Genomic DNA, 57,671 nt, shown 5'->3' with positions numbered 1-57,671 from the left:
GCTCGATGCTCAGGCCACGGAGCTGCTCGCCGCGCGGCTTGAAAGCGCGCTGGGTGTCATCGCATCTCTCCTCTGCTCTGGCGGGGATTGCCCCCTGTCTGATCTGTCGATCCTGCCGGAAACAGAACGCCGAGTGCTGCTGGAAGACTGGAACCAGACCGCCTGCGATCTGCCTGCCGAAGAAACCATACAAGCGGCATTTGAGGCCCAGGTTGCCCGCACGCCAGAGGCCACAGCCCTGGTGTTTGAAGGCGAAAGCTACAGCTACGCGGGCCTCAACGCCCGGGCCAATGCCCTGGCCCGCCAGTTGCAGGAGATCGGCGTCAAACCCGGCGCCCATGTGGGGCTCTATATTAAACGCTCCGCCGATCTGATGGTCGGGGCGCTGGCGGTGCTCAAGACCGGCGCCGCCTATGTGCCGCTGGACCCGGCCTACCCCCGGGACCGGATCGCCCATTACCTGTCGGACAGTCAGGCCAGCGTTGTCGTCACGCAGGATGCTCTGCGCGCAGAGCTGCCCGCAACCCAGGCCAAAATCGTCACTGTAGATAGCCTGCCAGTGGATGGCCCGTCAGCATCAGAGGCTGTGACGACAAACGTCACCAGCGCCGCAACCGGCGCCGATCTCGCCTATCTCATCTACACTTCCGGCTCCACCGGCACCCCCAAGGGCGTCATGGTGCGCCAGGACAATGTGGCCAATTTCTTTGCCGCCATGGATGCGCGCATTCCTCACAAGGCGGGGGATGCCTGGCTGGCGGTGACCTCGCTGTCTTTTGACATCTCGGTGCTGGAGCTGTTCTGGACCCTGTCACGCGGTTTTAAGCTGGTGCTTTCCAGCGATGAAAGCCGCCTGGAGCTGTCCAATGGACCCATTGCGACTTCGGACCGGCGGATGGATTTCAACCTGTTTTACTGGGGCAATGACGATGGCCCAGGCCCGCGCAAATACCACCTGCTGCTGGAAGGCGCCAAGTTTGCCGATGCCAATGGCTTTAACGCGGTGTGGACACCTGAGCGCCACTTCCACGCCTTTGGTGGCCCCTACCCAAACCCTGCCGTGACCGGGGCAGCGGTGGCGGCGGTCACAAGCAATCTCAGCGTGCGCGCCGGGTCCTGTGTGGCGCCACTGCACCATCCCGCCCGTGTGGCCGAGGAATGGTCGGTGATCGACAACCTGACCAATGGCCGTGCCGGACTGGGCATTGCTGCGGGCTGGCAGCCCGATGATTTTGTGCTACGCCCGGAAAACACCCCGCCGGCCAACAAACCCGCGATGTATGACTGTATTGAGACCCTGCGCAAACTGTGGCGCGGTGACGAGGTGGAGTTTCCCCGCAAGGATGGCTCCATGCATGGTGTTGTCACCCAGCCGCGCCCGGTATCGCGGGAGCTGCCGGTCTGGATCACCACCGCTGGCAACCCCGACACCTGGCGCGAAGCTGGTGAGATTGGCGCCAATGTGCTGACCCATCTGTTGGGGCAAAGCATTGAGGAAGTCGGCGGCAAGATCCGCATCTATCACGACGCCCTGCGCGCTGCGGGCCATGATCCGGCGGATTTCAAGGTGACGCTGATGCTACACAGCTATCTGGCTGAAACCCGCGAAGAATCCCGCCGCATCGCCCGTGAACCGATGAAGGATTACCTGCGCTCGGCCGCCGGCTTGATCAAGCAATACGCCTGGGCCTTCCCCGCCTTCAAACGGCCCAAGGGGGTCAATAACGCCTTTGATATGCAACTGGACGGGCTGAGCGCGGAGGAGCTGGAGGCCATCCTGGAGTTTGCCTTTGAGCGTTATTTTGAGGAGTCTGGCCTGTTTGGCACCGTTGAAGACGCCCTGGTCCGCACCGAGCAGTTGAAACGTATCGGCGTTGATGAGATCGCCTGTCTGATCGACTATGGCATTGCGCCAGAAGTGGTGCTGGAGGGATTGAAGCCGCTGGCCGAAGTGCTGCGCCGCGCCAATACCCCGCAAGAGCTGGCACCGGATGACTTTTCCCTCTCGGCGCAGATGATGCGCCACGCTGTCAGCCATATGCAGTGCACCCCCTCGATGGCAAGGATGCTGGTGCAGGATGATGAGGCCCGCATGGTGCTGGGGCGACTCAAGCATCTTTTGGTGGGCGGCGAAGCCCTGCCGGGGGATCTCGTCGGCGCCTTGCAGGAGGCGACGCCGGCGCAGCTGCACAATATGTATGGCCCTACTGAGACCACCATCTGGTCCACCTCGACCCCTCTGTCTGGTCAGTATGATCTGTCTGGCGGCACCGCCGTTATCGGCACGCCGCTGGCCAATACCCAGGTCTATGTGCTGGACGCCGCTCAGCGCCCGGTGCCCATGGGGGCGGCGGGTGAGCTGTATATTGGCGGCACTGGTGTCACCTCGGGCTATTGGCAACGGGCTGAGATGACTGCAGATCGCTTTGTGCAGCTGCCCTTTGCAACTGGCCCCCTTTACCGCACTGGCGATTTGGTCCGGTGGACGGCTGCGGGCCAGCTGGCCTTCCTGGGGCGCACCGATCATCAGGTGAAGATCCGTGGCCAGCGCATTGAGCTGGGTGAGATCGAAGCCGCCCTGGCCAGCCAGCCCCATGTCACCGGCGCGGTTGTGGTCGAGCGACAGTTGGGCGATAGCGCGCAACTGGTGGGTTACATCACCCAAGACAGCGACAAACCGGCGGATCTGACCGCGATCAAGCAGAACCTGTCCCGCCATCTTGCCGCCGTCATGGTGCCCTCTCATCTTGTGGCGCTTGATGCTTTCCCGCTGACCCCGAACAAGAAAATCGACCGCAAGGCGCTGCCTGATCCGAAATTGGTTGCGCCCAAAGCGCCCCAAGCGGCGGCAGAAGTGGCACCCCTTGGCGCTGGGGTACAGGCCGAGATTGCCAAGGTCTGGTCCCGAATTCTGGGCGTAGACGGGATTGGCGCGCAGGATAACTTCTTTGCTCTGGGCGGCCATTCGCTGCTGGCGGTGCAATCGCACCGCGACATTCGGACGGCACTGGGGGTCAACAAACTGTCGATCACCGATATCTTCCGCTTCCCAACCCTCGCCGGGCTCGCCACCCATATCGAGACCCTTGCAGGCGGCAGCACAAAACCCGATGATCCGGTAGAAGACGAGGCCGCGCAGGCCGCCAAATCCGACACCATGTCGAAACGGCGGGCGATGCGGGCAAACCGCAAAGCACGAGCAGGATGACGGCAGAAAGTTCACCACAGGAAATGGCCCGGCTGGCCTTGGTGCGCCCGCTCTTTGACAGGGATGTCGGATTGGCGCTGGTCAACCCGCTGGCGGATCCGCCAGCGCCCTTTGCCGCCGAGACCGCCTGTTTGTCCCCCAATGCGGTGGACAAACGCCGCCGCGAATTTGCTGCCGGGCGCGCTGCCGCGCATCAGGCGATGGCGCAGCTGGGCCATGCCCCCGTTGCCATTCCCGTAGCCAAGAACCGCGCCCCGCTCTGGCCCTCCGCGCTGGTCGGATCGATCACCCATACCCGCAGCTGCGCCATGGCTGTGGTCGCCGCCAAGGGCCCGGTTCAGGGGCTGGGCATCGATGTGGAAGAGGACAAACCCCTGGCAGATGAGCTTTGGCCCGCGATCTGCTCGGCGCAGGAACAGGACTGGCTGCGCCAACAGGACAATCCCGGCCAACTGGCCAAACTGGTGTTTTCCGCCAAGGAAGCCGCCTATAAGTGCCAGTTCACAGTCAGCGAAAGATTCTATGGGTTTGACGGGATGGAGCTGACAATCGACCTTTCGGAGTGCCGGTTTTCGGCCCGTTTCTGTGCCGATCAGCCGCCTTTCACCTGTGGCGACCACATCTCAGGGCGCTTTGCCATTGGGGCGGGCCTGATCGTCACCACGGCCGAGCTGCGGAGCTGATCCATGATATCACGTCGCGTCCTTTTGGCGGTTCCCGCCCTGCTTGCTCTCTGGCCACTGGCCCGCTGGTGGCGGCCCAGCGCGCTGCCGCCAGTGCCGGTGCTGGCTCCGCCCCAGGGGCCGTTGCGTGTCTATCATCTTGGCCATTCCCTGGTGGGGCCGGACATGCCGCATATGCTGGCGCAACTTGCCCCTCAGGGCCATCGCTGGAACAGCCAGCTGGGATCCGGCACCAATCTGAAACAGCATTGGGAACCGGACCTGGCGATCCTAGACTTTGAAACCAGCAATCAGCCGCCTGCCTTTCGCGCGGCGCGTGAAGCCATTGGCTCCGGCGATTATGATGCCGTAGTGCTAACAGAAATGGTCGAACTGCGCGACGCCATCCGCTATTTTGACGGTGCCGAATATTTTCACCGCTGGGCCAGTCTGGCCCGCGCTGGCGCCGCCAAAACCCGTGTCTACCTGTATGAAACCTGGCACCACCTGAACGACCCGGAAGGCTGGGACAGCCGCATTGCCAGTGACCTCGATCGACTTTGGCTGCAACAGCTAACAGGGACAGACAGCCGCGCGGCGCCCGACCGCCCCGCCTATCTGATCCCGGCAGGACAGGTCATGGCTGCAGTTGCCCGCGCCGCTAAGGCGGGCGAGATCGACGGGCTGAACGCCCGCGAGGATCTGTTTGCCCGCAGTGAAACAGGCGCGTTGGATACCATCCACATCAATGATCTGGGCGCCTATGTGGTGGCGCTCACCCATTTTGCGGTGCTCTATCAACGTGCGCCCCTGGGGCTGCCACACCAGCTCAGCCGGGCGGATGGCAGCGCCGCGCAGAGCCTGTCGGCGACAGCCGCAGAACAGGTGCAACGGATCGTCTGGCAGGTGGTCTTGGCCCAGCCCCGCACAGGTCTCGCCTTGGCGGCGCAGGCAGGAGGTGGGGCATGAACCTTGAGGCGCTGATCACCTCGGTGGTGATGGTCGGACATTCGCTGTTTGGCCCGGACAATCCGCAAATGCTGCAACAGCTACTGGCGAAACAGCCGGGTGCAACCGCACCGGTCACGGTCGAGGCCCAGATCATCAATGGCGCGCCGCTCAGCTACAATTGGCAACACGCCGAAAGCGCCGAAGGCATCAATGCCCGCCAGCGGCTGACCGCGCCTGTGGATGCGGTGATCGTCACTGAGGCAATCCCGCTGGCCAATCACTTGAAATGGAGCAACTCCGAAGAAGCCGTGACCCAGTTCTATGAGCTGGCCCGCAGCGCCAACCCGGATGTGCAGTTCTACCTGCAAGAGACCTGGCACAGTCTCAACAGCGGCACTGGCACCGAGGTACCCTTTGACGAAGGCGCTGCAACCCCCTGGCGGCAGCGGCTCGAGCAGGATCTGCCACGCTGGCAGGCTCTGGTCGATGATGTAAACGCGGCCACCAGCGGCACCGTGCGCCTGCTGCCTGCAGGCCAGGCCATGGCACTGCTGGATGATGCCATCACCGCCGGCACCCTGCCCGGGCTGCAGTCCATTTCGCAGGTATTTTCCGACGATATCCACCCCAATGCGCTGGGGTTTTACTACCTCAGCCTGGTGCAATATGCGGTGCTGACCGGACAGGACCCACGGGGGCTGCCCCATCGGCTGCAGGACCGCTGGCGACAGGGTTACACCGCCCCGTCTGAGGCTTTGGCGCGGCAGCTTCAAAGGCTGGCCTGGGCCGCAGCCGGCGGCAGTGATACCGCCTCTGCGGCTCTGCCCGATGAGCCCGCGCCGCTGCCCAAGGAGCCTGAGCTGGCCCAGTTGAACAGCCCAGTCCCGGAAGAGCTGCCACAGCAGCGGCACGCTGTGGCGCCCCAGCCCCCCAACCGCCAGCCCATTGCGATGAACCTGATGTCGGTGGCCGATTGGAGCCCACAGGCACCGTTTCTGGATCACTTCAAGACCGCGCGTCCCTGGATCGGGCATCTGCCCGGCCAGTGGGGCGGCGCCAACGAGGCAGATCTGGCCCAGGCCGGCTATCTGGACGCGGCGGGCTGGCCCACTGCGCTGCCGCCCGAGCTGGGCTCGATCGGGACGGTGATCCTGACGGACCTACCCGAGAGCGCGCATAGTTTGGCCGGGCGCTATGTGCTGCGCTTTGACGGCGAGGGCATAGTCGAGGTCTCAGGACGGGCGCGCAATCAGCGCTATGGCAAGGGCGAGGTCTCGTTTGATTTCACCCCCGGTCCCGGCCCGGTCGAAATCCGGCTGCAGCGCATCGACAAGGGAGGCGACTACCCGCGCAATATCACCGTGGTCAAGGAAGAGCACCTGCCGCGCTATGCCGCTGGCGAGATTTTCAACCCGGACTGGTTGGAGATTTTGGACGGGTTTGCGGTGCTGCGTTTTATGGATTGGATGGGCACCAATGATTCGCGCCTCACCGGCTGGGAGGACCGCCCCCTGGTCAGCGATTACAGCTGGGGCCGCAAGGGCGTACCGCTGGAAGTGATGCTAGCGCTGGTGAATGAGCTGGGCGCCGATGGCTGGTTCAACATGCCCCACCGCGCCGATGACAGCTATATCCGCAACTTTGCCCGCGCGGTTAAGGCGGGGCTGGATTTTGATCTCAAAGCCTATGTCGAATATTCCAACGAGGTCTGGAACTGGCAGTTCGACCAGGCGAATTGGGCCGATGCGCAGGCGCAGGCGCGCTGGGGCGGCAAGGATTTATGGGTGCAATTCTACGGTGGCCGCGCCGCAGAGGTTTCGCAGATTTGGACCGAGGTCTTCGGCGCGGCATCACCCACACGTTTGGTGCGGGTGTTGGCCACCCAGACCGGCTGGCTGGGGCTGGAAGAGCAAATCCTGACAGCGCCGCTGTGGGTGGCCGAAGCCGCCGACCGCGAGGCCCCTGCTGCCTATTTTGATGCCTATGCGGTCACCGGATATTTTGGCGGCATTCTGGGGATAAAGGAACGCGCCCCAATCCTGCGGGCCTGGATCGCCGACAGCCAGCTACACGCCCGCACAGCTGCCGCCGCCCAGGGGTTAAGTGGGACAGAGGCCGAACAATTCATTGCCGACCACCAATATGATGTTGCCAGCGTCCAGGCCGCCGCCGAGCTGACTGATGGCCTGGTCACCGGCGACGCCACTGATACGCTCAGCGATTTGCTGGGCCGCGTTTTGCCCTACCACCGTGCTGTAGCCGATCAGCATGGGCTGGATCTGATCATGTATGAGGGCGGCAGTCATGTGGTTGGCATTGGCCCAATGACCGAGGATGAGGTGCTCACCGGGTTCTTTACCCATTTCAACTACACGCCCGAGATGGGAGCACTCTATGTAAGGCTGCTCAGCGGCTGGCAAGAGCTGGGCGGCACGCTGTTTGTTGCCTATGCGGATGTGGCGGTTCCCGGCAAATGGGGCAGCTGGGGCGCCCTGCGGAGCCTCAGCGATGACAACCCGCGCTGGTCTGCATTGGAATCCGTAAAATGAGCGCCTCCCCTGCCACAACAGACCCGCAAACAAACCCGCCAACCGCCACCACCCAGCCACAGGTGAGCGTGTTGATCCCAGCCCATAACGAGGCTAGCTACATCGCCGACTGCCTTGCGGCGCTGTTTGCCTCCGCACTGCCTGTGGGGATGCAGGGTGAAGTTCTGATCCTGGCCAATGGCTGCAGCGATGCCACCGCCAGAATTGCAGCGGCGCAGGCTGCCGCCCCCCAGTGGACGCTCCGCGTGATCGAGCTGCCAGAAGGAAACAAGCTCAAGGCGCTGAATGCAGGCGATGCAGAGGCACGCGGAGCGGTGCTGGTCTATCTGGATGCCGATGTCATCGTTGATCCCGCCTTGATCGGTCAGATCGCCACTGCGCTTGGCGACGCCCAGATCCACCCCCAAGCCCAGGCCCAAGCTCAGCCCTGTTATGCCAGCGGCACCCCTGTTATCGCACCCGCCCAAAGCGCTTTGACCCGCGCCTATGGCAGGTTTTGGATGCGCCTGCCTTTTGTCCAAACCGGCACCCCTGGCTTTGGCCTGTTTGCGATGAACCGCGCCGGGCGGGCGCGCTGGCAGGATTGGCCCGATATTATTGCCGACGACACCTTTGCCCGGCTTTCTTTCACAGAACATGAGCGGATCAAACTGCCCGCGCGCTACTCCTGGCCAATGGTCGAAGGGCTGCGCAATCTGACCCGGGTGCGGCGGCGACAGAATGCGGGCGTCGCAGAGCTGAATGAAAAATACCCCCAACTGCTGGCCAATGATGATAAAACACCGCTCCCTGCGGGGCAGCTGTTCAAGCTCTTGCTGCAGGATCCCATCGGCTTTGCCGCCTATGCGCTGGTGTCTTTGGCGGTAAAATCTCCACTGTTTCGCAGCCGCCAACGCTGGACACGCGGACGCTGATCCCTCCGCGCCCCTTCTGAGGCGCCTGCCATGACACGCTGCGCTGCTACCGGCGCTGACGCGCCGCGCTTTAGCGCGGCGCCGGGCCCAAGCGCTTTGGTGGTTTCGTCAGAAACAATCAAAGCGCGCGGGAGCCCCTCTTGCCCTGGCAGGCCTCCCGGAACAGATCAGCCAGCTTACCCGCCTCGATATCGCTGTCGTGGCGCTCCAGAACCCGCTCACGTGCCGCCGCGCCCAAGCTCGCCATCTGCGCCGCAGGAACCTCTGCCAGTTCGGCAATTGCGGCGGCCAGGATCTGCGCATCGCCCGCCGGGACCAACCAACCGGTCTTGCCGGGCAAAACCAGCTCAGGCGTGCCGGCAATATAGGTCGCCAGAACGGGACGGGCTGCGGCCATGGCCTCCATCACCACCATGGGCAGGCCTTCGGCAAAGGAGGGCATCACCAGGGCATGAGACGCGGCCAGCTCTGCGCGCACGCCCGCCTCGGACAACCACCCAGTCAGGGTCACGTTGTTCTGCAATCCAGCGGCGGCAATTGCGACTTCCAGATCGGCGCGCATCTCGCCATCGCCGATCAGCGCCAAATGTACCTGCGGATGGGTCCGCACCACCTCGGCCATGGCGCGCACCAGCACCATCTGGCCCTTTTGCTCCACAAAGCGGCCAATGGCTGCCAGCCGCAGCGGCCCCTCCGGCAGCGGCGCCGCGGCTTCAAACCGCGCCGGTTCAATGCCGCAATGCACCACCTTCAGCCTGTCCCACACCGCAAAATCTGCCCAGCGGCTGAGCTGGCTTTTGCCAAAACTGCTGATCGCCACGGCAAAGCGCGCCCGGTTGATCTTTTCTCCCAGGGAGAGTGCCACAGGGGCGTCAAACTCTTCCGGGCCATGGGTGGTGAAACTGTACCCCGGCCCGCCCAGCGCCTGTGCCAGCAGCGCCACCGCCGTGGCATTGGTGCCAAAATGCGCATGCATGTGATCAACGCCCTCGGCCCGGCAGCGCTCCGCCACATAGCAGGCCTCCGCCAGATAGATCAGGTGCCGCAAGACCCCGGCCTGTGACACCCGCCCCAGCCGAATGGCCAAAGCCATTGCCCGCAGGAACACCGCCGGTGCCGCCACGCCCCGGCGCAAAAGCGCCAGCAGCAAGGGCAGCAGACCCCGATGCAAAACATACTCGGTCTGCCCCGCCTCTGCTTGATCACCCGGATCCACCAAGGGCGCGGATCCGGGTCGCATGGCCAGGCGCAGCACGGCAATTCCCTGACGCTCCAGCGCCTGAATTTCCCGACGGATAAAACTATGGGAGGGCTGCGGGTAACTATTTAGAACATAAGCAACTTTCAAAGGCCTATACTCCAGTCAGCCAGTTGGTTTTGGCCAAGGTAGCGGCTCGGTCCCGGCTTGCCTAGAGGGCGCAGGCGCCCGTCATCAAAACCAAATCGATGCACGATACCAATGCGGATTGTCTGGCCTTTTCCGCCACAGACAGCCATTTTGGCCTGCCCCGTTTGGCCTGCCCCGGCTGCGCAATCGCTTTTGCTGGCAGCCCTGCCAGATCAGCGGCGCGCCAGTTTCTGTGGCAGCAGCCGTCGCCAGGCGCGCATAATGCCCCACAGCCCCCGGCCCCGTGGTTTGGTCTCCAACACCGGGATCGACGCCACCGGCGCCAGACCGGTTTCGCGCTCCATCTGCGCCGCAGAGCGCAGCACTGGTGCGCGCAGTTCCAGCACAAAGGCAAAGGCCAGCCCTGCGAGAACACTGGCAATGCCGCCCATCAAAGCCTTGTTTTTGCGCGCCGAAGTTGACGGGTAATCCGCAAGCCCTGCGGGTTCCAGCACCGTCAGGCGTTCGCCCTGGCGCGAGGTTTCCAGACGAAAGCCCACTTCGGCCTCGTTACGACGGGTCGACACGACCTCCAGTTCACCTTGCAAGGCTTCCATCTGTCGACTGTAAACCCCCAGCTGCCGCTGCACCTCCGGGGTGGTTTGCAGCGCTGCTTCCAGCTCATCCTTGCGTTGGCTCAAAAGATCCCGTTGCGCATCCAGAGTGTTGAGCTTGTCCTGCGCATCGGCCAGCACTCGGCGTGCGGTTGCCGGGCGTTCCGAGGCGCTGGCCTGATCGGCGGTGCGCCGGATCAGGATCTTTTCGCGTTCGATATCCAGCAGGCTTTCGTTGATGGTTGCCACTTCGCTGCGCCGAAACTCCACGGTTCCAGGCTGGGCCACGTCATTGGCGGCGTGAAAGGCCGAAATTTCATCTTCCAGCGCCGACACTTGACTGGCCAGGGCCGCTTCCTTTTCGGCAAAGAAGCTCAGGGTTTCGCGCGCCTGGGCAATTCGGCTGCTGACGCTCAGCTCGATGGTGCGGCGGCCAAATTCGCTGGCCACCTGCTGCGCCTGTTGCGCCGTCGGCATCAAGGCCGTGATGGTCAGCACCGAAATGGTGCCGTCATCGGCAAAGCCTTCGCGCACCGCTGCCACGCCGGTGATGCTCACGGCCTGGCGCAGCATCACTACCTTTTCAGTTGGTGTGAGACTGGGCAGATCCGCGTAGAGCGCAAATTTGTCGATGATATCCAGCAGAGTGGCACGGGCCATCAAGCGCTGTTCGATCAACTGCATCCGCCGCGCCGAGGAGCCTTCGACTGTGGATTTGGCCAGATCGTCAGCGATGGTTGGCCGCGTGACCTGGATCACTTCGGCGCTGTGGTACATATGCTGTTGATTGAGCGCCACCCAGAGCGACAGAATGCTGCCCGCCGCGATGACATACAAAATGACCGCAGCGCGGCGGCGCAACATATCCAAAAAATCTGCCAGCGAATAAATCAGGCCCATGGGTCAGCTCACCTTGTCGTCACATCTGTCATCCTGCCAGCCTTTGCCCCATCAGGCCAGCGCGCAGCGGTTGTATTCACCAGACCTTACAGCACAGCAACCGGGCAAAACTGTGGCTCTGACCGGGCGCTGCAACGTGGAAATGAGGGTTTTAGGGGGTAACTTGCGTCTTGTCGGACTGTTGCGCCTTGTTCAGCACCACACCCAGCAAGGGCGCGTGGCCCGCCAACATCTTTTCGCAGGCGGCAAGTTCAGCAGCGGTGGTCCGGTCTCCATCGGAAATCAACAGCACCCCGTCCACCTGCGGCAGAAAAGCGGTGACATCATCATGCTCCAGCACCGGCGGCAGATCAAACAGCACCGTGTCGGCCTGGGTCTCGTCGATCATGGTGGAGATCACATCTGCGGCGCGGCGATCATGCAGGATATCCGAGGCATTGTGATCGGGATGACAATTGCTTCCCACCGCCAGCGACTCGGACAGGCGTTGCAATTGCTGGCTCAGCGGCACTTCACCGGCCAGGAAAGCCGCCATATCGCCATGGGGCGGAATACCCAGTGCAGCGGCGATGCCGGGATTGCGAAAGTTCATATCCATCAACAGGGTACGGCTTTGCGGCACCCGCGCCAGGCTCAGCGCCAGATTGACCGCGCAAAAGGTGGTACCGCCGCCTGCAGCAGGGCTGGTGACCGCCACCCGTTTCCAGCCATGGGCCTTGAGGCTGTGCAGCAACCGGGTGCGCAGCAAATCAAAGGCCCGCGCTGTCGGCGAGGCCCGAAAGGCGCTTACCAGCGGCAGGCGTGACGGTTTTTGTCCCAGAAAATCAAAGGGAACCTGCGGTATCTGCAACCAGGGATCAAAACGGGTTGGCAAACCGATGGGGGGCTCCTGCGGCAGGTCAACACGTGCCTGCCGGTCCAGTTCCAACCGCGGTTTGGCCCGTGCAGGTCGCGCGGGCTCTGTGCGGGGCTTGGCCGCGACAGCAGGCTGTGGGTTGTCCAGTTGCGGCGCAGGCTCCTGGTTTACCTCCTGGGCCGGGTTCGCGCCTTTGACCGGGGTTGCCCCCTTGGTCTGAGCGGTCTCCCGAGTTCTGTTCTGAGCGGCCTTTGGGGCCGGGTCTGGCTGTTTTGACGGTGCAGAAGGGGCCGGAGTTGGCTCTGCGCTCACCGGGTTTGCGGCTGCGTCGACTGTTGGACCAGCCTGTTGCCGCGCTGCTGTGTTGCGGCGGCGAAACGTCTTGTACCCCTTTTGCGTCATACGGTCCTCACCACCCCTATCCAAGGCAGGCGTTGTGTTGTTCGGATCATCTCCTGCACCCCCTGGACGGGCCGGAGTGCCATCAGAGGCTGATACAGCAAAATGCTTCATGCGTCATCTCCTGACAATTCCAACGTCGCGCCCCCGCCCTGTCGTATCCGGCCCACTGGTCCCAACCGTCTCGCAGTCAAAGGCAAAGAGATTAATATCCAGTGCCCCACCTTGCCCTGCGCCCCGGCCAGCGCGCCAGGCTCCGGTTGAATGTCCCGGATTAATATCCAGTCCCCTTGGCAACGACGCCAAAGGTGCGCCAAATAAGGTTCAAGTCTTGCTGCACCCCCATTTGACGCAGGTAATCCACATCAGCCTTGGCCCGCGAGGCAAAGCTGCTCTCGTTGCGGGCCGAGACCTGCCAGATCCCGGTGATGCCAGGCTTGACGGCAAAATAGGCGGCGGCCTCACCATACAAAGCCAGCTGTTCGGGCAGCATCGGGCGCGGGCCAACCAGGCTCATCGTGCCGGTCACCACATTCCAAAGCTGTGGCAGCTCATCCAGCGAGGTCATGCGCAAAAACCGCCCGACACGGGTAATCCGCGGATCATGTTTAAGCTTTTGGGTTGTTTCCCATTCCTGGCGGAGCTCTGGATCGCTGTCCAGGTAGCTCTGCAAGCGGGCATCCGCGTCCCGCACCATGGTCCGCAGTTTATAGATACGGAAACGCTTGCCATGCTGCCCCAACCGATCCTGGCTATAGAAGGGCAATCCGCTTTCCAGCCAGAGCATCACAGCAGACAGGACAATAATCGGCAAGGCGACAGGCAGCGCCAACAAGACCAAGCCCAGGTCCAACAGCCGCTTGCCAGCCAAGGCGTAGCCAGAGTTTTTACTGCGCGCAATCGCCAATGCCTGGCTGATCCCGGTGCCGACAGCAGGAACAGCGGTAGCAGGCACGGCAGCACAGATCAAAGAGGAACGCCCAGTGACGCGCACGCCAGACAGCGCCAGCCCAGGAGCGGTCAACGCCTGCTCCGTTGCGTTTGATACAAAATCTTTCATCATCACCCCATGCGCTCACAGCTCAAGCTCCGGGGAAACCCCAGGGCCGTCAGCTCTTTGTATTTTCAAAACCCGCAACAACAGCGACGCGGGTAATGTCATCACGTTCTGGGTGTTGCCGAACCATGCCCCCACATGTTTCGCCCCTGATGAATGCCGGAGTTGAATACCCCTGTGGCTCTTTCAAGCTACCGCATTCCGTGACAAGAATAAATCTAACCGAATTAATGAGAATTATAACCAAAGCTTAGCGATTACGGCAAAAAGGGGCCTTGCCTAGCCAATAGCGGAAACAATCTAGCCTTTTGATTATAAACTATCCCCAAATACCGCCGCAACCATGAAACCCTAGTTCTTGTTTTCGACGCCAAAATGTCTGATTCTATGCCGCCGCATCGCCCCTTGGCTGCTTATCCCTGCCCTGTTCGGTCACAGGTTTCCTCTAGCAGTTTGAAACCCGACGCGTGCACCAGTATGACTGCAGGGCAAATTCCGGTGCTCAGCCTCGGCTATGGCCAACTGCCGGTTTGCACCGCCACAGGTACAAAAGGATCGTCAAACAATGGGCGCATCACATCGCCAGACAGATTGCACCGCCGCTCTGATTGGCGATGCCGAAATATCCATATGGCTCCGCGCCGCCGGGCAGATGGTAAAGCAACACAGCTTTGCCCGCACTTCCGCGCCCCCTGAGCAGGATTTATCCGCTGCGCTGGGTCAGGCCCAGGTGCCAAACTTGGACGCGCCCAACTCGGCCCCGGTTTTGGTCTGTGGTCTCCCCCCCGCCTCTGCAGCGGTCGCGGTCCCCGCCACACCGGGGGATCTGCCCCTCACCCAGTTGGCTCTGGATCGCTGGCAGCTGCTGGTGCTTCCCGGCCTGCAGCAAAAGACCCCGGCAGGCCTGATGCAAGAGAGCACCGCGCAGATCGCCGGCTTTGTGGCGCTCAATCCCAAATGGGACGGGGTGATCTGCCTGCCTGGCGAGGTGACACATTGGGTTCAGGTCAGCGCCGCTGAGGTTGTCAGCTTTCAAAGCACCCTGACGACCGGTCTCTATTCCGCCTTGGCAGCGCGCCTCGAAGTGCCTGTGCAATGGTCCGAAAGCGCTTTGGCACAGGGCGTTGCCGATACCATGTCGCGCCCCGAACGCTTGGCCACCCGGCTGGCCGAACTGCGCGCCAGTCAGCTTGCCCCAGAGCCCAATACGACAGAAGCCGCCGGCTTGTTGTGGGGCTATCTACTTGGGGCAGAGCTGGCCGCCGCGCGGGCCTATTGGCTGGGGCAAAACCTCGCCTTGGTCGCCCCCGACCACTTGGCCGCCCCTTATATGGCCGCCTTCGCGGCACAGGGCCTGCCTGCCACCCAGGCCCATCCCGATCGGATGGCGATCGAAGGGTTGATGCAAGCCAGGCGACAAGCGGAGAAAGCGGCGCCTGCTCCCTAGGAGGAGAAGGGTCAGTCCGCTCAAAAGAAGCAAGGTTTCTACGCCAGCCGCAGACTGGGTCTTGTCCACCTCACGGTGCAGCGCCGCCGCCCTGCAGGGCGGCGGCGCTGGGCCCAAGGGGATGCAGTCCCCCAAAGGGGACAAATCTGCGCGGGAGCCCCCCGTTTTTTGGGCAGAAGCTTGCGGGCTTCCGCTCCTGGCTCTCAAGCGACCTGACTGCGCGATCTCGCTTGGACCTTATGCCTTGTGACGTGCCCCCTTTGCGGGTGGTGTTTCAGCCGGACCGGCAAAACACTGGGCGATTGCCATCCAGCGCGCGGCAGTGCCTCCCTGGGTCTCAAGACCAGTATCGGCGATGTTGCGCACCTGGGTCACCACCTGGGCAAACTCCACCGCAGACCCGCGCACCACGTTGTCCTGTTGCGGATCATTCCAGGTCCAGACGGCACCAGAAGGACCGGTCAACTCGACAAAGGGGGCGGGTTCGGGCACCGGCTCTTTGCGGTTGAGAAAGGTCCAGCCATAGGTCGACACGCCCAGATGGGCGATATTGCGGATGCGGTCCTGCTCCTGCCGCTCTACCCCCAACAGATCAAACACCTCCTGACCATGGGCCCAGGTCTCCATCTGGCGCGCGGTGATCGAGCTCAGCGCGCTCATCTCCGGCCCCACCCATTTCACCCGCGCTTTGGGGTCAGCCTGCGCAAAGGCATCAGCACAGCTCTCGGCCCCGGCCTGCCAGGCTTCGAACAGGGCGCGGCCTGACAAACCGTCAAGCCAGGGAAACTGACACTGCAAAATCGACATACCGGCCTGCATGTTCTTCACAATTGGGCCAATAAATGTCGCAAAGGCCGCCTCCCCCTGCAGCGAGGTTTCAGCCGCCACATTGAACAGATGCAAATGCCCAAGCACATGGTCGATTGTCCACTCCTTGAACAGGGTAACCCGGTGCAGATCCGCCTCGGGCAGGTCCTGTAACACAGCAGCCAGAGCCTGGCTCTCAGCTCGGAAATCTTCGGCTTGTTGCATGTTTCGTGCCCTCTCTTGATCAAATTCCGCTGCGTCTGACCCAAATTCATGTGATTGAACAGACCAACCGTTCTGTTTAACGATTCGTCAAAAGGATATGCTGATGTGCCCAGGAACCGAAGACCAACCGAACGTCACCTCCAGCGACAGCCCGCCCATGCGCGGCAACCCGGCGCGTGTGGCCCGCACCCGTGGCAAAATCTTTGATGCCGTGATCACCGCGCTCGACGAGGTCGGCTATTCGGAATGCTCCATCAACCGGGTGCAAACCCTGGCCGGGGTCTCCCGTGGTGCACTCACCCATCATTTTCCCTCCAAAGAAGAAATGATGGTGAAAACCCTCGAACACCTGCTGGCGCCGGTGCGTGGCGCCTCGGAGCCAAATGACCAAGAGGCGAACCTGCTGCGCCCCTCTGATGCCGGGAGCAGCCTGCAGGACCAATTGCATGCGCTGTGGAGCCGGGTGATCAACACCCGCGAAGGCCGCGCTTTGATGGAAATTCTGGTGGCAGCCCGCACCGATCAGGTGCTGAACAGCCGCATCACCCCCTCGCTTTGGAGCTACAACGACGAATTCAACCGCAATATCGCCAACCTCTACCAAGCCGCCGAAGGCCATGAGGATGAGCTGACGCTGCTCTGGTCGATCTGCCGGAGTTTCATGCGCGGCTTGCACAGCCAGGCTCCTTTTGAGCGCGACCCAAAAATCATAACCAAGATGGTGGCGCTATTTGGCCGCATCATGGCGCCGCATTTGTCTGCGCGCAGCCCTAACGGAGACACAGATGAAGAATCCCTTTGAAACGTCAGAGCACCGGGCCTTTCGCGATACCATCCGGGCCTTTGTCGAAACAGAAATCCAGCCCTATTGCGACGACTGGGACGAGGCAGGCACAGTCCCCTGGGAGCTGCACCAGAAGATTGGTGCATTTGGCGTCTGGGGGTTTGGCATTGACGAAAAATATGGCGGCCTTGGCTTTGATGATTGCTTTCTGCGCGTGGCCTATAGCGAAGAAATGGCCCGCTGCGGTGCTGGCGGAGTAACTGCGGCTCTGGCCGGGCGCACCATTTCAGTTGAACCGATTGCACGGCTGGCCGATGAGGAGATCCGCCAGCGGGTGCTGCCGGAAATCCTGGCCGGGCGCAAAGGCTCCTCATTGGGGGTCACCGAACCCGGGGGCGGCTCGGATGTGGCCAACCTCAAAACCACGGCCCGGCGCGATGGCAATCACTGGGTGATCAATGGCTCCAAGACCTTCATCACCGGCGGCATGACCTCTGACTATTTTGTCATCCCGGCCCGCACCGGCGGTGCTGGGCTGGAGGGCATTTCCCTGTTTTTTGTCGAGGCGGATACCCCTGGCTTTTCCCGCACGGCCTTGACCCGCAAGATGGGCTGGTGGTGTTCGGATCAGGCAACGCTGTTTCTGGATGAGGTCCGCGTGCCTGCCAGCAACATGATGGGGGAGGAAGGCACCGGGTTTCTGGCCATCATGAACAATTTCAACATGGAGCGGATCAACCTGATTGCCGGGGTTCTGGGCATGATGAAGGCCTGCCTAGAGGACAGTATCACCTGGGCGCAGGAGCGCGAGACCTTTGGCAAAAAGCTGATCCGTCATCAGGTGATCCGCCACAAGATCGCCGAGATGTCGGCCCGCATTGATGCGGTTGAGGCGACACTGCGGATGATCTGCTGGCAGGTCAATCAGGGCGATATGCCGGTGGCCGAGCTGAGCAAGGCCAAATTCTTTGCCACCAAGGCCTGCGAATACTGCGCCTCTGAGGCGATGCAGATCCTGGGCGGCGCCGGATATCTGCGCGGCAACCGGGTGGAGCGCATCTACCGCGAGGTCAAGGTCATGGCCATCGGCGGCGGATCAGAAGAGATCATGCGCGACCTCGCGGTGCGCCAGATGGGGCTGTGATGCCGCAAGCGGATTAGCCGTCTGCGATGGCCTGAAAGGCGCGCCCGGCAGCCTCAAAATTGCGGGCCAGGGGCGCGGTCAGTTTTGACTGCGCCGCATAATAGGCCCCAACCCGGCAGAGTTGGCGCGCATAATCCGGGTGGACCCCGGCATCATCATATTTGATCACCCGTGTCTTGCTGAGCCAGCCGCGTTTTTTGACTTCCTTCTGGATCAATTTCAGCCGCTGCACCGCATGCAGAGTGACATAGACAGACAGATAATCCAGGTAGTCAGCGATGTCATAGCCAGAACCATGATCATAGGTGTCGATCATCACATCAGCCATTTTATCTGGCGACACCGGCCAGGTTTCATCGGCAATGAGCCAGGCAAAATCCTCGGCGCCATGACGCAGGCCGGCATATTCAAAATCAAACCAGCGCACAAAGCCATCGTCGCCAATGGCGGCATTGCCCGCCCGGCAATCCCATTTCAGAAATTGCCGCCCCGGCTGATCCATGCGTTCGGCTACGGCAACAAAATCAAACTCCTTGGGGATACCCATGGAATAGGCCTGCAGGGCATCAACGGATCCCACCAGATTGATGATCCAATCCCGGTTCGAGCCCAGATGCGGCAGCATCTCTGCCAGATCGGTCTGGCGGGCGGCGGCGTGAATACGAAAGATCGCAGCGCAGGCCTCAGCTGCCAGTTCCACCTGGTCGCTCTCATTATGCTCCAACACTTCGCTGCTCAGCCGGATCTCGCCAGTGTCAGACTGAAACAGCACATCTTCATTGACGCCCAGAACCCGGGGGATGTCATCGCAGTGGGGCCCCAGCTTTTCCAGCACATAGGCTTCCAGATGGGTGCGGCGAAAATTCTCCCGCAGAGTGGCAATGGCTCTGTCGTCGCCAAAATGCAGTCGCATAGAGGAGCGGGACTTGCCGCCCGGCGTGGTGATCCGGTCCGGGGTTTTGCCCAGGGTCTCTTGTGCTTTTGCGACAATATAGGCCGCGCGCTCATCAAAGCTTGTGTCCGCCACCAACTCCACCCTCTCAGTTCTTTAACACACCCTGCCGAAACACTCTGCGCCCCGGACAGCACTGGTAACTCCTTAGGCGCAGAAGATGGCAATTTTCGGGAAATTTCAGGCCCCCTAACAGGCCCCCTAAAGAACAGGCGATGGCGATGCGCGTATACCGCTCTCACCGCCTTGGGCTGGAGGGGACCTTTGCCGCCCCGTGCTAGCGCGACTCACTTTGCCTTGGCGTTTCTTGCAACAGTTGGGCGCGCCTCTATTGCATTGTTTCCGGATTTACGCGGCAATGGATCAAATTTGCCAAAAATGCGGCGAAAATTTGGCTCAAACCCACAGCTATTCTAATTTCACGGGATGCGTGCCACGTGGGGTCACGGCGGCATCGAGCGACATTGTGTTAAGAGGTGTTAAGTATGAGCTGGGGACATTTTTCTGGTTGGGGCGGTGGGCGCTCGGCATGGGGTGGGCACAGCGCCTGCCAAAGCAAAAGCTACCATGACGGCGGTGTGCGCGATGGCGGATTTGACCGCTGGTATAGCGACAAACTCTCCAATCACTTTGGCCGCCATGGCGGTCGCAAACATTGGCAGCGGGACGAAGACGAACATGGATCCGGCACTGGCGGGTCAGGCACCGGAGGCAGCCACGGCGGCCGCGACCACGGTGGCAAGAAGTGGTGGCAAAACCGCGACGACGACAACAACGGCTCCGGGACAGCTGGATCCGGTACCGGTGGCTCAGGCACTGGTGGCACGGGCGATCAGGGCTGTGGTTTCGGCGGTGGCCACGGGGGCCATGGCGGTCATGGCCGGTGGGGCAAAAAGTGGTGGCAGCATCGCGACGAGGATGAAAACGGATCTGGCACAGGTGGATCTGGCACAGGTGGATCTGGTACAGGCGGCTCCGGTACGGGCGGCTCCGGTACAGGTGGCTCCGGTACAGGTGGCTCCGGTACGGGCGGCTCCGGGACAGCTGGATCCGGTACAGGTGGCTCAGGTACGGGCGGCTCCGGTACGGGCGGTTGTGGCACTGGTGGGTCTGGGACTGGCGGTTCGGGGACTGGCGGTTCGGGAACCGGCGGTACAGGGACTGGCGGCGATAACGGCGGCGGTGACGGCGGTAGCGACGGCAAAACCACCCTTAGTTTTGAAGTCGGCGGCAATGGAGATCCCAGCGTCACCGTGGAAGTCACCCAGACTCCTCAGGGACAGCTGTTCATCAACCTGCAACCCACCTCCTATGATGGTGAAGTGGCGGATATCGACGGCATGTTCTTCAACATGAACGATGATTCTGATGTGCCGGGATTGAATTTCTCCCCGGATGAAAACGCTATTCCTGTTACCGGCCACCTGGCAGAGGCCAACTCTGTCAACACCCTGGACGATGGTCTTACAGTGCCGGAGAACTACGACGGAATGGTGCAGTTTGGTCAGGCACCCGACAGCACAGATGGCACGGTGAACAATGCCAACTTCACGCTCTGGTCAGATGCTGGCCTGACCCTGGATGACATCGACCTCAGCTCAATCTCGCTGGTTGTGAGCAACCCGGATGGCAGCCAGGATGTGCTGTCTGGCGGCTATGACCCGGCAGCGGCGGCCTCTGATAGCAGCAGCTATGCCAATGGCGGTGTATCAGATGCAGGGTTGGAGTCCTGGTACGCAGCCAATACTGCCCCAACAGGCAGCGACGACGGTGGCGAAGACGATGACAACTCTGTCTTCGCAGAGATCATGGCGCTGATGAACCAGCCGGTCGACGATCTGCCAGAGGACTGTCAAGAAGATGAAGCGGTGGAAGCCGACTGTCTGGTCTAGCACCTGACAGGATCACATCACTGCCAAAGGGGGCGCATCACTGCGCCCCCTTTGCTATTTGTGCCTGCTCTTTCACTGTACCAAACGGCCCTGCAAAACGCTCATAACTGATCAGGTCTGCGACACTCAGCCCCGGCGAATGCCGAGCGTGGCCCCCAGCCGTTCGGGACGCGCAAGCGCGGCGTGATCCGCCTGCAACTGCGCCAAGCGCGCCTGCAGCCAGTCGGGAAACACAGCCGAACGTTTGCTGGTCAGGTCAACATGCATCGCCAGGACTTCCTGGGTGGCGCAGACCTGCCCGTCCAACAGAATTTCTGACCAAAAATGCAGCCGCTTGGTGTCGTGATCAATAAGCTGAAAACTGACCGAGAAGACCTGCCCCAGCCGCAGCTCCTGCAGGAATTGCATATTCGACTGCAGCACAAACATGCCCTGGGCGGCCGCACGCACATAGGCCTCGCCATTGCCTATGTGGTTATCAAACATCTGATCAATCGCATTATCAAAGGCCAGACCATAATAGGCGACGTTCATATGGCCATTGTAGTCGATCCACTCTGGCAAAACTGAGCGTTCTGTCGCCACAATGGGTGCTGGATAAGGGCCATCATGCCCCTGCGTGGGTTGTGTTGTCATGGCTGTCCTGCCCCCTGTTGCTCGGCCTATTGCTCGACCTGACGCCCGACAGTGTGCCCGGCATCATTGCTGTCGGCATAGCTGCGGCCAACATCCCTGCCCCACTGCCACGGGTAAAGAGAATCCCCACGTCACAGTTGCAGAAGCCGTTGCGTTTCTTGAGCAAAAGCGCCCGTTCAGCGCAGGGGAGCAGTTTTGAACAGGCGGATTTTCAGCCCGCCATGGGCCACCGGCGCCCCCAGGGGCAACAGCGGCAGCCCCGTTGCCTTGGCCAGCCCGGTCTCGCTGGTGACAATGCCAACCCGCCAACCGGAAAAGCGCTCCATCAGAGTTTTGCCCAGCGCGCCATAAAGCGCAAAAAGCAGTTTCTTGTTGCCAATCCGCGCCCCATAGGGCGGGTTGACTATCACCAGCCCCGCTGGTCCATCGGGCGGCATCAGATCGCTGACCGCGTGGTGGCTGAACTGCGTGATAGCCGCCACCCCGGCACGTTCGGCATTGGCGGTTGCCATCTCAACCGCACCGGCGTTGCGGTCAGATCCATAGAAATGCAGCGCCGAGACATCCACCTCCTGCGGTGTCAGCTCTGCTTTCAGCGCCGCATAGGCCGCGGCGTCAAAGCTGGCCATCTGTTCAAAGGCAAAGCTGCGGCTGCGCCCCGGCACCAGGCCCAGGGCAATTTCTGCCGCCTCAATCACAAAGGTGCCAGAGCCACACATGGGGTCGACCACCGGCTCGCGCCCGTCAAAGCCACAGTCGCGCAGAAACAGCGCTGCCAGGGTTTCCCGCATCGGCGCCTTGCCAACGGCGGATTTATGGCCGCGTTTGTGCAGCCCCTCGCCTGATGTATCGACACTGAACTGGCACATGTTGTCGTCGATCCGCAGCTTCAACGTCAGCGCTGCCTCTTTTGACAGGGTGGCGCCAAAGCTTTCAACCAGCGCCTTTTCCACCCGCTGCGCGGCGGCGCCGGCATGGTAGATCTTGGACTTTTTGTTGGTGGTGACCTCCACCTTGACCGGCACGTCCTTGCGCAGCACCTCACCCCAGGGGAACTTGCGCGCGCGCTTGTCCAGCTGGGCCAGATGAAAGGCGCGAAACTCCCCAATGCGGGCCAGCACACGGGCAGCGCCCCGCAGGCACAGGTTGGCGCGCCAGACCTCGCGCCAGTCCCCCTGCACGGTGACGCCACCGGGCACGGATTTGGCAGCGGCAAAGCCAGCCTCGCGCACCTCAGCTAGCAGCGCAGCCTCCAGCCCTGGGGCTGCGGTCAGAAAGATCTCGAATGTGTCTATATCGCTCATCCGGCTCTCTTACCCCGGTTTGCCCCTCTGGGCGATGGCTATTTTCCCCTCTCTCCGATCAAAGCCAAGGGTCTGTTTGCCGCATCGCGGCAAAGACTCGCCGCAGGCCTTGCGCCCAAAGACGTCACTATCGTGGGTTTGATGGATCAAAAAATGGTCATTAAAAATACATTATTTTCAACGAGATAAGGTAAAACTAAATTTTTAGTTTGACAACTATGACGCCTATATGAAAGCTAAATACCAGTCAGATGCGAGAGAGCGTAGCTGGCCTTACAGACTTTTAGGGAGGAAAAAGATGCGCAGGTATCTTTTGTCCGCAGCAGCGGTATGCGCCGTGGCTGCGGGACAGGCGGTTTATGCCGATGAAGCAGCCGCAGTTAAGTGGATCGATGAGGAGTTTCAGCCCTCGGTCCTGACCAAAGACGAACAGATGAGCGAGATGCAGTGGTTTATCACCGCCGCCGAGCCCTTCAAAGGTATGGAGATCAACGTGCTCTCCGAGGGCATCCCGACGCATTCTTATGAGTCGGAAGTTCTGACCAAAGCCTTTGAAGAAATCACCGGGATCAAGGTCAATCACCAGATCCTCGGCGAAGGTGAAGTGGTGCAGGCGGTGCAGACCCAGATGCAGACACAGCGCAATCTTTATGATGCCTATGTCAATGACTCGGATCTGATCGGCACCCACTCGCGGCTGCAACTGGCCCATAACCTGACGGATATGATGGCGGGTGATTTCAAGTCGGTGACCAACCCCGGCCTGGATCTGGATGACTTTATGGGCACCCAGTTCACCACCGGTCCCGATGGGGATCTGTATCAGCTGCCCGACCAGCAGTTTGCCAACCTGTATTGGTTCCGCAAAGACTGGTTCGACCGCGCCGATCTGCAAGAGGCCTTCAAGGCAAAATACGGCTATGATCTGGGGGTTCCGGTCAACTGGTCCGCCTATGAGGACATCGCCGAATTCTTTAGCGAAGACGTCAAAGAAATCGACGGTACAGCGATCTACGGCCATATGGATTACGGCAAACGCGCGCCGGATCTTGGCTGGCGGATGACCGATGCCTGGCTGTCGATGGCCGGTGCCGGGTCCAAGGGTGAGCCAAACGGCGTGCCAATCGACGAATGGGGCATCCGCATGGAGGCCGGAACCTGTAACCCGGTTGGCGCCTCTGTCACCCGTGGTGGCGCTGCAAACGGTCCGGCTGCGGTCTATGCGATCCGCAAATGGGACGAATGGCTGCGCAAATATGCACCTCCCGGTGCCGCGTCTTATGACTTTTACCAGTCTCTGCCCGCGCTTGCGCAGGGCAATGTTGCCCAGCAGATCTTTTGGTACACCGCCTTTACCGCCGATATGGTAAAGCCGCAGTCCGAAGGCAACAACACCGTCGACGAAGCAGGCAAGCCGCTGTGGCGGATGGCGCCTAGCCCGCACGGCCCCTACTGGGAAGAAGGCCAGAAGGTTGGCTATCAGGACGTCGGTTCCTGGACCTTCCTCAAATCGACGCCACTGGAGCGCTCGCAGGCAGCCTGGCTTTATGCTCAGTTTGTTGTGTCCAAAACTGTCGACGTGAAAAAGTCCCACGTGGGTCTGACCTTCATTCGGGACAGCTCGGTCAACCACGAGAGCTTCTCGGAGCGGGCTGAAAACCTGGGCGGTCTGGTAGAATTCTACCGCTCGCCGGATCGTGTGGCCTGGTCGCCAACCGGTGTGAACGTGCCTGACTATCCAAAGCTTGCCCAGATCTGGTGGCAGCAGATTGGTGACGTGAACTCGGGGGCCTTTACCCCGCAGGAAGCGATGAACCGTCTGGCCGAAGAAATGGACATCACCATGGCCCGGATGCAGCGTGCAGACGAGCAGGCTGAGATCTACGGCGGCTGCGGTCCGCGTCTGAATGAGGAAAAAGACACTGAGTGGTGGTATGCCAATGGCGGCGCCAAGCCACCGCTGGAGAACGAAAAACCTGCTGGTCAGACCGTCAACTACGACGAGCTGGTCGCCCGCTGGGCCTCGCAGTAACCGCTCCTCCACGTCGGGCCTGATCCCCTTTGGCCTCTGGCCCGACACTTTGCCTCGGAACGGTGTTCTTACACTGCTTCGGGGCTCTTTCTCCCCCGCTACGTACAGACACGGCCCCTGTCAGTTTTGCTGCAGGGCCGGTTGCCGGAAAGTTAAATAACGATGGCACTAGAATTAAGAAACGTGACCAAGCGCGTCGGCGCGGTCACCCATATCAAGGAGACATCCTTGATGCTGGAACCCGGTCACTTCAACGTCCTGTTGGGCGCCACCGGTTCGGGCAAGACCTCCCTTATCAAGCTGATGGCCGGGCTGGACCCGATGGCCAGCGGTCAGGTGCTGATGGAGGGCGAGGATGTGTCCCGCCTGAGCACCCAGAAACGCAACATCAGTCTGGTGCACCAGTTTTTCATCAACTACCCGCATATGACGGTCTACGAGAATATCGCCTCGCCGCTGAAAGTGGTTGGAATGGCGAAGTCCGAGATCGCGGATCGTGTCGCGGAAGCCGCCAAAATCCTGAAGCTGGAGCCGATGCTGCACCGCCGCCCACATGAGTTGTCCGGCGGCCAGCAACAGCGCTGCGCCCTGGCCCGGGCCATTGCCAAGGAAAGCCGCGCGGTGTTTCTGGACGAGCCGCTCGCCAACCTTGACTACAAACTGCGCGAAGAGCTGCGTGACCAGCTGCCCGAGCTGTTTGCCGGGCGTGGCGCCGTGGTGGTCTATGCCACTTCGGAACCCGAAGAGGCGCTGTTGCTGGGCGGCAAAACCGCCTTGATGCGCGACGGGCGCGTCACCCAGTTTGGCCCCACCGCTGAAATCTACCGCAACCCCGGCAATCTGGATGCGGCGCGGGTTTTTTCTGACCCGCCAATCAATACCGCCACGGTGATCAAAGAAGGCACCACCGCCCGCATGGGAGACCGGGTGAGCTGGCAGCTGAGCGGCACCGCCGCCGGGCTGAGCGATGGCGCCTATTCCCTTGCCATCCGCCCCTATCACGTCCTGCCCAGCGCCAGCAAAAAGGCCACTGTGCGCCTTGATGGCCGTGTACAGGTGACCGAGCTGTCAGGCTCGGAAAGTTCTGCGCATTTCGATCTTGGCCTTGGCGGCACCGCAGGCGGCGAAGCCCACGCCAACTGGGTATCCCTGTCGGCGGGGGTGCACCCCTACGAGATTGGCGAAATGCATGATTTCTACATGGACCCTTCGGCGTGCTACTTCTTTGCACCCGATGGCTCCCGCGCAGCCTGAGGTTCAGGAAAATGGCAAAAATTACACTCTCCAAGCTGCGACACAGCTATATGCCCGCCCCCAAATCCCCGTCAGACTATGCGCTAAAGGAGATTGACCTGGATTGGAGCGACGGCGGCGCCTATGCGCTGCTTGGCCCTTCGGGCTGTGGCAAATCCACCCTGCTCAACATCATCTCCGGCCTGTTGGTGCCCTCGGAGGGCCAGATCCTGTTTGACGGCCAGGACGTCACCGCCCTGCCGCCGGATCAGCGCAACATTGCCCAGGTGTTCCAGTTCCCGGTGATCTACGACACCATGACGGTCTACGACAATCTCGCCTTCCCTTTGCGCAACCGCGGCCGGGATGAGGACACCGTGCGTGACCGGGTGATGGCCATTGCTGAGATGCTCGAAGTCACTGAAATGCTGGACCAAAAGGCCGCCGGCCTGTCCCCCGACAACAAACAAAAGATCTCCATGGGGCGTGGGCTGGTGCGCGAAGACGTCAATGTGGTGATGTTTGACGAACCCCTGACGGTAATCGACCCGCATCTGAAATGGAAGCTGCGCTCAAAGCTGAAAGAACTGCACCAGCGCGTCAAGGCCACGATGATCTATGTCACCCACGATCAGACAGAGGCGTTGACCTTCGCTGATCAGGTGGTGGTGATGCAGGACGGCGAAGTGGTGCAGATCGGCACGCCTGTCGAGTTGTTTGACCGCCCCGCCCATACGTTCGTCGGCCACTTCATCGGCTCACCGGGGATGAACATCCTCCCCTGCGAACTGCAGGCAGGATCTGCCCATTTTGCCGACCAGACCATCGCGCTGGAAGGCCCAATCCAAGGCGAGGCCAATGGCAAAACAGAAATCGGCATCCGGCCAGAGTTTGTCTCGCTGGCGGACACCGGCCTGGCCGCAACAGTGACCAAAGTCTCGGATGTGGGGCGGCATACAGTGGTGGAATGCCAGGCCAATGGCAGCCGCATCAATGCCGTGATCGAGGGCGCAGGACCTGCAGTTGGCAGCCCGGTGCATCTCGATTTTCGGCGTGACCAAACCCGGCTTTATGTGGATGGCTGGCTGGCCACCACCCCCGACACCGCAGCGGAGGCGGCACAATGAAAACCGAAAATCAAAAAGCCTGGTTCTTTGTGCTGCCCGTGCTGGTGCTGGTGGCCTTTAACGCGCTGATCCCGATGATGACCGTGGTGAACTACTCGGTGCAGGAAACCTTTGGCGACAATGTGTTTTTCTGGCAGGGCCTGGATTGGTTCGAACAGATCCTGCGCTCTGATCGTTTTCACGCCGCCCTGGGACGACAGTTTCTCTTTACCTTCCTGATCCTGATTATCGAGGTGCCGCTGGGCATTATTATCGCCCTGTCGATGCCGCGCAAAGGCTTCTGGGTGCCGGTCTGTCTGGTCACTATGGCGCTGCCGATGCTGATCCCCTGGAACGTGGTGGGCGCCATGTGGAACATCTTTACCCTGCCGGACATTGGCCTGCTTGGCTATTTCCTCAACCACGTGCTGGGCATCTCTTATGACATGACCCAGAACCCGCTGGCGGCCTGGGTGACCATCGTCACCATGGATGTCTGGCACTGGACCTCGCTGGTGGTGCTCTTGGCCTATGCCGGCCTGGTATCGATCCCCGATGCCTATTACCAGGCGGCCAAAATCGACGGCGCCTCCAACTGGGCTGTGTTCCGGTTTATCCAGCTGCCCAAGATGAAAACCGTCCTCACCATCGCCATCCTGTTGCGGTTCATGGACAGTTTCAACATCTACACCGAGCCCTTTGTGCTGACCGGTGGTGGCCCCGGCAACTCCACCACGCTGTTGTCGATTGATCTGGTGAAAATCGCCCTGGGTCAGTTTGACCTCGGCCCCGCCGCCGCCATGTCGCTCATCTACTTTGCAATCACGCTTCTGGTCTCCTGGCTGTTTTACACGCTGATGACCAAAGACGACCTGAACTAAGGAGGGTTTGAGAAATGCAAAAACGCTTTATCATCCCCATTGTCTACATCCTCTTCCTGATGCTGCCGATCTACTGGCTCGTCGCGATGAGCTTTAAGACCACCAATGAGATCCTCTCGGGCTTCTCGCTGTTCCCGCAGACCTTCACGCTGGAAAACTACGCCACCATCTTTACCGATCCCACCTGGTACTGGGGCTACATCAACTCGATCCTCTACGTCAGCATCAACACGGTGATTTCGGTGGCCGTGGCACTGCCGGCGGCCTATGCCTTCTCGCGCTATCGCTTTTTAGGCGACAAACAGCTGTTCTTCTGGCTGCTCACCAACCGGATGGCGCCGGCGGCAGTCTTTGCCCTGCCCTTCTTTCAGCTCTATTCGGCGGTGGGGATCTTTGACACCCATCTGGCGGTGGCCCTGGCCCATTGCCTGTTCAATATCCCGCTGGCGGTCTGGATTCTAGAAGGCTTCATGGGCGGCATCCCCAAGGAGCTGGACGAGACCGCCTATGTAGACGGCTATTCCTTCCCGCGTTTCTTCGCCACCATCTTTATTCCGTCGATCAAGGCCGGGGTCGGCGTTGCCGCCTTCTTCTGCTTCATGTTCTCCTGGGTCGAGCTCTTGCTGGCCAAGACCCTGACAGCGGTGGCCGCAAAACCTATCGCTGCCACCATGACCAAAACCGCCTCAAGTGCCGGCTATGAGCTGGGTCTGCTGGCAGCAGCGGGCACATTGACAATCATTCCGGGGGCCATCGTGATCTGGTTCGTCCGCAACTATATCGCAAAAGGTTTTGCGATGGGGAGAGTATAATGCTGTCATGGATGGCCTGGACCTGGCCCACTGCTCTGGTTTTTATCGGTATTTTCTCTGCCATCGGGGTGCTTGTGCTGCTGGAAATCCGCTCCCCCGGCGGCGACCTGCGCAAAGGTGTGCTGGGGCTCTCCACCACCCGTGGGGACCGTTTGTTCATCACCCTGTTGGGCACCAGTTACATCTTCCTCGCCTGGCTTGGATTGGTCGGCATGCCGCTTTGGTACCCGCTGGGGCTGGCCATTCTCTGGGGCATCTTCACCTTCTGGAAGGTGTAACACCGCCCCTTTGGGAGGTGCGGGTCAAGGGGGCCAAAGGCCCCGCGTCAGCGGCCTGCCCTTGACGCGCAAGCCTGAACAAAATTGCGAACGGCCTGAAGGGCAGTCCTGCCCCTTCAGGCCATCTCAGCCAACCTACAACAGCACGCCCCAATCTCGCCGGCCTAGACTGATGTATCACCCCGCCTCTGGCAGTAATAGGCGCGCGGAAGCGCTCAATTTGGCAACGCCCAGATGGAGCCAACATCTGGCTTGGATCCATGGTGCCCAGGTCTGCTAAAGAAATAGTTTTCAAACTCCCCCCTTTCCACTAGCATTGCTGAAAGACCAAAATGGACCGGACATCAGACGACATGCGCAAGAAACAGGACAATTCACTGCTAACCGAGGTTGAGCTTGAATTCATGACCGTCGTCTGGGCAACCGGGGGCGGTACTGTCAGGGATATCCTTGCGGTGCTGAACCAGGCACAGGAACGCGCCTATACCTCGGTGGCGACTGTGCTTAAAATCATGGAACAAAAGGGCTTTCTTAGCAGCGAAAGGGCAGACCGTTCGCTGATCTACCGCCCCGCCATTCCCAAAGCAGAGTATCAAAAAACCTCTCTGAAAAACCTTTCGAGCAAGCTGTTCAACGACACGCCCGCGGCCCTGGTCGCCCGTCTTGTTGACGATGAAGAAGTTACCGACGACATGCTCGTTGAGATGCGGGCGCTGCTGAACGAAAGGTTGGGGGACAATGGAAACTGACGCGCTGATCAATAGCTATCTGGATCTCAATCTTCTGGTGCTTGCAGGTACCCTGCTTTGGCTGGCGGCGCGGAAACTTCTGTCTCACTCTCATCTTGCCCATGCCTTTGGGGCGCAGCTGCGGCTGATGAATGTCCTCACCCTGCTGCTGGCGCTGTCGCCCTTTATGATGTTTGCCTTTACCCATCTGGTGATGGCCCATCCGCCCAATCTCTCCGATCTTCTGGTGTCGCAGTTTCTGCAGGGCAATGTCAGTATGAGCGCCAGCAGCTTTGAAACCCTCTTGGGCCTGCGCGAAGACACCGTGCGGGTGCTCTCCTCCCAGCAACTGCTCTGGACCCGGCTATTGACCACGGCGCTCGCCATCGGCGGGATGATCTGTGCCGCCCAACTGGCCTCCTCGATCTATCGCCTGCGCCGGGCGCTTAAGCGCAGCTTTATCTGGAAAAACATTGGCGCCACCCAGATCCTGATCTCTGACGAAACCCCGGTTGCCTATTCGACCCGCGGGCTGTTCAGCCGCTATGTGGTGCTGCCCTCGGCACTGCTGAGCCAGCCGCAGGATCTGAAACTGACCCTGGCCCATGAGCTACAGCACTTCCGCCAGCGCGATATCGAATGCGAGGTCCTGCTGGAGCTGCTGCGGCCGCTATTGTTCTGGAACCCCGCTTTTTACCTGTGGCGCCGCGAGGTCCGGCATCTGCGCGAATTTGCCTGTGATCAGGCCTTGATGGCGCGCCCCGGCCTGGATATCCGCGCCTATTGCGAATGCCTGATCCGCGCCTGTGCCCAGGCTGCGCAGGAACGCGTTTTCTTTACCCGCCGCAGCCCGGCTGTTGCCCTGGTGGATCGGCGCGAAACCCGTCGCGATTCAACGCTGCAACAACGCATCATTGCGGTGACCGCCCAACAAACCCATGGAGAAACCGGCTTTGGCTGGGCCATGGTATCAGGCCTGATGATCGCATCGGTCCTGGCCACCGCCATGCTGATGCAACGCCCCGGCGACTGGAGCCATGATCGGCTGATGCTCTCGACAATTGTCAATCTCGAACGCATGGCCAGCCGCAACGCTGCCCCCAGCAGCTCAGCGGCAGGTCGCAATATCCTGCAAGGCAGCTTTATCCCTGCCGGACGTTAGGCGCTGTCCCATGCGGCACACACCACGACGATCCTGCCCAGGCGCCCATGATGCCTATCCGAGGTCGGGAAACACCGCCGTTTGCTTGACTGTGCCATAGACAAAACTGGTCTCAATTGATCCCACCCTGCCGATAGGATGGATCTTGTTGCGGATAAAATGCTCATAGGCATCCAGCCCCGCCACCAGAACCCGCAATTGATAGTCAACCTGCCCGGTCATCATGTGGCATTCCAGCACTTCCGGCATCGCCAGGACCTGACGCTCAAAGGTCTGCACCACCTCCTGGTGGTGCCGCTCCAGCCGGATCCGCACAAAGATCTCCATGCCCAAACCATACAGCTTGGCATTTGCGCGGGCGGAGAACCCGGCGATCACCCCAGATTTTTCCAAATTCCGCAGCCGCCGCAAACAGGGGGATGGCGACAGGTTGACCGCCTCGGCCAGATCCTGATTAGACATCCGCCCGTCCCGTTGCAGGGTTCGGATAATCTGCCGGTCTTTTTGATCCAATGTCGCCAAATCAGCCTCCAACCTCGAAATATTGGCAGATTCTGCCAGTAGATACCAAAATCATGGCATAAATCGCAATTTCATCACGAAATAACAAGGGCATCATAGCGCCAGACCCGCGACAGGAGCCTGCGATGACCCACCCTACCGACACCACGCCCGGCTTTGCCACCCGCGCAATTCATCACGCCTATGATGCACAGGCCAATGAGGGCGCCTTGACGCCGCCGCTGCATCTCACCTCGACCTTTGCGTTTGAAACGGCCGAAAGCGGTGGCGAAATGTTTGCTGGCGACCGCCCCGGCCATATCTATTCCCGCATCTCCAACCCTACCCTGGATCTGTTGGAGCAACGCCTTGCCACGCTCGAAGGTGCCGAGGCCGGATTGGCGCTGTCGTCAGGCATGGGGGCAATCACCTCGACGCTCTGGACCCTGCTCAGCCCCGGTGACGAAATCCTTGTGGACAAAACGCTTTATGGCTGCACCTTTGCCTTTATGCGGCACGGGTTGCAGAAATTTGGCATCACCGTTTCCCATGTGGACATGACAGATCTGGACCAGCTGCAGGCGGCGATCAGCCCACAGACTCGCGTGGTCTATTTTGAAACCCCGGCCAACCCCAATATGCGGCTGGTTGATATTGCCGGCGCCAGCCGCATTGCCCATGCCCATGGCGCAACCGTTGTGGTGGATAACACCTATGCCACCCCCTATCTGACCCGCCCGATTGAGCTGGGCGCCGATCTGGTGCTGCATTCTGCCACCAAGTATCTTGGCGGTCATGGGGACGTTGTCGCCGGGTTGCTGGTCGGGCGGGCCGAACAAATCCAGGAGATCCGCCTTACTGGTATGAAAGACATGACCGGAGCCGTCATGGCGCCGTTTAATGCGATGCTGGTCCTGCGCGGGCTGAAAACCCTGGCGCTGCGGATGGAGCGCCACAGCAGCACCGCCGCCGAAATCGCCGATTGGCTAGAGGCACATCCGGCCGTGGCCACAGTTCACTACCCCGGCCTGCCCAGCTTTGATCACTATGACCTGGCCTGTCGCCAGATGGCCCTACCCGGCGGCATGATTGCCTTTGAACTAAAAGGCGGCTTGCCCGCGGGGCGGGCGATGATGAACCGGCTCACAATGATCACCCGCGCAGTGTCGCTGGGGGATGCGGAAACGCTGATCCAGCACCCAGCCTCAATGACCCATTCCACCTATACGCCGGATGAGCGTGCCGAACATGGCATCACCGAAGGCCTGGTGCGGCTGTCTGCCGGATTGGAAAATGTCGCTGATATCCTGCAGGATCTGGAACAATCCCTGGAGTTTGTGCAGGAACAGGCCGCCTGAGCGCGGCCTAAAGACCATCTATTACACCGGTTAGAACCGTTGCGGGGACAACGCCGCAAGCGAGATTTCAGGTGGGCGGGCCATCACCAGGTCCGCCACCAATTCCGCCGTCGCCGCCGATTGGGTGAGGCCCAGATGACCATGGCCAAAGGCATAGATCACCGCATCTGAAGCGGAGGAGGCGCCAATCACCGGCAGGCTGTCGGGCATGGAGGGACGGAACCCCATCCACTGGGTGCCGCTCGTGCAATCCAGCTCCGGCATAAAGCGGCAGGCCTTTTTCAGCAGCACATCAGCGCGTTTGAAATTGGGCGGCAGTTTCAAGCCGCCCAGCTCTACCGCGCCGCCAATACGCACGCCGCCATTGATCCGGCTGGCAACAAATCCGTGGCTGCCAAAGGTCACATGGGTTCTAAGGTCAAAGGCCCCGGCAGGCAGGGTGGTGTTATAGCCGCGTTCGGTTTCCAGCGGCAGCGCATCCCCGAGGCCCCGTGCCAACTGATGTGACCAGGCGCCGGCGGCAAGGACCACGCGGTCCGGGGTAACCCTGTGACTGCCCAAATCCAGCGAGACCGACCCCCGGTCCGCACTCAGCCCTTTGACTTCCTGAACCTCGATACGACCACCGCGCGCCATGAACTGCCCGGCCAGGTATTCGCACCAGGTCTTTGGGTCCACCGTGTTTATCCAGTCCGGCGTATAGCCAGCATGGGTGAATTGTCGGCTCAATCCCGGTTGTATCTCGGCGATTTCATCCGGATTTTGCAGCAGCTCATAGCGAATACCGGCCTGACCACGGGCCTCCCAGGCTGGCAGGCTGGCCCGGTATTGTTTTTCGCCCTCAAACAGTTGCAACTGGCCATCGCGCTGGATCAGAAATTCGCCATCCGCATCGCTGATCTGACGCTCCAACGCCGCCCGTGCCAGCCCCATCAACGCCGATTGCGCCGCCATGGACGCGGTGTAACGATCGCGCCAACTGGCCCGCCAGAACCGCAGCAGCCAGGGCGCCAGCTGCAGGGCATAGCGCGGCGGGATCGACAACGGCCCCATGGGATCCAGCAGCCATTTGGGGGCCTTGCGCATCATCCCCGGCGTCGCCAGTGGAATGATTTCACTAAAGGCAAAGGCCCCGGCATTGCCCGCCGACGCCTCTGCTGCCAGCCCTTTGCGATCATAGATCGTCACCTGATGGCCGAGACTTTGCAGGCGCAACGCAGTGCTCACCCCGACAATGCCAGCACCAATCACAGCAATCGTCATGCTACCCTGAGAAGACGCTTTTGTCGCCGCCGCTTTGCCCATCGGATGCCTCTCACGTTGTGCCAAATCACTACAGGCACATCCCGGTGCCTGTAGTGGGGTTATCTCGCGATGTCAGGGCAGTGTATAGGCCGTCTTTACCCGCGTGTAGAATTCAGCAGCATAAGAGCCCTGTTCGCGGGCGCCATAGCTGGATCCTTTGCTGCCGCCAAAGGGCACGTGGTAATCCACCCCGGCGGTGGGCAGATTGACCATCACCATGCCCGCTTCAGCATTTACCTTGAAATGGCTCGCCTGTTTCAGCGAGGTGGTGCAAATTCCTGCGCTCAGACCAAAGGCGCTGTCATTGGCCAGCGCCAGCGCCTCATTATAGTCGCGCGCCCGCAGGACCGAGGCCACCGGGCCAAAAACCTCTTCGCGGTTGATGCGCATGTCGTTGCTGGTCTCACTCACCAAGGCAGGCGCCATGTAAAAGCCCTCCTGCGCCAGAGTCAGGCGCTCCCCACCAATGACAGTGCCGCCCTCGTCAGCTGCGATCTTCAGATAGGACAGGTTCTGCTCCAGCTGTCGCGCATCCACCACTGGCCCCATCTGAATGCCCGCCTCCAGCGCATTTCCAACTTTCAGCCCCTGCATCGCGGTGGTCAAGGCGGCGACAAACCGATCATGGATGCCCTCGGTAACGATCAAACGGGACGAGGCGGTGCAGCGCTGGCCAGTGGAGAAGAAGGCCCCGTTCAGACAGGCCGCAACCGCCAGATCCAGATCAGCATCATCCAGCACCACCATGGGGTTTTTGCCGCCCATTTCCAGCTGCACCTTTTTCAGGGTCTTGGCACAGGAGGACGCAATTGCGCGGCCCGTCGGCACCGAGCCGGTAAAGGACACCGCATCGACATCAGGGTGGTCCACCAGATGCTGGCCGACACTTGCCCCCTTACCAAAGACGATGTTGAACACACCTTCAGGCAGTCCAGAGCGCGAGATGATTTCCGCCAGGGCCCAGGCACAGCCGGGGGTGAGCTCGGCGGGCTTTAGCACCACGGCATTGCCATAGGCCAGAGCCGGCGCAATCTTCCAGGCGGGGATGGCGATGGGGAAATTCCATGGTGTGATCAGTCCGACAACTCCCACCGGCGCGCGGGTCACATCGACCTCGACACCGGGGCGGACCGAGGCCAAGCGATCACCGGTCTGGCGCAGGCATTCGCCGGCAAAAAATTTAAAGATCTGTCCCGCACGCGCTGCCTCGCCAATGCCTTCGGGGAGGGTCTTGCCCTCTTCGCGTGACAACAGCTGCCCCAGCTCAGCCTGGCGGGCCAGGATCTCGCTGCCGATGAAATCCAGCACGTCAAAGCGCATCTGCGGCGTGGCCTGCGCCCAATCGGCGGCGGCAGTTCGGGCACTGGCAACGGCGCGATCCATGTCGGCGGTCTCGCTGAGTGCCGCCATGCCAATAACGTCGGTAATATCCGACGGGTTTACATTGGCGCAGCCATCACTGGTGTTTTCCCAGCTACCGGCAATCAGATTTGTGTAGTCCATAGTCATATGTCCTTTGAGTTTTGACCTGTTTTCAGAGCTGAATGCCGCTGCGATAGGGGTCGTTTTCTGCAAAAATCAGGGTTGTGTCAGCGGTGACATGCGCCGCGCCCTCGATCTGTGGGATCACCTGACCCGCGCCATTGCGGCGATACCTGAGGGTGTAAGTGCTGCCGATGATGCTCTCTTGAATCCAGGCGGTTCCTGGTTCCAGCAGGCCATCCTCGGCAAGACAGGCCAGTTTGGCAGAACAGCCGGTCCCGCAGGGCGAACGATCATAGGCCCCTCCGGGGCACAGCACAAAGTTGCGCCCATGGCTTTGGGGGGATTGTGGCGCAGAGATAAATTCCACATGATCGATCCTGGCGCCCCTGGCCCCGGTAATCCCACCCACCCAGAGGGCGTCGCGAATAGCCAGGGCCGCTGTGGTCAGCGCTGCGATGTTTGCCGCCTCCAGGGCCACCGGGCAATCAGGGGTGAGAAAAAACCAATTGCCGCCCCAGGCGACATCCCCGATGATCCCCCCCAGCCCTGGCAGCTCTAGCGAGACGGATTTGGACTGGCGATAGCTGGCGACATTTTCCACCACCGCCCGATTTGGGGAAATCAGGTCCACCTCGACCACCCCGACCGGGGTTTCAAGCCGGTGCAGGCCCAGATCAATTCGTCCCAAATGGTACAGCGTCACCAGCACACCAATGGTGGCATGGCCACACATGCCCAGAGTGCCAGCCGGGTTGAAGTAGATCACCGCCGCGACACAGTCCCGGTCCTGTGGAGGCAGCAACAGCGCCCCCACCATGGCGTCGTGACCGCGCGGCTCCAGCAGGACAGAGGCGCAGAATTCGCTGTGGTCTCGCCACAACCTTGCGGCGCGCTCCGCCAGCGACCCGGATCCAAGCTCCGGGCCACCGCTCAGGATCACACGCGTGGGTTCTCCGGCGGTGTGACTGTCGATCACCCGCATGGTCAGGCGGCAGTATCGGACTGCAGGGCCCAGTCTGCATACCATGTCTTGAACAGGGTATATTGCGTCTCGACATAGCTGCGCTGGCTCTCGGTGAGCGCGTCGCTGTCATTAAAGTGCAGGCTGTATGCGCTGTCACCGTTCAGCACCATGAGGTGTTTATAATAAAGCACCAGATCCGGTCCTTCATCAAAGGACGACAGCACGCCAAGCGCCGCTTCCAGCTCTTTCGCCCGCTGCCGCGCCCCGACATCGCCCGCAGCGGCCCGCTGACACAGCGCCACCAGATGCAGCACTTCGCGCGGCAGGGCGTTGCCAATCCCGGTAATGGCCCCGGCGGCACCGCAGTTCACAAAACCATGGAAAACGGTGGTATCCACCCCAATCATCAAAGTGACGCTGTCATCATGTCCGGTGATGTTTTCAGCCGCATAGCGCAGATCATCGGCGCCGCCAAATTCCTTGAATCCCACCAGGTTGGCGTGCTCTGCGCGCAGAGCAAAGAACAACTCCGCCCGGGTGGCAAAGCCGTAGTAAGGGCTGTTGTAGATCACCGCCGGCAAGTCCGGGGCCGCTGCAAGAACCGCCTTGAAATGGGCCTTTTGTGCAGCGCTGGAGGATCCCCGTGACAGAACGCGCGGGATAACCATCAGCCCCTGGGCGCCAACCTCCGCCGCATGGGCGGCATGCGCTGCTGCCAGTTTACTGTTCACCGCGCCGGTGCCGACGATAGTTGGCACCCCGGCAGCCACCAGATGCGCCACACCCTGCATGCGGTCCGCATCCGTCAGCAGTGGCCAATCGCCCATCGAGCCACAATACACCACCGCCGACATGCCTGCCGCAATCAGCTCCTGCCCCGAGCGCACCAGCGCATCAAAGTCCGGGCGGCGATCCGCAGTACAGGGGGTCATCAGGGCCGGGATGCAGCCGGAGAAGATATTTTTGCTCATGGTCTTTTCCTTTCAGAACCAGCCTCTGCGGCCGAAGAGTGACAGGCACCAAAGCCCCCTTCCCTGCTCTGGAACCAGCCTTGAGGGCCGTGAATGGAGCAGGAAAGCGGCAGTTGCTGTGGTGGCGCCTGCGCCGTTCTATTTCATATTGGATCCAATTTACAATATATTTTCTTACGCAACTTTCCTCAGCAAGGAAATAGCGCTATGAACACTGCAGGAGGAGTGCCCTATGAAGTTGAATTCCGTCGATATTTCAAAAACCGCTTCGGCGTCCTCAATCGTGTTTGAGGCCCTGCGCAAAGCCATCATCGAGGGCGACGTCAAAGAGGGGGAGCCCCTGCGCCAGGATGAAATTGCCCGGCTGTTCAACACCAGTCGAATCCCCGTGCGCGAGGCGATCTCCCGTCTGGAAGAACAGGGTCTGGTCAAAACCCAGCGCTACAAAGGCGCTGTTGTTTCTGGGCTTTCTGCCACCGAAGCCGAGGAAATATTTGATTTCCGGGCCTTGATCGAACCCGAAGTGATCCGCCGCGCCGTGCCCTTGATGTCGGCCGAAACACTCGAAACCGCCCGCGCCTCCTGGGCGGCGTTCTCGGCCTCGGCGGACCCGATGAGCTGGGGAGATCTCAACCGGGATTTCCATTCAACCCTCTACCGGGCCAGCGGGCTGCAATACCATCTGGATGTCATCGACAATGCCATGGACCGGATTGACCGCTACCTGCGGGCGCAACTGGTGATGTCGAACGGGATGGAACGCGCCAACCAAGAACATATCGCCATCTGGGAGGCCTGCCTGGCCGGCAATGCCACCCAAGCTGCCGAACTGACGCGGCTTCATATCTCTGGCGCTAGGGAATCGCTGATCCAGAACATCAACAGCCTGCGCTGAACCCGCCGACACTGAATGGCCTGCTCAAAGCAAAACGCGCCCCCTGTTCCCAGAGAGCGCGTTTCACAGTATTCACCCCTTGGTGGGGGATCAGGTCAGAGCAGTGCCAGATTGACCGCAGCCTCACGGCCATCCCGGCCGGGCTCGATGTCGAAGGACACTTTTTGATTGTCGGCCAGACCAGTCAGGCCAGAGCGCTCAACCGCAGAGATGTGCACAAACACATCCTTGCTGCCGCCATCGGGCGCGATAAAGCCAAAGCCTTTGGTAGAGTTGAACCATTTTACGGTGCCAGTAGCCATTCCGTATACTCCCTAAAAATTGCTGTCCGCAGGAGTGCGACAGCCCGGCGTTGTTGAGTCTGGATCGAAGACTGAACGCCGTTATTCCGGAGGCAGCAGGTCGACATAGAGAAACACAAGCACTCAAAATATGCGACTGCTCTCGTTTCGTTTCAAGAGTACATTTCCGGTTTCACTCGACAGAGGCAATTTTTTGCAAGGCCAGCCCCCGCCCCATGTGCAATCTATCCGTGCAGGCCAAATCCCCCCTTTCCCCCGCTCAAATGTAGCCGCGGGCACAGAGATTGTCGCGGCGGGCAAGTTGACGTAGCTTATAAAAGAATTCCGACATTCCGAGGGGGGGGAGGCACCATGCTTGGCAAGTTGGCACATGTTGAAAAAGTCTTGGGCGTCACAAATTCCGCCTCGGCTGCTGCCCGCTCTAGGCTGGCGGCAAGCTGGAGACGTTCGGCAGACAAACACGGACTCGACCCTGCTGAAAACCGGGGGCCAGAACGCATTGATAGCACCCACCTTCGCGAACGGCAGGAAGTGCTCGAGACATTCATGACCGTATCAGCGCCAAGGCTGGACAGTCTGTTCTCGCTGGTTGGGCAGTCCGGCTGCGCTGTGCTGTTGACCGATGATGATGGGGTGGTTCTGGATCAGCGGGTTGCCGAGGCAGACGCCCCGGTCTTTGAATCCTGGGGGCTGTGCATCGGCGCCGATTGGAGCGAAGAGCGCGAAGGCACCAATGGCATCGGCACCTGCCTGACAGAACAGCGGCGGGTGATTATCCATCGCGACGAACATTTCTATGCGCGAAACACTGCCATGAGCTGCATTGATGCCCCGATCTATGGGCCAGAGGGGCAGATTGTGGCGGCGCTGGATGTCTCCTCTGCCCGGGCCGATCAAACAGAGGCCTTTAACCGGCTGATCGCAGCCCAGGTTTGCCAGACCGCACGGGCCATTGAGGAGGCCAATTTTCGCGCCGCCTATGACCGCACCCGCATAATTGTTGCCGAAAGCGACGATGCCGAGGCTGCGACGCTGTTGGCGGTTGATGCCCATGACCTGATTGTCGGCGCCACCCGCGAGGCCCGCCGGGTGTTTGGTCTGGCGATGACAGGCGCCCTGACGCCCCGCCCCGCCGCTGACATTCTTGGACGCGAGGACGGGCCCACAGGCTTTGAAAAAGCCGAACACGCCGCAGTGGTGCGGGCACTGGCGCGCTCTGACGGCAATGTCTCACAGGCGGCCCGCCAGCTAGGCATTGGCCGCGCGACGCTGTATCGGCGAATGAAACGGCTGGGTTTGGAGTAAAGTATCGCCAACCTGTCTCACTCCTGAGACACCTTTGGTCCTCCGGCTTTTCCAGCTGGCAGACAAGCGCCCCTCAGCAGGGGCAGTGTCCTGAGCAATCCGGGAGGAGGTCCCGGTAATTGTGGAGGATACCAAATGAACGACATGACCCATACCGAGAAAGGCACCTATGTCTCGCCTTTCAAACCGCGCTATGACAACTTCATCGGCGGTAAATTCACCCCACCTGTAAACGGTCGCTACTTTGACAATGTGACCCCGATCACCGGCGAAATAATCACCGAATGCGCCCGCTCGGATGCCGCCGATGTCGATTTGGCCCTGGATGCGGCCCATGCCGCCAAAGACAGCTGGGGCAAGACCTCAGCATCTGAGCGCTCCAACCTGCTGTTGAAAATTGCCGATGCCATTGATGCCAATCTAGAGCGTCTGGCGCAGGCAGAAACCTGGGACAACGGCAAACCAATCCGCGAAACCATGGCCGCTGACATTCCCCTGTCCGCTGATCATTTCCGCTATTTTGCTGGGGTCCTGCGGGGCCAGGAAGGCAATATGAGCGAGATCGACGCCGACACGGTGGCCTATCACTTCCACGAACCCCTGGGCGTTGTCGGCCAGATCATTCCCTGGAACTTCTCTATTCTCATGGCGGCCTGGAAGCTGGCCCCTGCCCTGGCGGCGGGCAACTGCATCGTGCTGAAACCTGCGGAACAAACCCCGGCTGCGATCATGATCCTGGCCGAAATCATGGCGGACTATCTGCCCGCAGGTGTGCTGAACATCGTCAATGGCTACGGCGCCGAGGTCGGTGCGCCTTTGGCCAGCTCCCCGCGCATCGCCAAGATCGCCTTCACCGGCTCAACCGCGACCGGGCGCAAGATCATGGAGGCCGCGACCGCCAACCTGATCCCGGTGACGCTGGAACTGGGCGGCAAAAGCCCAAACATCTTTTTCTCTGATGTGATGGCCAAGGATGACGCTTTCCTGGACAAGGCCGTCGAAGGCTTTGTGCTGTTTGCCTTCAACCAAGGGGAAGTCTGCACCTGCCCCTCGCGTGCCCTGATCCAGGAAGACATCTACGAGGCCTTCATCGAGCGCTGCATTGAGCGGGTCAAAGCCATCAAACAAGGCGACCCGCGCAATCCGGAAACCATGGTGGGGGCGCAGGCCAGCACCGAGCAACAGGAAAAGATCCTGTCCTACCTGACCATTGGCCGCGAAGAGGGCGCACAGGTTCTGGCCGGCGGCGGCGCGGCGCGCTTCAATGGCGAATTGTCCGGGGGCAACTACATCCAGCCCACCATCCTCAAGGGTCACAACAAGATGCGGGTGTTCCAGGAAGAAATCTTTGGCCCGGTGGTCTCGGTCACCACCTTCAAGGACGAAGCCGAAGCCTTGGCGATTGCCAATGACACCATGTATGGGCTTGGCGCTGGCGTCTGGTCCCGCGATGCCAATACCTGCTACCGCTTTGGCCGCGCAATCGAGGCCGGTCGCGTCTGGGTCAACAACTACCACGCCTACCCGGCCCATGCCGCCTTTGGTGGCTACAAGCAGTCCGGCATCGGCCGGGAAAACCACAAGATGATGCTGGATCACTACCAGCAAACCAAAAACATCCTGATGAGCTACAACCCAAACAAGCTCGGTTTTTTCTAGACCTCCCCCCCGGCGGTGGCAGCTCTCTGCCATCGCCTCTTCCCAAGCCATCCCGCGTTGCGGTTGGCATGGTCTTTGGGAGGCACTGTTGCCCAAAAAAGAATTTTTTCACAATTTGCACTTAGAACTACCGGGAGTAAGCAAGAAGGCAATTACAGTGGCTGATCTGGAAAAGTGTAAGGCTTGTCGAAACGGTAACGGCTTTGAAATCCCCATTTCGATGGCGTTCCAGCCTATTGTTTCCGTTGGATCTGGAAAAGTGTTTGCCTATGAAGCACTTGTGCGGGGACAAGATGGATGCGGCGCGGGCCAGGTGTTCGAGCAGGTAACCAATGACAACCTCTATGCCTTCGACCAGAAATGTCGAAAAACCGCTATTGAACACGCCAGTCGTCTAGATCTTGGTGAAACTGGGTCGCTGTTGTCGATCAATTTCCTGCCCAACGCGGTCTATGATCCAAAGGCCTGCATTCGCCTGACACTGGAAACGGCCAAGAAGACAGGCTTTCCGCTTTCGCAGATCATGTTTGAGTTCACCGAGGTCGAACGCATTTCTGTGCCGCATCTTCTGAACATTCTCAACACCTACCGCCGCCTTGGATTCTTGACCGCGATTGACGATTTTGGCGCCGGATATGCTGGGCTTGATCTGCTGTCGCGGTTCCAGCCAGATGTTGTGAAGCTCGACGCTGAGCTGATCAGGGAGATTGACAGCTCAAGTGTCAAGCAAACGATTGTGCGGCATGTGGTGTCGATGTTGGAGCAACTTGGAATTATTGTTGTTGCGGAGGGCATCGAGACTGAGGGCGAATTCTCCTGTCTCTACGACCTTGGAATTGATTTGATGCAGGGTTGGTTGTTCGCCAAGCCAGGTTTTGAAAGCCTGCCCGGCGTTCGCTGGCCGCAAGCACTTGTAAAGCCAGACAATAGTCGGTCAGCCTGACGCAGGCACCGCATCAGGTGTGAAAGCACATCACTGGTATAGAGACACAACCCCATGAGTTACCGCCCGAAGTTGGGACACTAGCGTAAGCTTAGATTTGTTATCTGCTGATCTTCAACACGAAGGAGGTCGGCGCTGTTCGCTGGCAAGGAGGCCGACGATGATGAGCTACTCCCCGAAATTCGGACACTGACATATCCGAGCGGCGTTATAGATTGCGTTGCGTTCAGCGTGTTCGAACCAATAGAACTTCTCCCCGCTCGCTCGATCGAAACGGACGGGCTCGTTCGAGGCGACGCCGCGCGGCAGGCCGTTATAGCCCGTCGCGCGGATTTGATGGTCAGGCCCGAAGATTATCGCCCCGACATGGAAGTCGCGGTCTTCCGACCAACCGGCGATTACCTCCGCCAGCTGGAGAAATCTCGCGTCCCAAGTGGCGCGATCTGCCATGTTCAGCCTGCGAAAACATAGGAGGTTTTCACAGTGGTATAGAATTCCACCGCGTAGCGTCCCTGTTCGCGCGCCCCAAAGGACGAGCCTTTGCGGCCCCCAAACGGTACATGATAATCAACCCCGGCGGTCGGAAGGTTCACCATCACCATGCCGGCTTCAACACGGCGTTTGAAGCTGCGCGCCAGTTTCAAACTGCTGGTGCAGATCCCGGCAGAGAGGCCAAATTCAGTATCATTCGCCACCGCCAGCGCCTCGTCGAAATCGGCAACTTTGATGACCGTCGCACAGGGGCCGAAGATCTCCTCTCGGTTGATGCGCATCGAATTATCGGTGCCGACAAACAGCGCTGGCGCTTGATAGAAGCCAGGCATATCGCGCTCCAACTGCTCACCGCCGATCACTTCGGCGGCCTCAGATTTGGCCAGTGCGACATATTCGAGGTTCGACTTGAGTTGCTTTGCATCCACCACCGGCCCGATCTGGGTCTCGGGGTCAAGCGCATCCCCGACCTTAAGCGCCTGCATTTGCTTGGTCATTTCGGCCACAAATTCGTCGTGAATCCCAGCTTCTACAATCAGACGCGAAGAGGCGGTACAGCGCTGTCCAGTAGAGAAAAAGGCGCCATTCAGACAGGCTGAGACGGCCACGGATAGATCCGCGTCGTTCAGCACGACCATCGGGTTCTTGCCGCCCATCTCAAGCTGCACCTTCTTCTTCATCTTGCCGCAGACCTCGGCAATGTGATTTCCGGTGCCGACAGAGCCAGTGAAGGAGATGGCCGTGATATCAGGATGAGTGACGATGGCCTCGCCTACGGACGAGCCGCGCCCCATCACCAGATTAAAGACACCGGGGGGGCAGCCGTTTTCTTGCAGCAGCTCGGCAATGGCGTGGGCGCAGCCGGGGGTCAGGTCGGCGGGCTTCATGATGACGCAGTTGCCATAGGCCAGCGCCGGGGCGATCTTCCAAGCGGGGATGGCGATCGGAAAGTTCCATGGGGTGATCAGCCCCACAATACCAACCGGTTCGCGGGTCACTTCGACATCGACGTTTGGCCGGACCGATGCTTGCAAATCGCCCACCTGGCGCAGCGCTTCACCGGCGAAAAACTTGAACACCTGACTGGCGCGCATGGTTTCGCCAATGCCTTCGGCGAGGGTCTTGCCCTCTTCGCGGGCCAGAAGACGGCCAAACTCTTCCTTGCGGGCGGCCAAGGCATTGCCGACGGCGTCCAACAGATCATAGCGGGCCTGCGGGGTGCTGTCGGCCCAAGCGTCTTGGGCAGTTTTGGCGCCCTCGACAGCCTGCTCAACGGAGGAGGCATCGCCGTAAGAGTAGCTGCCGATGATGTCATTGGTGTCAGAGGGGTTTACGTTATCCTTGTAGTTGCCAAAGCTGACCCAAGTGCCGTTGATCAGATTGTCATGCTTGCCCAGATGGGAGAGATTTTCATGTTTGGTCATATGCTTTGCTTTCTGTCTGTTGGGTCAATGGGTCAGCGCGGGCATTGGCAGGTCGATCTGATCCAGCCGGGCCGTCTGGGCGTCCGTTAAAGAGGTGAAAGGCGGCAGCGTTTGGGCCCAGAGGCCCGCTGTTGTCCGCCGTGCCACAAGGTATTTCACCGCCGGGATCAGCGGCTCACTGGCAATCGCGGACCGAAGCGCGGCGATCCGCGCCATGGTCTCGGCGTTCGGTGCGCCACGCGCCCGCCAGACCTGCGCGCAGAGCGGCGCGGTTTGGTTAACCGTGGCCGAGATACAGCCCGCAAAGCCCGAGGTTGCGGCCTCGGCCAGGGATGTCTCGGAACTGGGGAAGACGGCGAAATCCGGTAGGGCCGTGGTCAGGGTCCGGCAATAGGCCAGATCGCCGGAACTGTCCTTGATGCCGGTAAAGCGCTCGGGATAGGCGCGGTGCAGCCGTTCGATCAAGCGCGGCGTCAGCGGGGTCCCTGTCATCTGCGGGAAATTGTAGAAATAGATCTCGATCCGGCGCCTGCCCAGCCCATGGTGCAGTGCCTCATACCAGCGAAACAGCCCGTCTTCGTCGGCGGGCTTGTAGTAATAGGGCGGCAAGACCAGCGCCACGCCGTAGCCTGCGTCATCTGCATGCGCGCTCAGCGCGAGGGTTTCCGCCAGCGCGGGCGTGCCAGTGCCAACCATCAGGCGGGCAGTGTCAAACGCCTCTGCCGCCCAGGTCATAATCTCCTTGCGGGTGGCCGCGTCAAAGGAATTGGCTTCGCCGGTCGAGCCCAAGACGTTGAGCGCGTCACAGCCGTTCTCCAGTGCCCAACGGCAATGCTCAAGAAACGGCGCCTTTTGTGGCACGCCCTGCGCATCCACGGGGGTCGGCACGGCGGCAATGATACCTTGCATTGATAACCTCATTGATCCTGTGTTTCGGGTTGCCGCGCCTCATGAGCGGCGACCTCTGGGTGATCCTTGATCAGATCGGCGCCTTTGTACCAACCGCCCGGCTCGTCGATCTCGCCCGAGATATCGTGAAAGGCTTCGGCATTGATCCGAACGAATTTCGACTCTGCCCCGGTGGCTTCGTCATCATACCGGATCGCATCCACCGGGCAGATGCTTTCACACATGCCACATTCGATGCATTCGGTCGGGTGGATGTAGAACATCCGATCGCCCTCGTAGATGCAGTCGACCGGACAGGAGGTGGTGCAGATCCCGTCTTTGACGTCGATACAGGCGCTGGTGATAATCAAAGGCATGACGACCTCTTTTAATTGCCGCGCCAGACCGGGGCGCGTTTTTCGCGAAAGGCTACGACGCCCTCATCGGCATCCTCGGATTGCAGCGCAGCGATCAACGCGGGGGTTTCGTGCTGAAATGCCTCATGTGCAGTCATATGCGCAGTCTCGCGGGCGGTGGCCTTGATCGCCTTAACGCTCAGCGGAGCCGAGGTGAGGATGTCGGCGACCCAAAGGTCGACCTCGGCGTCGAGATCGGCGGCGGGAACCACCGCGTTAACCAGACCGTAGCCCGCCATATCCTGTGCCGAGACCATGCGCCCCGTCATCATCATGCCCATGGCGATGTTACGAGGAATCAAACGCGGCAGCGTGACCATGCCGCCGTCCAGCGGCAGCCGACCCACCTTGGCCTCGGGCAGGCCAAAGCGCGCAGTGTCGGCGGCGATGAGAATGTCGCAGCCCATCGCCATCTCCAACCCGCCGCCAAGCGCCAGCCCGTTGATCCGCGCGATCACCGGGGTGGTCAGCGTGCCGCGCAGGGCGATCCGACCAAAGCCAGTGGCGCTGATGTCCTTCCAGTAATCGACACCGGACATGCCGTTGTCGTCTTTCAGGTCCGCCCCTGCCGAGAAGGCCCGGTCCCCGCTGCCGGTCAGCACCACGCAGCGGATCTCAGGGGTAGCCTCAATCTCGTCCCAGATCTCGGCCAGCCGGGACTGCGTCGCGCTGTCCATCGCGTTCATCCGGTTAGGCCGGTCGATGGTGACGCGCGCCACATGATCTTCGACGGTGAAGAGTACGCTCATCCTGCGGCCCTTTCCTTCTGCCGCAGGCCGAATTCGGCGATAACCTCTTCGGTATGTTCGCCCAGACGCGGCGGCATCCGCCGGATGCCCATCGGCACATCGCTCAAATGCACTGGAGAGCCGACCAATTGCATTTCACCAAGGACTGGGTGGTCAATGTCCAAAAGCATGCCGTTGATCGCGGTCTGCGGGTCTTCCAGCGCGGTGCTCAACGAGCGTACGGGGGCGCAAAGCAGATCTTGAGCCTCCAGACGCTCCAGCCAATAGGCTGTGGTGTTGCTGGCAAAGCGCTCGCGGAAGGTGTCTTGCAGGAAGGGCTTGTTCTTACGTTGCGTGGCAAGGGTTGGATACTGCGGCGACAGATCCTCAATCTCAAGCGCATTGCAGATGTCCTGCAGTGGGTTGAGCTTGAACGCCCCCACGACAACCACGGCGCCATCGGTGGTGTCGAACACGCCCGTCAGCGGCATTGCGGCCCAGTTCAGCACCTCGCGGTGTTTGCTCCACTGCGCGGCTTCCTGCATCTGCATCGCAATCATCGAGTCATAGAGTGACACACTGACCTTTTGCCCCTGCCCGGTCTTGGCCCGTGACAGCAGTGCTGCCAGCACGCCCTGCACCAGATGCATCCCGGCGGTGTAGTCGCAAAGCGTGGTCGGGTAAATCGACTTGGGGATCGAAGGGTCTGACCTCTTCTCCATCACGCCGCTCATGGCTTGGGCCAGAACGTCCTGCCCGCCCTTGTGGGCATAGGGACCAGTCTCGCCGTAGCCGGTGCCTGAGGCACAGATAATGGCGGGGTTGATCTCTTTCAGCTTGTCGTAGCCAAAACCGAGCCGTACCATCACACCAGCGCGGAAGTTGTCGACCACCACATCAGATTTGCGCACCAGATCATAGACCATCTGCTTGCCTTCGGGCGATTTGGTGTCGATCTCGACCGAGCGTTTGTTGCGGTTGAGCGAGGCGAAGACGGCGTTGTTCACCGCCTCCTCACTGTCCTCGCCATAGAACCCCCGCGACAGGTCGCCGGCGCCGGGGCGCTCGACCTTGATCACATCTGCACCGAAATCGGCCAGCATTTGGGTGGCGCAGGGGCCGAGCATCACTTGGGTGAAATCGATCACCCGGATGCCATCAAGTGGGAGAGTATTCTGCTGCATTGGGGCCTCCTATGCGTCCATTTTTTCTTCGACGAGGGCGTTGGACGAGGGCACATCGCCCGGGTCTGCGCCCTGCGCGCGCATTTGTTTCTGGATTGCGGTCACATCGACGTCACGCAGGGCGGTGTTCCCCTGCAGCGCCTTGGCCACGGCGACACCGGCGGCCTCACCTTGCGACATGCAAGGCGGGATCTCGCGCGACATCTTCTGGGCCTCACTCTCGACCGAATAGTGGCGGCCCGCGACGATCAGATTGTCGACACCTTTGGGCAGCAGCGCGCGGTAGGGAGTGTAGTAGTCCCGGCCTCGGCAGACGCTGTCGGCAAAGTGCCGACGGCTTTTCACATCGTCTTTGGTGACGACATACTCGCCTTGCAACAGACGGGTCTGGCGGACGCCCATTTGCTCTGCTGCGCCCAGCATCTTGGCATTCTCAAATCCGGGGATGTTCTTGCGGGCATAGGCCAGAAGTTTCATCATCCGTTCGCGGCCCTCGAACTCGGCCTCGACCATATGCTCAGGCGACATGCCGTCATAGCCCGGCATATGTGGGCAGTTACACCACACGATGCCTGGCAGCGGCGTCTTCAGCCACCACATGCCCCAAGCACCGCCGATGATGCGGCGCGCCTGCCGGTCGATCTTTTTGTATTCCTCAGGGTTGGCGTATTCAAAAGCTTCGGCCTTGTCGGTATCGACGTCGCAGAGGCGGAAGACGGTAGTCACGATGAACTGACCGTCGATGAAGGACGCGCCAGCGGAAGAGGCCACATCCAAATCGCCACTGGCGTCGATTACCATGTCGGCCTTGATCGCCTGACGGCCAAGTTTGGTCTGGCAGATCACGCCGGTCACCCGGTTTTCTTCGACCAGCGCCTCGGAGAACCAGCTGTGCAGACGCAGGTTGATGCCCGAGTCCTTGACCAAATCAAGGCTCACCCGCTTCCAGGCGTCGGGGTCAAAGGCCACGGCGTGTATGATCGGCTGCGGCATGCCGGTTTTATGGAAGTCGATGCAGCCCCACCGGGACCATTTCTGCCACATGTCCCAATTGGTCAGGCAGTCTTCCGACGGCGGGTAAACCGCGCCGTCTTGCTTGACCATCCGGTCGACATATTCGTTGACGATGCCGGTGGTGACGACTTCATTGCCTTCGTTGACCATGTCGTCGAGGACCAGGACCATTCCGCCAGAGGCCATGCCGCCAAGGTGGTGGTAGCGCTCCAGCAGGGTGACCGAGCAGCCGTTGCGGGCGGCAGAGACCGCGGCGGAAACCCCTGCCGGGCCAGCGCCGATGACGACGACATCGGTATGAGCAACAACCGGAACCTGCTCGCCGCGGGTTTGAACGTGATCTTTGATTTGTGCAGTCATGAGACGTACTCCTCTCGGTACCCTGCCTGGCCCTCGGGCCGCAAGCAGTGCAATTTACGTTTTTTTTCAGTTTATTAGCTTACCAGCGCACAACCAGACGTTCGACGATCGATACGGTCGCGAACATCAGTACCGACAGTCCTGAGGACATAAAGACGGTGGCATAGAGCAAGGGTGAGTTGAAGTTGAAGGTGGCGTCGATGATCAGCGCCCCAAGGCCCATATCAGCCCCGACCCATTCGCCGACAATCGCCCCGATGACACTGGTGGTCGCTGCGATTTTCAGCGCAGAGAACAGAAAGGGCAGCGACGATGGCAGCCGGATCTTCCAGAAGATCTCGGATTTGGAGGCCGACAGGATACGGGCCAGTTCCAGCGCCTGTGGGCTGACGGCCTGCAAGCCGCGGACCATATTCACCAGCGTCGGGAAGAAACAGATCAGTGCCGCGATCACTACCTTGGCCGTCAGGCCCGGCCCAAAGATCAGCACCAAGATCGGCGCGATAGCGAGGATCGGAATGGTGTTCACAAAAACCGCGATCGGGAAGAAGGCCCGCTCCACCGTGCGGCTGTGGACAAAGGCTACCGCGATCAGCACCGCCGCGATATTGCCCACAACGAACCCGAGCACACTTTCGTAAAGTGTCGGCCAGAAGTTGGCCAAGAGGATCGGAAACTTGTCGACCAGCGCATAGGCCACATCCGTCGGCGCGGGCGCGATATAGGTAGGCACGGCGAACAGGCGGACACCAATTTGCCAGAGCAGGATCAGACCCACTGCGGTGCCCAAGGGCACGGCGATGGCCAGCATTTTCTGGCGCCTTTCGAGGGCGCGTTCGACGTCAAGCTCCGGGTCGGCAGCCTGACTGTTCTCAATGGCGGTCATCAGCAAGTCTCCAGCAGCTTGCGCAGATAGGCGGAATATTGAACGAATTCCTGCGTATCGCGCTGTTCGATTGTGCGCGGGCTCGGCAAATCAATGTCGACCACCTCGCGCAGGCGCCCGGGGTGGGCCTGCAACATCATCACCTTTTGGCCCAGAAACACCGCCTCGGGGATCGAGTGGGTCACAAACAGGATCGTGACCCCGGTCTCTTCCCAGATCTTCAGCAGCTGTAGGTTCAGGTGATCGCGGGTCATCTCATCCAGCGCGCCAAAGGGCTCATCCATCAGCAGCAGCTTGGGCTGACAGACCAGCGCCCGGGCAATCGCCACCCGCTGGCGCATCCCGCCCGAAAGCTCATGCGGCAGCGCGTCTTCTCGGCCCTCAAGCCCCACAAGTTTCAAAAGCTCGCGCGGGGTCTTGTTGCCAATGGGGAGCTTGATGCCCCGTCGGCGTCCGATCTCAAGAGGCAGTTCAACGTTCTTGAGCGCCGACCGCCAGGGCAACAGGGTCGCATCCTGAAAGACAAAAGCGAACTCGCGCGCCAGCCGGGCCTCTTCGGTCGACTTGCCAAAGATCGACACATCGCCCGAGGCAGCCGGGATCAGATCCGATACCAGCCGCAGCATTGTTGACTTGCCACAGCCCGAGGGGCCCAGAATGGTATAGAACGCGCCCTCTTCGATATCGATCGACATCCCGCGAATGGCCGTGAAGGAGCCAAATTTGACGGAGGCGTCTTTCAGAGAGGCGGCGATTGGGCCAGTCGGAGTTCCGACAGGCGTGGCTTGAGTTTCAACTATCGATGGCATTGGTCAATCATCCGTATTTGGGACGTGCGGCCTCGATGGCTTCGAGCACGGAGAGGGTCATCACGTCTTCGAGCGAAGGCGCGCCATTTTCAAACTGGCCGAGCTGGTCATAGATGTCGATCTGGGCTTGCCAATTTTCCGGGGTCATCGTGCCCCAGCCTTTCGCAGCGGTCTCTTTGTTAAAGGAATAGTCGAGCACGAGGTCGATGGTTTCCATTTCCTTTGCGCGGTCCATGTTGGGATAGCGCTTGACCAGCATGTCGACGGCTTCTTCGCGGTTCTCATGCGCATAGCCCCAGCCCTTGGCAATCGCACGGATCATGCCGTTGACCTGCTCGGGGTGCGCGTTCAGCGTCTCGTCGGTGACGTAATAAGGGTTGGCATAAAGCTGGATGCCGGCATCCCAGAGCGTCATATCGTTGCGCTGGTCGCCCAGGACGGCAAGGGCGCTGGTGTTTGTCTTCCACCCCGTCACCACATCGACCTGCCCGGTCATCAGCGGCGCCATATCCGACCCCATGACCATGATCTCGACATCATCCTCGGAAATGCCGTTCGTGGCCAGCAAAGCGCGCAGCAGGATGCGGGCGGTGCCATTGGTCGCAACCCGTTTGCCAACCAGATCCTGTGGGGTGTTCACCGGATTACTTTTGAGCGAGAAATAGGTGAACGGGTGCTGTTGATACCCGGCGGCGATACATTTGACAGGCAACCCCGCAGAGCGCGCCAGCATCAGAGACGGGCTGGACGAGATTTGACCCAGATTGGCGCGGCCAGATGCAACCGACGCGACACCATCAACATTCGGGCCGCCAGCGACAATATCAAGGCTCAGCCCCTCTTCGGCAAAGAAGCCTTTCTCGTCGGCGACGACTTCGCCCAAAATCCCATTTGTGGCCAACCAGCCCAACTGCAGGGTCACGTTGAATGTATCCTGCGCAAAAGCTTTTTCGATGCCCACGAAGGTGCCGGTGGTGGCAGCACCGCCGAAAGCAGCCATAGATTTCAGCAGCGCGCGCCGGTTCATCTCGAAGAAAGAAGGTCGTGTCATTGATGATCTCCCGTTGGTCGTATTTTAGTTGCTTGTCTCTGTATGCCTTGTTCACATTTGACACTACGTCTGTGGAAGGCGATGCAGGAAGGATCAATATTTACCCGCAGCGGTGCAAATAATGCACCACCCCAAAATCGGAGCATCGTCTTGCACTCTAACTTTCTGAAATACTTTGATGAAGTTGCGCGTCAGGGGTCGATCCGCAAAGCCGCAACAGTTCTGAATGTGTCCTCAACCTCGGTAAATCGCAAAATACTAAGCGTTGAGAAACAGCTCGGGGTCGCCGTTTTTGACCGCACGCCGGAGGGCGTTGAGCTGACAGGAATCGGCAGCATCCTTTTGGAGCACTGTCGCAAGACCCTGCACGACTATGAGCGCACTCGTATCCTAATCGATGACCTGCGCGATTTGCGAACCGGCCACCTTAAAGTTGAAACGATAGATTCAGTGGCATTTGGAATTTTACCTCAGGCATTGCATCAGTTCAGCCAAACTTTCCCTGATATCTCCATCTCCGTCACTACCGCACTGCCTGACGATGTGATGAAATCCGTCGCTGAGGGCAGCACAGATATTGGCATCTCGTTCTTATTGGACCTACACCCTGATGTACGGGTGATTTCCGAAAAATCCGCGCCGTTCGGTATAATCGTCCGTAGCGATCACCCGGTGGCCGAACGCAACAGCGTTACCATCGACGATATCGCCAGCTATCGTCTGGTACGCACTCTCGACGCCCGTGGTCGCAATTCCATCATCGATCAGGTCGTCTCGACTATCACTCCACCGCTATCAACACATGTTTTTACCAACGCACTCATCGTTGCGAAGCAAATGATCCTCGATAATCAGGGAATCGGCCTTTACACAAAAATTGGCTTTATTGACGAGATAGAGGCGGGGAAGCTAAAATTTATTCCTTTGGTACAAGAAGGGCTCAATGACATACGGATCGGCTTGCTGGTGTCCGCAACTCATGGCATTGATCCAGCGAAGCGGCACCTTTGCGATGTAATTGGGCGCGCTCTTCGAATGATGCGGCTCGACTCTTAAATCGGGTTTTGTTGATGGCATGGATGCCCCCTCCCGCCGGCATCACAATGTGCCAAGGTGATGTTTTCTGAAGACATCACAGAAGGAGAGAGCAACCATGTCCGAAGTTACCACTATCGGGATTGATCTTGCAAAGCGCGTTTTCCATTTGCACGGCGCGCGCGACGATGGATCTGTCATGTTCCGCAAGCAGCTTTCACGGGCTCAGCTGCTCGCGTTCATTGCCTAACATCCGAGGTGCATTGTAGCCATGAAAGCTTGCGCCACGACACACGGGTGGGGGCGCGAATTTGAGACGCTCGGGCATGACGTGCGATTGATCCCGCCGAACTATGTGAAACCTTTCGTGAAGCGTCGGAAGATCGATGTGACGGATGCCGAGGCGATTGTGGAGGTAGCATTACGCCCAACCATGCGTTTTGTCCCCGTGAAGACGGAAGATCAGCAAGCGCGCGCCATGCTGTTTCGAACACGGTAGATGTTTGTCGGCCAGCGCACTCAGATGATCAACGCCTTGCGCGGACACTTGGCCGAGCACGGCCTGGTCGCGGCTCGTGGCCCCGCCCACCTCAAGCGGCTTGCAGACGCCATCGCAGAAGAAGACATAGCTCTGCCAGACGACGTTCGAGAGCTTGGCCGTCTGTATCTGGCACAGATTGATGGCCTGACCGCTCGGATGGCGGAGCTTGACGGAAAGATGAAGCGCACTACCAAGGAAGCCGATTTGGCGCGCCGCGCACAAACCATGCCGGGGGTTGGCCCTGTCTTGGCGTTGGCGATTGAGACATTTGCACCTGACCTGGCCACCTTCCGGCGCGGGCGCGATTATGCCGCCTGGCTCGGGCTCGTGCCAAATCAACACTCGACGGGCGGCAAGCCGCAGCTCGGGCAGACCTCGAAGATGGGGCAGCGCGACATCCGCAGGCTGCTGGTCTCGGGTGCGATGGCCGTTCTTCAGGCGGTCGAGCGGCTTGATACGCCGAACAACTGCTGGCTGAAATGCCTGCTGCCCCCCAAGCCACGCATGGTCGTCGCGATCGCGCTGGCGAACCAGATGGCGCGTACCCTATGGGCGATGCTGACGAAACAAGAGGATTACCGGAGCCCGGTGGCGGCGATGGCCTAAGCGCTCCGCCCTTACCAACCCGTCCCGGCACGTCGGGAGTGTGAGGAGGTCACTGAACAGTAAGGGCAAAGGATCGATTAGATCCGGGTCAGAGAACGCAACATTTGTGCAGGAGCCAATGAGCTCGGTTTGTTGATATGCCTCTGATCCGCGCATCGCCATACCGGCCAGCGGCCATGTCAACGCCGCAGAGAAAGGCCTGATACATGACCGCACCCGATCACATGCTCGAGCCGTTCAAAAACCACTTGCACCAACGGGGGCATCCATACATGCACAAATCGGGGGCTGAACGCAGCTCGGTGACCTGGCGCTCGAAGTCTCGGGGCATCAGGGATTGGCCGAGCAGCTTGATGCAGTTCATCTTGCTTTCGACACGGCTCCGAGGGTGGTAACAGCTCCACCGTCGCCAGATGGCGCGGCCCAAGTACTTCGAGGCTCGCAGCGCTTCGTTGCGGGCGACGGCGCCGGGACTCGTTGGTTGCCAAGGCTTTGCGTTCTTGCGTGGCGGTATGACAGCGGCGGCATACCGAACAGGACCTTCATCGTCAGGCACGTCTGGATCGCCGCATCGTTGAAGCTCAGCTGCCGACCACGTTTTTCAGTCGGAGGTGGTTTCCACACCATATCTAGATCAAACCACACCGTCAGCGAACCGCGCCGCCTCAGCGCTTCATTGTAAGCCGACCAATTCGTGGTCTTGTACTTCGTAGGGGCCCAACTGCTCATCCCTCCCAGCTATCATGCTGGATTCATGCAGTGAATCCCTCGAAAGATTTGTGCAACAAGGCCATGTGACAGATAAAGCGGGTTTCAGTGGTTTTTTGGGCTCGCGTTTCAGGTCGTGTGACACGCGTTAGCACAATAGAAACAGGCGTTGGCATTATAGCCCTTTCCCCTTGCTGCAAATACAGCTGAGCGACAATCAGCATACCAACCGAGAGCAACTCTGTTCCAAGAGGATGCCGGATTTTGGCAACCCAGCGCATCGCTTCTATGCACCTAATGATCACCGTTGGGTTGTGCATTGGAGTTTACCAAATAATCCGGCATTGTATCTTCCTTCAGAGTATTTTCACTGAAACATCATCCAAATGGCGTTTCAGGTCCACATCGCCACCCCATAAATTGCGCAAAATATCTTCGACGTGAGGTGTCCAAGCTGAAGGCGAAGCGGGATATCCTAAAAAGAGCGAGCGCCTAATTCGCCAAGGACCAACTGTGATGTTTGGGTTCGTGGCGAAGCACCGAGGGGTCTGGCTGGTAAGTTGGATGTGTGACGCGCTCTCCATACCCTTCAATGAAAGGACGGGAGATAAATCGAAGCAGCGAGCGCAAGGCAGAGGATGAGGAGTGTGGCCAGCACGGACATCGCGGCGGGGGCCGGACCCCCGCGCGTCACGTCCAGAAACGGTGTCAGCACGCAGACCGCGAACACCGATGCGGTGAGCATCAGCTGAGAGATCAATGTTGTTGCCTCGACCAGCGGGACCGGGACCACGCCCGTTGTATTGACCACAACACCCGCGAGGAAGGCGAGGATAAAGAACGGCAAGCGCGGTGCCGCCCCTGCTCCGCCGGAGCGGCGGCTCACATGGGCCAGGGTAAAAACCAGCGGAAACAGCAGCATCACCCGGAAGAGCTTGACCACGACCGCCGTTTCGCCTGCGGTGTCGGACATCGCGTAGCCCGCTCCGACAACCTGTGCCACGTCATGTATCGAGGCGCCCAGCACGAAGCCTGCCCGCTCATCGCCAAAGCCCAGGGCCAGGAGCCCGGCGGGATAGGCGACCATGGCAACGGTGGAGAGCAGCGTCACCGCCATGATCGTAAACGACAGCTGCCGGTTGAGCCGCTCGGAGGGGGGCAGCACCGCCGAAATCGCCAGGGCCGCAGATGCGCCGCAGATCGCTGTCGCACCCCCGATCAGCAAACCAAACTCTCGCCTCTGGCCGAACAGCGGCGCGGCCAGAACCGTCAGGCCGATGGTTGCCACAGTAGCCGCAACAAGAAAGAGCAGGCTGCCACCGCCAAGCTGTAACACCGTAGCGACGCTGATCTGCAGCCCAAGCAGCGCCACGCCGATCCTCGTCAGCACACGAACCGTGAGCTTCAGCCCCGGCGCCAGCAGAAGACTACGGCGAAACGAACAGCAGCTCGCGCCGAGCAGCAGCGCAATCATCATCGCAGGAAATTGGCTGTGCCTCGCGCCCCAGATCGCGAGGCCGCCCGCCAGCAGGCTCAGGCCGATACCGGGCAGGCCGGAAAGAATTTTGCGTCCGCGCGCGCGCAACGCGCTGCGCCAGGTCCACGATTTCCACTGATTCGACTGGTTCGACTGATGAGCGTCGCTCTCCGAAGTCTTAGATTTCTGCTGCATTTTTCGCCTTTCGATGTCGATTTTCGACGTGCCGTTTGACAGGCGAGCTATAACGTGCCTACGATAGTTCACAAATAGGAAATTGAATTTCCAAATAGGAAACTACAGGGAGACGAACAATGGAACTGAAGACTATTGCCCTTGCGGCGACCTTCACCGGGCTTGGCCTTGGCCTCAGCCCTGCCCTCGCAGAGGATCTGCGGATCGGCCTCAGCACCCCGCTGTCTGGCGGCGTCGCCGCATTGGGCCAGCACGAGAAGTGGGGCGCGGAACTGGCCATCGCTGAACTGAACGCCGCTGGCGGAGTCGATGGCCAAACACTTGCGCTCGATGCTCAGGACAATCAATGCAACCCCTCACAGGGTGTGACCAGTGTAGAAAACCTGCTTCAGAACGATCCTGTGGCGATTATCGGCGCCCTGTGCAGTTCGGTCACGCTTGCGATCATGCCGATGGTGAAACGCGAAGAGGTTCCGCTGGTCGTCGCGGTCTCGACCTCCAAGGTCATCACCGAGAAATCCGGTGTCGGCGGCAATGATTGGACCTTCCGTATCAACCCCTCCGACGTGGGGCTTGCCGTGGCGATGGCCAATTACATCGCCTCCAGTGGCGATATCGGCACTGTCGCATTTGTCGGCGAGGACACAGATTACGGGCGCGGCGGCCATGAGGCGATCGCCGCGGCCCTTGAGGCGAAAGGCGTCGAAGTCATTTCGGCCGATTTCTTTCAGCAGAACACGCCGGATTTCACCACGCTTCTGACCCGACTGGCCAATACCGCACCCGATGCCATCGCGCTATATGCTGTCGGCGCGGACGAACTCAACTTCCTGCGCCAGTTCCGCGGCATGGGCTTGCCTGCGCATCTCACCGGTCGGATCGCCTTTGATGAGATCCGCGACACGGTGGTTACCTCGGGCGCAATCGACGGGGCGACAAGCGTCTTCCCCTACGCCGCCGATCTGGACACGCCCGAAAACCAGGCCTTTGTCGAGGCGTTTGAAGCGAAGTATGGCGAGCTGCCCAACTACCAGAGCTTCGAAGCCTATGAGGCGGTGAAGATCATCGCCGATGCGGTCAAACGTGCCGGATCGAGCGACCGCACCGCGATCCGCGCCGCACTAGAGACGACGGAATACACCTCTCTGACCGGCCGCACGATTGCCTTTGTGTGAACTCACGGTGAAGTGCAGTTCTTGATATCTCGTTTTACTCCAACCGGTTCTGAATTTCCATCAGGTTGCTTTCAAAGACCTCAGCGGGCGTCCGGTAGCCAAGGCACTTGCGCGGCGTTTCGTTGAGGCGGTGG

At 60.2% G+C, this 57,671-nt stretch carries 49 protein-coding genes and 3 pseudogenes (1 of these 52 running past the window's edge); 26 read left to right on the top strand and 26 right to left on the bottom strand.

Annotation, left to right across the window (positions count from 1 at the left end; all coding sequences use genetic code 11):
* The 5 genes in view from QZ268_RS02500 to QZ268_RS02480 are tightly spaced (at most 3 nt apart) and all read left to right on the top strand, a layout consistent with a single transcriptional unit that may run on beyond the window.
* Window positions 1-3,208, top strand: partial view of a MupA/Atu3671 family FMN-dependent luciferase-like monooxygenase gene (locus QZ268_RS02500; RefSeq protein WP_295447480.1) — the 3' portion only. It extends 1,439 nt beyond the left edge of the window; 3,208 of the gene's 4,647 nt are visible here — the last part of the coding sequence; its start codon lies beyond the left edge, outside the window; its stop codon occupies window positions 3,206-3,208.
* Window positions 3,205-3,891 (top strand): 4'-phosphopantetheinyl transferase superfamily protein, encoded by a 687-nt coding sequence (locus QZ268_RS02495; RefSeq protein ID WP_295447478.1) that lies wholly within the window; start codon window positions 3,205-3,207, stop codon window positions 3,889-3,891. Before QZ268_RS02500 ends, QZ268_RS02495 begins: the two co-directional genes overlap by 4 nt.
* Before the next feature lie 3 nt (window positions 3,892-3,894).
* A complete protein-coding gene (locus QZ268_RS02490; protein ID WP_295447476.1) occupies window positions 3,895-4,839 on the top strand; it encodes a hypothetical protein in 945 nt (314 codons plus the stop codon).
* Complete coding sequence (locus QZ268_RS02485) at window positions 4,836-7,370, top strand: hypothetical protein (RefSeq protein WP_295447474.1); 2,535 nt, start codon at window positions 4,836-4,838, stop codon at window positions 7,368-7,370. Before QZ268_RS02490 ends, QZ268_RS02485 begins: the two co-directional genes overlap by 4 nt.
* Entirely contained in the window at window positions 7,367-8,284 is a 918-nt protein-coding gene (locus QZ268_RS02480) for a glycosyltransferase (RefSeq protein WP_295447472.1), read from the top strand. Before QZ268_RS02485 ends, QZ268_RS02480 begins: the two co-directional genes overlap by 4 nt.
* A gap of 118 nt (window positions 8,285-8,402) precedes the next feature.
* Here QZ268_RS02480 and QZ268_RS02475 read toward each other — a convergent pair whose 3' ends face one another.
* From QZ268_RS02475 to QZ268_RS02460, 4 genes are all read right to left on the bottom strand, one after another.
* Window positions 8,403-9,632, bottom strand: a complete 1,230-nt coding sequence (locus tag QZ268_RS02475) for a glycosyltransferase (RefSeq protein WP_295447470.1) — start codon at window positions 9,630-9,632, stop codon at window positions 8,403-8,405.
* Between the two features lie 212 nt (window positions 9,633-9,844).
* A complete protein-coding gene (locus QZ268_RS02470) occupies window positions 9,845-11,125 on the bottom strand; it encodes a DUF874 domain-containing protein (protein ID WP_295447468.1) in 1,281 nt (426 codons plus the stop codon).
* 151 nt (window positions 11,126-11,276) lie between these two features.
* On the bottom strand, window positions 11,277-12,494 hold the full coding sequence (locus tag QZ268_RS02465; RefSeq protein ID WP_349376551.1) for an exopolysaccharide biosynthesis protein: 1,218 nt from the start codon (window positions 12,492-12,494) through the stop codon (window positions 11,277-11,279).
* 160 nt (window positions 12,495-12,654) lie between these two features.
* Entirely contained in the window at window positions 12,655-13,440 is a 786-nt protein-coding gene (locus tag QZ268_RS02460) for a sugar transferase (RefSeq protein WP_295447465.1), read from the bottom strand.
* A 562-nt stretch (window positions 13,441-14,002) separates the two neighbouring features.
* Here QZ268_RS02460 and QZ268_RS02455 point away from each other — a divergent pair.
* Window positions 14,003-14,884, top strand: a complete 882-nt coding sequence (locus QZ268_RS02455; protein WP_295447463.1) for a 2-dehydro-3-deoxygalactonokinase — start codon at window positions 14,003-14,005, stop codon at window positions 14,882-14,884.
* 237 nt (window positions 14,885-15,121) lie between these two features.
* On the opposite strand, the gene QZ268_RS02450 is transcribed toward QZ268_RS02455, so the two are convergent.
* Entirely contained in the window at window positions 15,122-15,916 is a 795-nt protein-coding gene (locus tag QZ268_RS02450) for a TIGR03084 family metal-binding protein (RefSeq protein ID WP_295447461.1), read from the bottom strand.
* A gap of 103 nt (window positions 15,917-16,019) precedes the next feature.
* Between QZ268_RS02450 and QZ268_RS02445 the strand changes: the two genes are divergently transcribed.
* On the top strand, window positions 16,020-16,718 hold the full coding sequence (locus tag QZ268_RS02445) for a TetR/AcrR family transcriptional regulator (protein ID WP_295447459.1): 699 nt from the start codon (window positions 16,020-16,022) through the stop codon (window positions 16,716-16,718).
* Window positions 16,702-17,844, top strand: a complete 1,143-nt coding sequence (locus tag QZ268_RS02440) for an acyl-CoA dehydrogenase family protein (RefSeq protein ID WP_295447457.1) — start codon at window positions 16,702-16,704, stop codon at window positions 17,842-17,844. The genes QZ268_RS02445 and QZ268_RS02440 overlap by 17 nt, the downstream gene beginning before the upstream one ends.
* A gap of 13 nt (window positions 17,845-17,857) precedes the next feature.
* Here the strand turns inward: QZ268_RS02440 and QZ268_RS02435 are convergent, their stop codons facing one another.
* Entirely contained in the window at window positions 17,858-18,871 is a 1,014-nt protein-coding gene (locus tag QZ268_RS02435) for a hypothetical protein (RefSeq protein ID WP_295447456.1), read from the bottom strand.
* 410 nt (window positions 18,872-19,281) lie between these two features.
* Here QZ268_RS02435 and QZ268_RS02430 point away from each other — a divergent pair, with 410 nt between their 5' ends.
* On the top strand, window positions 19,282-20,688 hold the full coding sequence (locus QZ268_RS02430) for a hypothetical protein (protein ID WP_295447453.1): 1,407 nt from the start codon (window positions 19,282-19,284) through the stop codon (window positions 20,686-20,688).
* 126 nt (window positions 20,689-20,814) lie between these two features.
* Here QZ268_RS02430 and QZ268_RS02425 read toward each other — a convergent pair whose 3' ends face one another.
* Complete coding sequence (locus tag QZ268_RS02425; RefSeq protein ID WP_295447451.1) at window positions 20,815-21,324, bottom strand: thioesterase family protein; 510 nt, start codon at window positions 21,322-21,324, stop codon at window positions 20,815-20,817.
* 176 nt (window positions 21,325-21,500) lie between these two features.
* On the bottom strand, window positions 21,501-22,628 hold the full coding sequence (locus QZ268_RS02420; protein WP_295447449.1) for a class I SAM-dependent RNA methyltransferase: 1,128 nt from the start codon (window positions 22,626-22,628) through the stop codon (window positions 21,501-21,503).
* Window positions 22,629-22,926: 298 nt separating this feature from the next.
* Here QZ268_RS02420 and QZ268_RS02415 point away from each other — a divergent pair, with 298 nt between their 5' ends.
* The 8 genes from QZ268_RS02415 to QZ268_RS02380 all read left to right on the top strand — a co-directional run bounded on the left by QZ268_RS02415 (window position 22,927) and on the right by QZ268_RS02380 (window position 30,860).
* Window positions 22,927-24,660, top strand: a complete 1,734-nt coding sequence (locus QZ268_RS02415; RefSeq protein ID WP_295447447.1) for an ABC transporter substrate-binding protein — start codon at window positions 22,927-22,929, stop codon at window positions 24,658-24,660.
* A 162-nt stretch (window positions 24,661-24,822) separates the two neighbouring features.
* On the top strand, window positions 24,823-25,914 hold the full coding sequence (locus QZ268_RS02410; RefSeq protein WP_295447445.1) for an ABC transporter ATP-binding protein: 1,092 nt from the start codon (window positions 24,823-24,825) through the stop codon (window positions 25,912-25,914).
* A gap of 11 nt (window positions 25,915-25,925) precedes the next feature.
* Complete coding sequence (locus tag QZ268_RS02405) at window positions 25,926-27,020, top strand: ABC transporter ATP-binding protein (protein ID WP_295447443.1); 1,095 nt, start codon at window positions 25,926-25,928, stop codon at window positions 27,018-27,020.
* A complete protein-coding gene (locus tag QZ268_RS02400) occupies window positions 27,017-27,880 on the top strand; it encodes a sugar ABC transporter permease (RefSeq protein ID WP_232404591.1) in 864 nt (287 codons plus the stop codon). Before QZ268_RS02405 ends, QZ268_RS02400 begins: the two co-directional genes overlap by 4 nt.
* Before the next feature lie 14 nt (window positions 27,881-27,894).
* Entirely contained in the window at window positions 27,895-28,692 is a 798-nt protein-coding gene (locus tag QZ268_RS02395; protein WP_295447439.1) for a carbohydrate ABC transporter permease, read from the top strand.
* The gene (locus QZ268_RS02390) at window positions 28,692-28,970 is read left to right on the top strand and encodes a DUF2160 domain-containing protein (protein ID WP_295447437.1); all 279 of its coding nucleotides are present in this window, start codon (window positions 28,692-28,694) and stop codon (window positions 28,968-28,970) included. Before QZ268_RS02395 ends, QZ268_RS02390 begins: the two co-directional genes overlap by 1 nt.
* A gap of 332 nt (window positions 28,971-29,302) precedes the next feature.
* The gene (locus QZ268_RS02385) at window positions 29,303-29,719 is read left to right on the top strand and encodes a BlaI/MecI/CopY family transcriptional regulator (protein ID WP_295447435.1); all 417 of its coding nucleotides are present in this window, start codon (window positions 29,303-29,305) and stop codon (window positions 29,717-29,719) included.
* Window positions 29,709-30,860, top strand: coding sequence for a M56 family metallopeptidase (locus tag QZ268_RS02380; RefSeq protein WP_295447433.1), 1,152 nt, complete (start codon window positions 29,709-29,711; stop codon window positions 30,858-30,860). The genes QZ268_RS02385 and QZ268_RS02380 overlap by 11 nt, the downstream gene beginning before the upstream one ends.
* A 54-nt stretch (window positions 30,861-30,914) precedes the next feature.
* Here QZ268_RS02380 and QZ268_RS02375 read toward each other — a convergent pair whose 3' ends face one another.
* Window positions 30,915-31,373, bottom strand: a complete 459-nt coding sequence (locus QZ268_RS02375) for an Lrp/AsnC family transcriptional regulator (protein WP_295447918.1) — start codon at window positions 31,371-31,373, stop codon at window positions 30,915-30,917.
* A gap of 134 nt (window positions 31,374-31,507) precedes the next feature.
* Between QZ268_RS02375 and QZ268_RS02370 the strand changes: the two genes are divergently transcribed.
* Window positions 31,508-32,719: a methionine gamma-lyase gene (locus QZ268_RS02370; protein WP_295447431.1), complete on the top strand. Its 1,212-nt coding sequence runs from the start codon at window positions 31,508-31,510 to the stop codon at window positions 32,717-32,719.
* Window positions 32,720-32,749: 30 nt separating this feature from the next.
* Here the strand turns inward: QZ268_RS02370 and QZ268_RS02365 are convergent, their stop codons facing one another.
* From QZ268_RS02365 to QZ268_RS02350, 4 genes are all read right to left on the bottom strand, one after another.
* Window positions 32,750-33,982 (bottom strand): FAD-dependent oxidoreductase, encoded by a 1,233-nt coding sequence (locus QZ268_RS02365; protein WP_295447429.1) that lies wholly within the window; start codon window positions 33,980-33,982, stop codon window positions 32,750-32,752.
* Window positions 33,983-34,096: 114 nt separating this feature from the next.
* Window positions 34,097-35,527, bottom strand: a complete 1,431-nt coding sequence (locus QZ268_RS02360) for an aldehyde dehydrogenase family protein (RefSeq protein WP_295447427.1) — start codon at window positions 35,525-35,527, stop codon at window positions 34,097-34,099.
* A gap of 31 nt (window positions 35,528-35,558) precedes the next feature.
* Window positions 35,559-36,491: a proline racemase family protein gene (locus tag QZ268_RS02355; protein WP_295447915.1), complete on the bottom strand. Its 933-nt coding sequence runs from the start codon at window positions 36,489-36,491 to the stop codon at window positions 35,559-35,561.
* A 2-nt stretch (window positions 36,492-36,493) separates the two neighbouring features.
* The gene (locus tag QZ268_RS02350) at window positions 36,494-37,444 is read right to left on the bottom strand and encodes a dihydrodipicolinate synthase family protein (RefSeq protein WP_295447425.1); all 951 of its coding nucleotides are present in this window, start codon (window positions 37,442-37,444) and stop codon (window positions 36,494-36,496) included.
* Window positions 37,445-37,676: 232 nt separating this feature from the next.
* Here QZ268_RS02350 and QZ268_RS02345 point away from each other — a divergent pair, with 232 nt between their 5' ends.
* The gene (locus QZ268_RS02345; protein ID WP_027239254.1) at window positions 37,677-38,339 is read left to right on the top strand and encodes a GntR family transcriptional regulator; all 663 of its coding nucleotides are present in this window, start codon (window positions 37,677-37,679) and stop codon (window positions 38,337-38,339) included.
* Window positions 38,340-38,434: 95 nt separating this feature from the next.
* On the opposite strand, the gene QZ268_RS02340 is transcribed toward QZ268_RS02345, so the two are convergent.
* Window positions 38,435-38,641: a cold-shock protein gene (locus tag QZ268_RS02340; RefSeq protein WP_027239253.1), complete on the bottom strand. Its 207-nt coding sequence runs from the start codon at window positions 38,639-38,641 to the stop codon at window positions 38,435-38,437.
* Window positions 38,642-38,992: 351 nt separating this feature from the next.
* Between QZ268_RS02340 and QZ268_RS02335 the strand changes: the two genes are divergently transcribed.
* The 3 genes from QZ268_RS02335 (at window position 38,993) to QZ268_RS02325 (ending at window position 42,548) form a co-directional block, all read left to right on the top strand.
* Window positions 38,993-39,946, top strand: coding sequence for a helix-turn-helix domain-containing protein (locus tag QZ268_RS02335; RefSeq protein ID WP_295447421.1), 954 nt, complete (start codon window positions 38,993-38,995; stop codon window positions 39,944-39,946).
* A gap of 135 nt (window positions 39,947-40,081) precedes the next feature.
* Window positions 40,082-41,605, top strand: a complete 1,524-nt coding sequence (locus QZ268_RS02330) for an aldehyde dehydrogenase family protein (protein ID WP_295447419.1) — start codon at window positions 40,082-40,084, stop codon at window positions 41,603-41,605.
* Between the two features lie 157 nt (window positions 41,606-41,762).
* On the top strand, window positions 41,763-42,548 hold the full coding sequence (locus tag QZ268_RS02325) for an EAL domain-containing protein (protein WP_295447417.1): 786 nt from the start codon (window positions 41,763-41,765) through the stop codon (window positions 42,546-42,548).
* A 168-nt stretch (window positions 42,549-42,716) separates the two neighbouring features.
* Here QZ268_RS02325 and QZ268_RS02320 read toward each other — a convergent pair whose 3' ends face one another.
* The 10 genes from QZ268_RS02320 to QZ268_RS02275 all read right to left on the bottom strand — a co-directional run bounded on the left by QZ268_RS02320 (window position 42,717) and on the right by QZ268_RS02275 (window position 51,800).
* Complete coding sequence (locus tag QZ268_RS02320; RefSeq protein ID WP_295447415.1) at window positions 42,717-42,998, bottom strand: hypothetical protein; 282 nt, start codon at window positions 42,996-42,998, stop codon at window positions 42,717-42,719.
* A gap of 2 nt (window positions 42,999-43,000) precedes the next feature.
* Window positions 43,001-44,464 (bottom strand): aldehyde dehydrogenase family protein, encoded by a 1,464-nt coding sequence (locus QZ268_RS02315; RefSeq protein ID WP_295447413.1) that lies wholly within the window; start codon window positions 44,462-44,464, stop codon window positions 43,001-43,003.
* A 24-nt stretch (window positions 44,465-44,488) separates the two neighbouring features.
* Complete coding sequence (locus QZ268_RS02310) at window positions 44,489-45,373, bottom strand: dihydrodipicolinate synthase family protein (RefSeq protein WP_295447411.1); 885 nt, start codon at window positions 45,371-45,373, stop codon at window positions 44,489-44,491.
* 8 nt (window positions 45,374-45,381) lie between these two features.
* Window positions 45,382-45,729, bottom strand: a complete 348-nt coding sequence (locus QZ268_RS02305; RefSeq protein ID WP_295447409.1) for a ferredoxin family protein — start codon at window positions 45,727-45,729, stop codon at window positions 45,382-45,384.
* A gap of 11 nt (window positions 45,730-45,740) precedes the next feature.
* Complete coding sequence (locus tag QZ268_RS02300; protein WP_295447407.1) at window positions 45,741-46,517, bottom strand: enoyl-CoA hydratase-related protein; 777 nt, start codon at window positions 46,515-46,517, stop codon at window positions 45,741-45,743.
* Window positions 46,514-47,680 (bottom strand): CoA transferase, encoded by a 1,167-nt coding sequence (locus tag QZ268_RS02295; protein ID WP_295447405.1) that lies wholly within the window; start codon window positions 47,678-47,680, stop codon window positions 46,514-46,516. Before QZ268_RS02295 ends, QZ268_RS02300 begins: the two co-directional genes overlap by 4 nt.
* Window positions 47,681-47,689: 9 nt before the next feature.
* Entirely contained in the window at window positions 47,690-49,054 is a 1,365-nt protein-coding gene (locus QZ268_RS02290) for an FAD-dependent oxidoreductase (protein ID WP_295447403.1), read from the bottom strand.
* A 79-nt stretch (window positions 49,055-49,133) separates the two neighbouring features.
* Window positions 49,134-49,940, bottom strand: coding sequence for an ABC transporter permease (locus QZ268_RS02285; RefSeq protein ID WP_295447400.1), 807 nt, complete (start codon window positions 49,938-49,940; stop codon window positions 49,134-49,136).
* Window positions 49,940-50,749 carry an ABC transporter ATP-binding protein gene (locus tag QZ268_RS02280; protein ID WP_295447398.1) on the bottom strand — a complete coding sequence of 270 codons (810 nt, stop codon included), beginning with the start codon at window positions 50,747-50,749 and terminating at the stop codon, window positions 49,940-49,942. Before QZ268_RS02280 ends, QZ268_RS02285 begins: the two co-directional genes overlap by 1 nt.
* Window positions 50,750-50,756: 7 nt before the next feature.
* Complete coding sequence (locus QZ268_RS02275; RefSeq protein ID WP_295447396.1) at window positions 50,757-51,800, bottom strand: ABC transporter substrate-binding protein; 1,044 nt, start codon at window positions 51,798-51,800, stop codon at window positions 50,757-50,759.
* A gap of 81 nt (window positions 51,801-51,881) precedes the next feature.
* On the opposite strand from QZ268_RS02275, the gene QZ268_RS02270 reads away from it, so the two are divergent.
* Together QZ268_RS02270 and QZ268_RS02265 are read left to right on the top strand one after the other, a co-directional pair.
* Window positions 51,882-52,856: a LysR family transcriptional regulator gene (locus QZ268_RS02270; RefSeq protein ID WP_295447394.1), complete on the top strand. Its 975-nt coding sequence runs from the start codon at window positions 51,882-51,884 to the stop codon at window positions 52,854-52,856.
* Window positions 52,857-52,953: 97 nt separating this feature from the next.
* A pseudogene (locus tag QZ268_RS02265) lies at window positions 52,954-53,982 on the top strand (IS110 family transposase).
* Between the two features lie 220 nt (window positions 53,983-54,202).
* Here QZ268_RS02265 and QZ268_RS02260 read toward each other — a convergent pair.
* Window positions 54,203-54,711, bottom strand: a pseudogene (locus QZ268_RS02260) (transposase).
* Window positions 54,712-55,123: 412 nt separating this feature from the next.
* On the opposite strand from QZ268_RS02260, the pseudogene QZ268_RS02255 reads away from it, so the two are divergent.
* Window positions 55,124-55,275 (top strand): annotated as a pseudogene (locus QZ268_RS02255) (IS3 family transposase); the annotation flags it as partial.
* Between the two features lie 4 nt (window positions 55,276-55,279).
* On the opposite strand, the gene QZ268_RS02250 reads toward QZ268_RS02255, so the two are convergent.
* Window positions 55,280-56,362, bottom strand: coding sequence for a putative sulfate exporter family transporter (locus tag QZ268_RS02250; protein ID WP_295447391.1), 1,083 nt, complete (start codon window positions 56,360-56,362; stop codon window positions 55,280-55,282).
* 119 nt (window positions 56,363-56,481) lie between these two features.
* Between QZ268_RS02250 and QZ268_RS02245 the strand changes: the two genes are divergently transcribed.
* On the top strand, window positions 56,482-57,537 hold the full coding sequence (locus QZ268_RS02245) for an ABC transporter substrate-binding protein (RefSeq protein ID WP_295447389.1): 1,056 nt from the start codon (window positions 56,482-56,484) through the stop codon (window positions 57,535-57,537).
* The last annotated feature ends 134 nt before the right edge of the window (window positions 57,538-57,671 follow it).

The organism is uncultured Pseudophaeobacter sp. (genome assembly GCA_905479575.1).
Classification (GTDB): Bacteria; Pseudomonadota; Alphaproteobacteria; order Rhodobacterales; family Rhodobacteraceae; genus Pseudophaeobacter.
This window is presented reverse-complemented; position numbering and strand designations above follow the sequence as displayed.

Bases quoted from the DNA above. Each gene is read 5' to 3' on its own strand.
- QZ268_RS02480 (WP_295447472.1), top strand. From the start codon at position 7,367: ATGAGCGCCTCCCCTGCCACAACAGACCCGCAAACAAACCCGCCAACC.
- QZ268_RS02360 (WP_295447427.1), bottom strand. From the start codon at position 35,527: ATGGACTACACAAATCTGATTGCCGGTAGCTGGGAAAACACCAGTGAT.
- QZ268_RS02440 (WP_295447457.1), top strand. From the start codon at position 16,702: ATGAAGAATCCCTTTGAAACGTCAGAGCACCGGGCCTTTCGCGATACC.
- QZ268_RS02245 (WP_295447389.1), top strand. From the start codon at position 56,482: ATGGAACTGAAGACTATTGCCCTTGCGGCGACCTTCACCGGGCTTGGC.
- QZ268_RS02350 (WP_295447425.1), bottom strand. From the start codon at position 37,444: ATGAGCAAAAATATCTTCTCCGGCTGCATCCCGGCCCTGATGACCCCC.
- QZ268_RS02330 (WP_295447419.1), top strand. From the start codon at position 40,082: ATGAACGACATGACCCATACCGAGAAAGGCACCTATGTCTCGCCTTTC.
- QZ268_RS02290 (WP_295447403.1), bottom strand. From the start codon at position 49,054: ATGACTGCACAAATCAAAGATCACGTTCAAACCCGCGGCGAGCAGGTT.
- QZ268_RS02455 (WP_295447463.1), top strand. From the start codon at position 14,003: ATGGGCGCATCACATCGCCAGACAGATTGCACCGCCGCTCTGATTGGC.
- QZ268_RS02320 (WP_295447415.1), bottom strand. From the start codon at position 42,998: ATGGCAGATCGCGCCACTTGGGACGCGAGATTTCTCCAGCTGGCGGAG.
- QZ268_RS02445 (WP_295447459.1), top strand. From the start codon at position 16,020: ATGTGCCCAGGAACCGAAGACCAACCGAACGTCACCTCCAGCGACAGC.
- QZ268_RS02355 (WP_295447915.1), bottom strand. From the start codon at position 36,491: ATGCGGGTGATCGACAGTCACACCGCCGGAGAACCCACGCGTGTGATC.
- QZ268_RS02490 (WP_295447476.1), top strand. From the start codon at position 3,895: ATGATATCACGTCGCGTCCTTTTGGCGGTTCCCGCCCTGCTTGCTCTC.
- QZ268_RS02380 (WP_295447433.1), top strand. From the start codon at position 29,709: ATGGAAACTGACGCGCTGATCAATAGCTATCTGGATCTCAATCTTCTG.
- QZ268_RS02415 (WP_295447447.1), top strand. From the start codon at position 22,927: ATGCGCAGGTATCTTTTGTCCGCAGCAGCGGTATGCGCCGTGGCTGCG.
- QZ268_RS02300 (WP_295447407.1), bottom strand. From the start codon at position 46,517: ATGAGCGTACTCTTCACCGTCGAAGATCATGTGGCGCGCGTCACCATC.
- QZ268_RS02270 (WP_295447394.1), top strand. From the start codon at position 51,882: ATGCAGGAAGGATCAATATTTACCCGCAGCGGTGCAAATAATGCACCA.
- QZ268_RS02340 (WP_027239253.1), bottom strand. From the start codon at position 38,641: ATGGCTACTGGCACCGTAAAATGGTTCAACTCTACCAAAGGCTTTGGC.
- QZ268_RS02305 (WP_295447409.1), bottom strand. From the start codon at position 45,729: ATGCCTTTGATTATCACCAGCGCCTGTATCGACGTCAAAGACGGGATC.
- QZ268_RS02370 (WP_295447431.1), top strand. From the start codon at position 31,508: ATGACCCACCCTACCGACACCACGCCCGGCTTTGCCACCCGCGCAATT.
- QZ268_RS02395 (WP_295447439.1), top strand. From the start codon at position 27,895: ATGCAAAAACGCTTTATCATCCCCATTGTCTACATCCTCTTCCTGATG.
- QZ268_RS02485 (WP_295447474.1), top strand. From the start codon at position 4,836: ATGAACCTTGAGGCGCTGATCACCTCGGTGGTGATGGTCGGACATTCG.
- QZ268_RS02465 (WP_349376551.1), bottom strand. From the start codon at position 12,494: ATGAAGCATTTTGCTGTATCAGCCTCTGATGGCACTCCGGCCCGTCCA.
- QZ268_RS02285 (WP_295447400.1), bottom strand. From the start codon at position 49,940: ATGACCGCCATTGAGAACAGTCAGGCTGCCGACCCGGAGCTTGACGTC.
- QZ268_RS02405 (WP_295447443.1), top strand. From the start codon at position 25,926: ATGGCAAAAATTACACTCTCCAAGCTGCGACACAGCTATATGCCCGCC.
- QZ268_RS02365 (WP_295447429.1), bottom strand. From the start codon at position 33,982: ATGACGATTGCTGTGATTGGTGCTGGCATTGTCGGGGTGAGCACTGCG.
- QZ268_RS02410 (WP_295447445.1), top strand. From the start codon at position 24,823: ATGGCACTAGAATTAAGAAACGTGACCAAGCGCGTCGGCGCGGTCACC.
- QZ268_RS02390 (WP_295447437.1), top strand. From the start codon at position 28,692: ATGCTGTCATGGATGGCCTGGACCTGGCCCACTGCTCTGGTTTTTATC.
- QZ268_RS02315 (WP_295447413.1), bottom strand. From the start codon at position 44,464: ATGACCAAACATGAAAATCTCTCCCATCTGGGCAAGCATGACAATCTG.
- QZ268_RS02335 (WP_295447421.1), top strand. From the start codon at position 38,993: ATGCTTGGCAAGTTGGCACATGTTGAAAAAGTCTTGGGCGTCACAAAT.
- QZ268_RS02280 (WP_295447398.1), bottom strand. From the start codon at position 50,749: ATGCCATCGATAGTTGAAACTCAAGCCACGCCTGTCGGAACTCCGACT.
- QZ268_RS02385 (WP_295447435.1), top strand. From the start codon at position 29,303: ATGGACCGGACATCAGACGACATGCGCAAGAAACAGGACAATTCACTG.
- QZ268_RS02275 (WP_295447396.1), bottom strand. From the start codon at position 51,800: ATGACACGACCTTCTTTCTTCGAGATGAACCGGCGCGCGCTGCTGAAA.
- QZ268_RS02460 (WP_295447465.1), bottom strand. From the start codon at position 13,440: ATGAAAGATTTTGTATCAAACGCAACGGAGCAGGCGTTGACCGCTCCT.
- QZ268_RS02450 (WP_295447461.1), bottom strand. From the start codon at position 15,916: ATGCAACAAGCCGAAGATTTCCGAGCTGAGAGCCAGGCTCTGGCTGCT.
- QZ268_RS02345 (WP_027239254.1), top strand. From the start codon at position 37,677: ATGAAGTTGAATTCCGTCGATATTTCAAAAACCGCTTCGGCGTCCTCA.
- QZ268_RS02470 (WP_295447468.1), bottom strand. From the start codon at position 11,125: ATGGGCCTGATTTATTCGCTGGCAGATTTTTTGGATATGTTGCGCCGC.
- QZ268_RS02295 (WP_295447405.1), bottom strand. From the start codon at position 47,680: ATGCAGCAGAATACTCTCCCACTTGATGGCATCCGGGTGATCGATTTC.
- QZ268_RS02495 (WP_295447478.1), top strand. From the start codon at position 3,205: ATGACGGCAGAAAGTTCACCACAGGAAATGGCCCGGCTGGCCTTGGTG.
- QZ268_RS02250 (WP_295447391.1), bottom strand. From the start codon at position 56,362: ATGCAGCAGAAATCTAAGACTTCGGAGAGCGACGCTCATCAGTCGAAC.
- QZ268_RS02400 (WP_232404591.1), top strand. From the start codon at position 27,017: ATGAAAACCGAAAATCAAAAAGCCTGGTTCTTTGTGCTGCCCGTGCTG.
- QZ268_RS02430 (WP_295447453.1), top strand. From the start codon at position 19,282: ATGAGCTGGGGACATTTTTCTGGTTGGGGCGGTGGGCGCTCGGCATGG.
- QZ268_RS02420 (WP_295447449.1), bottom strand. From the start codon at position 22,628: ATGAGCGATATAGACACATTCGAGATCTTTCTGACCGCAGCCCCAGGG.
- QZ268_RS02310 (WP_295447411.1), bottom strand. From the start codon at position 45,373: ATGCAAGGTATCATTGCCGCCGTGCCGACCCCCGTGGATGCGCAGGGC.
- QZ268_RS02425 (WP_295447451.1), bottom strand. From the start codon at position 21,324: ATGACAACACAACCCACGCAGGGGCATGATGGCCCTTATCCAGCACCC.